This is a genomic window from Cognatishimia sp. SS12 (genome assembly GCF_028369055.1).
Classification (GTDB): Bacteria; Pseudomonadota; Alphaproteobacteria; order Rhodobacterales; family Rhodobacteraceae; genus Cognatishimia.
On record NZ_JAQNCZ010000001.1, the window covers coordinates 844,366 to 900,148 of the forward strand.

The 55,783-nt window shown below is 59.6% G+C and carries 54 protein-coding genes (2 of these 54 running past the window's edge); 27 read left to right on the forward strand and 27 right to left on the reverse strand.

The window, feature by feature from the left end; genetic code table 11:
- Window positions 1-1,708: the 3' portion of a transketolase gene (gene tkt / locus N6L24_RS04200; RefSeq protein WP_442872580.1), read on the forward strand. The gene continues 266 nt to the left of window position 1, outside the view; the window shows 1,708 of its 1,974 coding nt (coding positions 267-1,974); its start codon lies off the left edge, out of view; it ends in the stop codon at window positions 1,706-1,708.
- 128 nt (window positions 1,709-1,836) lie between these two features.
- On the opposite strand, the gene N6L24_RS04205 is transcribed toward tkt, so the two are convergent.
- The 4 genes from N6L24_RS04205 to N6L24_RS04220 all read right to left on the reverse strand — a co-directional run bounded on the left by N6L24_RS04205 (window position 1,837) and on the right by N6L24_RS04220 (window position 4,852).
- On the reverse strand, window positions 1,837-2,799 hold the full coding sequence (locus N6L24_RS04205; RefSeq protein WP_271843378.1) for a DUF808 domain-containing protein: 963 nt from the start codon (window positions 2,797-2,799) through the stop codon (window positions 1,837-1,839).
- A 39-nt stretch (window positions 2,800-2,838) separates the two neighbouring features.
- Window positions 2,839-3,330: a pantetheine-phosphate adenylyltransferase gene (gene coaD, locus N6L24_RS04210; RefSeq protein WP_271843379.1), complete on the reverse strand. Its 492-nt coding sequence runs from the start codon at window positions 3,328-3,330 to the stop codon at window positions 2,839-2,841.
- Between the two features lie 132 nt (window positions 3,331-3,462).
- The gene (locus N6L24_RS04215; protein ID WP_271843380.1) at window positions 3,463-3,897 is read right to left on the reverse strand and encodes a CBS domain-containing protein; all 435 of its coding nucleotides are present in this window, start codon (window positions 3,895-3,897) and stop codon (window positions 3,463-3,465) included.
- A 61-nt stretch (window positions 3,898-3,958) separates the two neighbouring features.
- Window positions 3,959-4,852 carry a LysR family transcriptional regulator gene (locus N6L24_RS04220; RefSeq protein WP_271843381.1) on the reverse strand — a complete coding sequence of 298 codons (894 nt, stop codon included), beginning with the start codon at window positions 4,850-4,852 and terminating at the stop codon, window positions 3,959-3,961.
- Between the two features lie 107 nt (window positions 4,853-4,959).
- Here N6L24_RS04220 and N6L24_RS04225 point away from each other — a divergent pair, with 107 nt between their 5' ends.
- The 7 genes from N6L24_RS04225 to N6L24_RS04255 all read left to right on the forward strand — a co-directional run bounded on the left by N6L24_RS04225 (window position 4,960) and on the right by N6L24_RS04255 (window position 11,826).
- Entirely contained in the window at window positions 4,960-6,459 is a 1,500-nt protein-coding gene (locus tag N6L24_RS04225) for a CoA-acylating methylmalonate-semialdehyde dehydrogenase (protein WP_271843382.1), read from the forward strand.
- Window positions 6,460-6,647: 188 nt separating this feature from the next.
- Window positions 6,648-7,091, forward strand: coding sequence for a hypothetical protein (locus tag N6L24_RS04230; RefSeq protein ID WP_271843383.1), 444 nt, complete (start codon window positions 6,648-6,650; stop codon window positions 7,089-7,091).
- 123 nt (window positions 7,092-7,214) lie between these two features.
- Window positions 7,215-8,348, forward strand: coding sequence for a carboxylate-amine ligase (locus N6L24_RS04235; protein ID WP_271843384.1), 1,134 nt, complete (start codon window positions 7,215-7,217; stop codon window positions 8,346-8,348).
- A gap of 128 nt (window positions 8,349-8,476) precedes the next feature.
- Window positions 8,477-9,616 (forward strand): acyl-CoA dehydrogenase family protein, encoded by a 1,140-nt coding sequence (locus tag N6L24_RS04240; protein WP_271843385.1) that lies wholly within the window; start codon window positions 8,477-8,479, stop codon window positions 9,614-9,616.
- A 20-nt stretch (window positions 9,617-9,636) separates the two neighbouring features.
- Window positions 9,637-10,665, forward strand: a complete 1,029-nt coding sequence (locus N6L24_RS04245; RefSeq protein ID WP_271843386.1) for an enoyl-CoA hydratase/isomerase family protein — start codon at window positions 9,637-9,639, stop codon at window positions 10,663-10,665.
- Between the two features lie 23 nt (window positions 10,666-10,688).
- Entirely contained in the window at window positions 10,689-11,561 is an 873-nt protein-coding gene (gene mmsB, locus N6L24_RS04250; protein WP_271843387.1) for a 3-hydroxyisobutyrate dehydrogenase, read from the forward strand.
- A gap of 70 nt (window positions 11,562-11,631) precedes the next feature.
- Window positions 11,632-11,826, forward strand: coding sequence for a YgaP family membrane protein (locus N6L24_RS04255; RefSeq protein WP_271843388.1), 195 nt, complete (start codon window positions 11,632-11,634; stop codon window positions 11,824-11,826).
- 9 nt (window positions 11,827-11,835) lie between these two features.
- Here N6L24_RS04255 and N6L24_RS04260 read toward each other — a convergent pair whose 3' ends face one another.
- Window positions 11,836-12,606: a helix-turn-helix transcriptional regulator gene (locus N6L24_RS04260; protein WP_271843389.1), complete on the reverse strand. Its 771-nt coding sequence runs from the start codon at window positions 12,604-12,606 to the stop codon at window positions 11,836-11,838.
- 137 nt (window positions 12,607-12,743) lie between these two features.
- On the opposite strand from N6L24_RS04260, the gene N6L24_RS04265 reads away from it, so the two are divergent.
- Entirely contained in the window at window positions 12,744-13,181 is a 438-nt protein-coding gene (locus tag N6L24_RS04265; RefSeq protein ID WP_271843390.1) for an excinuclease ABC subunit A, read from the forward strand.
- Between the two features lie 11 nt (window positions 13,182-13,192).
- Here the strand turns inward: N6L24_RS04265 and N6L24_RS04270 are convergent, their stop codons facing one another.
- The gene (locus N6L24_RS04270; RefSeq protein WP_271843391.1) at window positions 13,193-14,092 is read right to left on the reverse strand and encodes a LysR family transcriptional regulator; all 900 of its coding nucleotides are present in this window, start codon (window positions 14,090-14,092) and stop codon (window positions 13,193-13,195) included.
- Between the two features lie 146 nt (window positions 14,093-14,238).
- On the opposite strand from N6L24_RS04270, the gene N6L24_RS04275 reads away from it, so the two are divergent.
- The 6 genes from N6L24_RS04275 to N6L24_RS04300 all read left to right on the forward strand — a co-directional run bounded on the left by N6L24_RS04275 (window position 14,239) and on the right by N6L24_RS04300 (window position 21,691).
- Window positions 14,239-15,861, forward strand: a complete 1,623-nt coding sequence (locus N6L24_RS04275) for an ABC transporter substrate-binding protein (RefSeq protein ID WP_271843392.1) — start codon at window positions 14,239-14,241, stop codon at window positions 15,859-15,861.
- On the forward strand, window positions 15,861-16,880 hold the full coding sequence (locus N6L24_RS04280; protein WP_271843393.1) for an ABC transporter permease: 1,020 nt from the start codon (window positions 15,861-15,863) through the stop codon (window positions 16,878-16,880). Before N6L24_RS04275 ends, N6L24_RS04280 begins: the two co-directional genes overlap by 1 nt.
- Window positions 16,880-17,773 (forward strand): ABC transporter permease, encoded by an 894-nt coding sequence (locus N6L24_RS04285; RefSeq protein WP_271843394.1) that lies wholly within the window; start codon window positions 16,880-16,882, stop codon window positions 17,771-17,773. The genes N6L24_RS04280 and N6L24_RS04285 overlap by 1 nt, the downstream gene beginning before the upstream one ends.
- 3 nt (window positions 17,774-17,776) lie before the next feature.
- Entirely contained in the window at window positions 17,777-19,405 is a 1,629-nt protein-coding gene (locus N6L24_RS04290) for a dipeptide ABC transporter ATP-binding protein (protein WP_271843395.1), read from the forward strand.
- Between the two features lie 17 nt (window positions 19,406-19,422).
- Window positions 19,423-21,201 carry an allophanate hydrolase gene (gene atzF, locus N6L24_RS04295; protein ID WP_271843396.1) on the forward strand — a complete coding sequence of 593 codons (1,779 nt, stop codon included), beginning with the start codon at window positions 19,423-19,425 and terminating at the stop codon, window positions 21,199-21,201.
- Between the two features lie 91 nt (window positions 21,202-21,292).
- A complete protein-coding gene (locus tag N6L24_RS04300; protein WP_271843397.1) occupies window positions 21,293-21,691 on the forward strand; it encodes a hypothetical protein in 399 nt (132 codons plus the stop codon).
- Between the two features lie 54 nt (window positions 21,692-21,745).
- Here N6L24_RS04300 and uvrA read toward each other — a convergent pair whose 3' ends face one another.
- The 8 genes from uvrA to N6L24_RS04340 form a co-directional block, all read right to left on the reverse strand.
- Entirely contained in the window at window positions 21,746-24,604 is a 2,859-nt protein-coding gene (gene uvrA, locus N6L24_RS04305; protein WP_271843398.1) for an excinuclease ABC subunit UvrA, read from the reverse strand.
- A gap of 169 nt (window positions 24,605-24,773) precedes the next feature.
- A complete protein-coding gene (locus N6L24_RS04310) occupies window positions 24,774-25,547 on the reverse strand; it encodes a hypothetical protein (RefSeq protein WP_271843399.1) in 774 nt (257 codons plus the stop codon).
- Window positions 25,548-25,708: 161 nt separating this feature from the next.
- Window positions 25,709-26,269 (reverse strand): methyltransferase domain-containing protein, encoded by a 561-nt coding sequence (locus tag N6L24_RS04315; protein WP_271843400.1) that lies wholly within the window; start codon window positions 26,267-26,269, stop codon window positions 25,709-25,711.
- Between the two features lie 17 nt (window positions 26,270-26,286).
- Window positions 26,287-27,681 (reverse strand): dihydrolipoyl dehydrogenase, encoded by a 1,395-nt coding sequence (gene lpdA / locus N6L24_RS04320; protein WP_271843401.1) that lies wholly within the window; start codon window positions 27,679-27,681, stop codon window positions 26,287-26,289.
- Between the two features lie 142 nt (window positions 27,682-27,823).
- Window positions 27,824-28,405 (reverse strand): DUF924 family protein, encoded by a 582-nt coding sequence (locus tag N6L24_RS04325; RefSeq protein WP_271843402.1) that lies wholly within the window; start codon window positions 28,403-28,405, stop codon window positions 27,824-27,826.
- A gap of 114 nt (window positions 28,406-28,519) precedes the next feature.
- Window positions 28,520-29,809 (reverse strand): MFS transporter, encoded by a 1,290-nt coding sequence (locus N6L24_RS04330; RefSeq protein WP_271843403.1) that lies wholly within the window; start codon window positions 29,807-29,809, stop codon window positions 28,520-28,522.
- Between the two features lie 79 nt (window positions 29,810-29,888).
- On the reverse strand, window positions 29,889-30,935 hold the full coding sequence (gene queA, locus N6L24_RS04335; RefSeq protein ID WP_271843404.1) for a tRNA preQ1(34) S-adenosylmethionine ribosyltransferase-isomerase QueA: 1,047 nt from the start codon (window positions 30,933-30,935) through the stop codon (window positions 29,889-29,891).
- Between the two features lie 31 nt (window positions 30,936-30,966).
- Window positions 30,967-34,347, reverse strand: coding sequence for a YhdP family protein (locus N6L24_RS04340; protein ID WP_271843405.1), 3,381 nt, complete (start codon window positions 34,345-34,347; stop codon window positions 30,967-30,969).
- Window positions 34,348-34,436: 89 nt separating this feature from the next.
- Here N6L24_RS04340 and N6L24_RS04345 point away from each other — a divergent pair, with 89 nt between their 5' ends.
- The 4 genes from N6L24_RS04345 (at window position 34,437) to N6L24_RS04360 (ending at window position 37,681) form a co-directional block, all read left to right on the forward strand.
- Entirely contained in the window at window positions 34,437-34,904 is a 468-nt protein-coding gene (locus N6L24_RS04345; RefSeq protein ID WP_271843406.1) for a peroxiredoxin, read from the forward strand.
- Window positions 34,901-35,731 carry a ferritin-like domain-containing protein gene (locus tag N6L24_RS04350; RefSeq protein WP_271843407.1) on the forward strand — a complete coding sequence of 277 codons (831 nt, stop codon included), beginning with the start codon at window positions 34,901-34,903 and terminating at the stop codon, window positions 35,729-35,731. Before N6L24_RS04345 ends, N6L24_RS04350 begins: the two co-directional genes overlap by 4 nt.
- A gap of 170 nt (window positions 35,732-35,901) precedes the next feature.
- Window positions 35,902-37,215, forward strand: coding sequence for a M23 family metallopeptidase (locus N6L24_RS04355; RefSeq protein ID WP_271843408.1), 1,314 nt, complete (start codon window positions 35,902-35,904; stop codon window positions 37,213-37,215).
- A complete protein-coding gene (locus N6L24_RS04360) occupies window positions 37,205-37,681 on the forward strand; it encodes a bactofilin family protein (RefSeq protein ID WP_271843409.1) in 477 nt (158 codons plus the stop codon). Before N6L24_RS04355 ends, N6L24_RS04360 begins: the two co-directional genes overlap by 11 nt.
- Before the next feature lie 80 nt (window positions 37,682-37,761).
- Here the strand turns inward: N6L24_RS04360 and N6L24_RS04365 are convergent, their stop codons facing one another.
- The 6 genes from N6L24_RS04365 to N6L24_RS04390 all read right to left on the reverse strand — a co-directional run bounded on the left by N6L24_RS04365 (window position 37,762) and on the right by N6L24_RS04390 (window position 41,645).
- Window positions 37,762-37,893 (reverse strand): hypothetical protein, encoded by a 132-nt coding sequence (locus tag N6L24_RS04365; RefSeq protein ID WP_271843410.1) that lies wholly within the window; start codon window positions 37,891-37,893, stop codon window positions 37,762-37,764.
- The gene (locus N6L24_RS04370) at window positions 37,890-38,321 is read right to left on the reverse strand and encodes a hypothetical protein (RefSeq protein WP_271843411.1); all 432 of its coding nucleotides are present in this window, start codon (window positions 38,319-38,321) and stop codon (window positions 37,890-37,892) included. The genes N6L24_RS04365 and N6L24_RS04370 overlap by 4 nt, the downstream gene beginning before the upstream one ends.
- 70 nt (window positions 38,322-38,391) lie before the next feature.
- Window positions 38,392-39,402 carry a glutathione S-transferase C-terminal domain-containing protein gene (locus N6L24_RS04375; protein ID WP_271843412.1) on the reverse strand — a complete coding sequence of 337 codons (1,011 nt, stop codon included), beginning with the start codon at window positions 39,400-39,402 and terminating at the stop codon, window positions 38,392-38,394.
- Window positions 39,403-39,495: 93 nt separating this feature from the next.
- Window positions 39,496-40,485, reverse strand: a complete 990-nt coding sequence (locus tag N6L24_RS04380) for a DUF3179 domain-containing protein (RefSeq protein WP_271843413.1) — start codon at window positions 40,483-40,485, stop codon at window positions 39,496-39,498.
- A gap of 109 nt (window positions 40,486-40,594) precedes the next feature.
- On the reverse strand, window positions 40,595-41,146 hold the full coding sequence (locus tag N6L24_RS04385) for a peptidylprolyl isomerase (RefSeq protein WP_271843414.1): 552 nt from the start codon (window positions 41,144-41,146) through the stop codon (window positions 40,595-40,597).
- Window positions 41,136-41,645 carry a peptidylprolyl isomerase gene (locus N6L24_RS04390; protein ID WP_271843415.1) on the reverse strand — a complete coding sequence of 170 codons (510 nt, stop codon included), beginning with the start codon at window positions 41,643-41,645 and terminating at the stop codon, window positions 41,136-41,138. The genes N6L24_RS04385 and N6L24_RS04390 overlap by 11 nt, the downstream gene beginning before the upstream one ends.
- Before the next feature lie 128 nt (window positions 41,646-41,773).
- Between N6L24_RS04390 and N6L24_RS04395 the strand changes: the two genes are divergently transcribed.
- The gene (locus N6L24_RS04395) at window positions 41,774-42,955 is read left to right on the forward strand and encodes a phosphoglycerate kinase (protein ID WP_271843416.1); all 1,182 of its coding nucleotides are present in this window, start codon (window positions 41,774-41,776) and stop codon (window positions 42,953-42,955) included.
- 154 nt (window positions 42,956-43,109) lie between these two features.
- Entirely contained in the window at window positions 43,110-44,003 is an 894-nt protein-coding gene (locus tag N6L24_RS04400) for a fructose bisphosphate aldolase (RefSeq protein WP_271843417.1), read from the forward strand.
- A 71-nt stretch (window positions 44,004-44,074) separates the two neighbouring features.
- Here the strand turns inward: N6L24_RS04400 and N6L24_RS04405 are convergent, their stop codons facing one another.
- Window positions 44,075-44,470, reverse strand: coding sequence for a DUF1801 domain-containing protein (locus N6L24_RS04405; RefSeq protein WP_271843418.1), 396 nt, complete (start codon window positions 44,468-44,470; stop codon window positions 44,075-44,077).
- A gap of 1 nt (window position 44,471) precedes the next feature.
- The gene (locus tag N6L24_RS04410; protein ID WP_271843419.1) at window positions 44,472-46,103 is read right to left on the reverse strand and encodes an acyl-CoA dehydrogenase family protein; all 1,632 of its coding nucleotides are present in this window, start codon (window positions 46,101-46,103) and stop codon (window positions 44,472-44,474) included.
- 184 nt (window positions 46,104-46,287) lie between these two features.
- Between N6L24_RS04410 and N6L24_RS04415 the strand changes: the two genes are divergently transcribed.
- The 5 genes from N6L24_RS04415 (at window position 46,288) to N6L24_RS04435 (ending at window position 50,816) form a co-directional block, all read left to right on the forward strand.
- On the forward strand, window positions 46,288-46,590 hold the full coding sequence (locus tag N6L24_RS04415) for an FtsB family cell division protein (protein ID WP_271843420.1): 303 nt from the start codon (window positions 46,288-46,290) through the stop codon (window positions 46,588-46,590).
- A gap of 150 nt (window positions 46,591-46,740) precedes the next feature.
- Window positions 46,741-47,730 (forward strand): pyruvate dehydrogenase (acetyl-transferring) E1 component subunit alpha, encoded by a 990-nt coding sequence (gene pdhA / locus N6L24_RS04420; RefSeq protein WP_271843421.1) that lies wholly within the window; start codon window positions 46,741-46,743, stop codon window positions 47,728-47,730.
- 12 nt (window positions 47,731-47,742) lie between these two features.
- Window positions 47,743-48,132, forward strand: coding sequence for a VOC family protein (locus N6L24_RS04425; RefSeq protein WP_271843422.1), 390 nt, complete (start codon window positions 47,743-47,745; stop codon window positions 48,130-48,132).
- Window positions 48,132-49,508: a pyruvate dehydrogenase complex E1 component subunit beta gene (locus N6L24_RS04430; protein ID WP_271843423.1), complete on the forward strand. Its 1,377-nt coding sequence runs from the start codon at window positions 48,132-48,134 to the stop codon at window positions 49,506-49,508. Before N6L24_RS04425 ends, N6L24_RS04430 begins: the two co-directional genes overlap by 1 nt.
- 12 nt (window positions 49,509-49,520) lie before the next feature.
- Window positions 49,521-50,816, forward strand: a complete 1,296-nt coding sequence (locus tag N6L24_RS04435; protein ID WP_271843424.1) for a pyruvate dehydrogenase complex dihydrolipoamide acetyltransferase — start codon at window positions 49,521-49,523, stop codon at window positions 50,814-50,816.
- Window positions 50,817-50,887: 71 nt separating this feature from the next.
- Here N6L24_RS04435 and N6L24_RS04440 read toward each other — a convergent pair whose 3' ends face one another.
- From N6L24_RS04440 to cysE, 3 genes are all read right to left on the reverse strand, one after another.
- Window positions 50,888-51,406, reverse strand: coding sequence for a GNAT family N-acetyltransferase (locus N6L24_RS04440; RefSeq protein ID WP_271843425.1), 519 nt, complete (start codon window positions 51,404-51,406; stop codon window positions 50,888-50,890).
- Between the two features lie 250 nt (window positions 51,407-51,656).
- On the reverse strand, window positions 51,657-52,724 hold the full coding sequence (locus tag N6L24_RS04445) for a PLP-dependent cysteine synthase family protein (RefSeq protein WP_271843426.1): 1,068 nt from the start codon (window positions 52,722-52,724) through the stop codon (window positions 51,657-51,659).
- A 66-nt stretch (window positions 52,725-52,790) separates the two neighbouring features.
- Window positions 52,791-53,597, reverse strand: coding sequence for a serine O-acetyltransferase (cysE, locus tag N6L24_RS04450; RefSeq protein ID WP_271843427.1), 807 nt, complete (start codon window positions 53,595-53,597; stop codon window positions 52,791-52,793).
- Window positions 53,598-53,849: 252 nt separating this feature from the next.
- Between cysE and N6L24_RS04455 the strand changes: the two genes are divergently transcribed.
- Complete coding sequence (locus tag N6L24_RS04455) at window positions 53,850-54,395, forward strand: YaeQ family protein (protein WP_271843428.1); 546 nt, start codon at window positions 53,850-53,852, stop codon at window positions 54,393-54,395.
- Between the two features lie 203 nt (window positions 54,396-54,598).
- Here N6L24_RS04455 and N6L24_RS04460 read toward each other — a convergent pair whose 3' ends face one another.
- Both N6L24_RS04460 and N6L24_RS04465 read right to left on the reverse strand, forming a co-directional pair.
- Window positions 54,599-55,096 (reverse strand): hypothetical protein, encoded by a 498-nt coding sequence (locus tag N6L24_RS04460; RefSeq protein ID WP_271843429.1) that lies wholly within the window; start codon window positions 55,094-55,096, stop codon window positions 54,599-54,601.
- 444 nt (window positions 55,097-55,540) lie between these two features.
- Window positions 55,541-55,783 carry the 3' portion of a DUF7742 family protein gene (locus tag N6L24_RS04465; protein WP_271843430.1) on the reverse strand. The gene runs 96 nt beyond the window's last position, so 243 of the gene's 339 nt are visible here — the last part of the coding sequence; its start codon lies off the right edge, out of view; it ends in the stop codon at window positions 55,541-55,543.

Genomic DNA, 55,783 nt, shown 5'->3' on the forward strand with positions numbered 1-55,783 from the left:
TGGTGCGCTGACCGCCGGCCATCCGGAAAACTTCCTGATTGACGCGGTGGAAACCACCACAGGCCCGCTGGGTCAGGGTATCGCGAATTCGGTTGGCTTTGCCATCGCCGAAGAAATCCAGCGCGCCCAGTTCGGCAAAAAGATCGTTGATCACCACACCTACGTGATCGCGGGCGATGGCTGTCTGATGGAAGGCATCAGCCAGGAAGCCATCGGCATCGCAGGTCGGCATCAGCTGGGCAAGCTGATTGTTCTTTGGGACAACAACAACATCACCATTGATGGCACGGTTGACCTGTCGGATCGCACCAATCAGGTGCAGCGCTTCAAAGCCTCTGGCTGGCATGTGCAGGAAATCGACGGCCATGACCCCGAGGCCATCGATGCGGCCCTGACCGCCGCCAAGAAATCCAAGAAACCCTCGATGATCGCCTGCAAAACCCATATTGCTCTGGGCCACGCGGCGCAGGACACCTCCAAAGGGCACGGGGCGCTCACCGATCCAGAGCAGCTCAAAGCCGCAAAAGACACCTGGGGCTGGCCACATGGCTCCTTTGAAATCCCTGCCGATCTGAAATCCGCCTGGGAGGCCATCGGTGCCCGCGGCAGCGAAGAGCGCACCGCCTGGAACGCGCGCTTTGCCGACGTATCCAGCCAGAAACAGGCAAAGTTCAACCGCGCCTATGCGCAGGAAACCCCAAAGAAGCTTTCCGCCGCCATCAAGGCCCTGAAAAAGAAAACCTCAGAAGAGCAGCCCAGCGTCGCCACGCGCAAATCTTCGGAAATGGCGCTGAAGGTGATCAACAGCATCATGCATGAAACGGTCGGTGGCTCGGCGGATCTCACCGGGTCCAACAACACCAAGACCGATGATCTGGGCATGTTTGACACCACCAACCGCGGTGGCCGCTATATCTATTGGGGCATCCGTGAACATGGCATGGCCGCTGCGATGAACGGCATGAACCTGCATGGCGGCATGCGCGCTTATGGCGGTACCTTCATGGCCTTCACCGACTACGCCCGCCCCTCCATGCGTTTGGCGGCCCTGATGAAGGTGCCAACGGTCTTTGTCATGACCCATGACTCAATCGGCGTCGGCGAAGATGGCCCAACACACCAGCCGGTGGAACATGTGGCAATCTCGCGCAGCACGCCCAACACCTATGTGTTCCGCCCCGCAGACACGGTGGAAACCGCCGAGGCCTGGGAAATCGCGATCAGCAGCACCTCGACCCCATCGGTGATGGCACTGACGCGCCAGAACCTGCCAACCGTGCGCACCGAACACAAACTCAAGAACCTGACCGAACAGGGTGCCTATGTGCTCGCCGAAGCCGAAGGCAAACGCCAGGCCATCCTGATCGCCACCGGATCTGAGGTTTCCGTGGCGCTGAAAGCGCGCGACATTCTTCAGGCCGAAGGCATCGGCACCCGCGTGGTCTCCATGCCTTGCATGGAGCTTTTCGCCGCGCAGGACGAAAGCTATCGCCGCAAGGTGCTGCCTGCTGGCCCCGTGCGCGTCGGCATCGAGGCCGGCGTACGCCAAGGCTGGGATCAATGGCTGCTGGGCGAACGTGGCAAAAACGGCAAAGCCGACTTTGTGGGCATGGACAGCTTTGGGGCCTCTGCCCCTGCGGGCCAGCTCTTTGAAAAATTCGGCATCACCGCCGAAAACGTGGCAGAAAAAGTCAAAGCGATGCTGTGAGCCTTGCACCACAGCAAAAACCAAGGGCGCCCCAATCGGAGCGCCCTTTTTTTATTCGGCCCATTCATCTTTTCAAAAATACTCCCGCCGGAGGCACCCGCCGGTGCCGCCCATTCTGCAGGCGCGGCTTATGTACCCGGGCGCAGCGCCTGATAGGCAGGCAGGATCACACGGGTCACAAGCGGAATAAGCACAAAGCCAAGCGCGAGTCCAAAGACGCCATCCATGGTGGCCTTGCTCAGCCACTCCACAAATCCTTCCCAAGCAGCGGGTACAGCGTGCCCGGCCGCATAGGCCCAGTCGTGGATGTGATGCCCCAGCCAGCCAAAGCCAAGCTCTTCCATCCCGTGCACAATGATCGACCCACCGACCCATAACATGGCGGCGGTGCCGACAATCGTCAGCAGTTTCATGAATTTTGGCATGGTTTTCACAACGCCCTGCCCAAAACCGCGCGTCAGGGCAAGACGGCCGTTTTGGCTCAGCCAAAGGCCGACATCATCTGCCTTCACAATCAACGCGACCGATCCATAGACAGCCACGGTGATCCCGATGCCCACCACCGCGAGCGTTGCGGCCTCCATCCAGAAATTGCTTTCCGGGATCGCCGCCAGCGCAATGGTCATGATCTCAGCGGACAGAATGAAATCGGTTTTGATGGCCCCGGCGACCTTTTCCTCTTCAAGATGCGCAGGATCGCCCGGTTTGTCTTCGGGAAACACAGGGTGATCATCATGGGGCACCAACAGGTGATAGATCTTCTCTGCGCCTTCAAAACACAGATAGGCCCCGCCCAGCATCAACAAGGGCGCAATCAGCCAAGGTGCAAAATTTGCCAAGAGAAGCCCAATGGGCAACAGGATCAGGATCTTGCTTTTGAAAGACCCCTTGGCGATTTTCCAGATGATCGGCAGTTCGCGTGCCGCTTCAAAGCCATGTACATATTTTGGCGTGACCGCTGCATCGTCGATCACCGCGCCCGCAGCCTTGGCCCCGGCTTTGGCAGCCTGCGCCGCCACATCGTCAATCGACGATGCCGCCACTTTGGCAATGCCCGCCACATCATCCAGCAGCGCCAACAACCCACTCATATAACGTCCCCCTGAACATCCATTGGGGGAAACATAGGCTCAGCGTACCCGATCGACCAGTGCCTGACGCACGCTTGGCGTGACAAATTTGCTGACGTCCCCGCCCAAACGCGCGATTTCCTTAACCAATTTGGAGGCAATCGCCTGATGCTGCGCATCGGCCATCAGGAACACGGTCTCAACGCTGGCGTCCAGCGCGCGGTTCATGCCGACCATCTGATATTCATATTCAAAATCCGCCACCGCGCGCAGCCCGCGCACAATCACCTGGGCGCCCACTTCTTTGGCGCAGTCGATCAGCAGGTTTTCAAACGGATGGGCCACAATCTCGGTGCCGGTTTCACGCGACAGGGCCTCGCATTCGGCCTCAATCATCGCCACGCGCTCCTCCAAAGAGAACATGGGCCCCTTATCGCGATTGATGGCTACGCCAATCACCAGCCGGTCCACCAAAACCGCCGCACGGCGGATAATATCAACATGGCCCAAAGTGATGGGGTCAAAGGTTCCGGGGTACAATCCAGTGCGCATCCATGCTCTCCGAAATTTTATTTTGCGCAAGCAACCTTACTGGACCCACAATTGCAAGAGAACAATGCGTCGCCACGCAGAACTACGGGGGGGATGGCGCAGCGTCATTGCCCCCACGCAGCCATAGTGGGCTTAATGCCCCATGATCATGCCTTCGAGCGCATCTTTTTCCATCGCCACTTCGGACAGGCGCGCCTTGACGACATCGCCCAGGGTGATCAGGCCAATCAATTTGCCCTCTTCGACAACCGGCATGTGGCGAAAGCGCCCTTCGGTCATTTTTTCCAGCACGCCCACGGCATCATCCGCCAGGCTGCACGTGACGAGTTTGGAGGTCATCAACTCATCCACCTGATCGCTCATGCAGGCGGCCCCGCGATTGCCAAGTTCGCGCACAATGTCACGCTCTGAGAGAATGCCATCTGCGGTTTCGCCGTCACCGGAGACCACGACGGTACCAATTCTGCGGTCAGCAAGGATCTTGGCCGCATCCCGGACCAGCGTACCTGGCTGAACCGTTACAACGCGCGCGTCACCTTTTTCCTTCAGAATTTGTTGTACCAGCATATAAGGAACTCTCCGTAAAATAATTTCGTCAACTTGAGCGTCGCCGCAAGAATCGCAAAAGTCAAGTCAGCCCCTCCAGCCGCGCCACCTCCTGACGCAGGCCAGCGCTCAGGGCTTCGGCAAAGCGATTGAGGCGTTCCAATCGTTTGTCATCTTCGTGGCGCACAAGGTAAAACGCCCGCGTGAGGCAGACCGCGGGATGCAGCACACGGTGCAATTCAGGCGCAAAGGGCATGGCGAAATCATGCACGATACCCACCCCGCTGCCCTGCTGCAACCAGTTGAGCTGCACAGACACCGAATTGGAGGCGAGCCGGGGCGTGCCCAGCCCCAGTTCTTTGAGGTAATCCAATTCCTTGTCAAAGATCATGTCGGGGATATAGCCCACCAGTGGATGATCTTGCAGCGCGGCCAGATCCGTGATGGCCGGATGGGTCGACAGATAAGACCCCGCCGCCGCGAGGCTCAGCTGATAGTCAGTGATTTTCTGCACCATCAACCGGCCTGCGGTGGGCGGGCTGACAGCGACAACAAAATCCGCTTCGCGTTTTGACAGGCTAAAGAGTCGCGGCAGGGCGACAATCTGAATTTCCAGTTCCGGGTTGTCCTCGGCAATGCGGGCGCAAACCTGCGGCAACAGAAAATTCGCCGCCCCATCCGGCGCGCCAATGCGGATCTGCCCGGTCAACGCGCCGGTTGTGCCGCTCATTTCCTCATCTGCCATCTGCATGGATTGTTCGGCCCGGATCGCATGGACCAACAGCCGTTGCCCCATATCGGTCAGCGCATACCCGGTGGGGGATTTTTGAAACAGCGGCGTGGCGTAAGCCTCTTCCAGCCGCCCGATGCGCCGCCCCACTGTCGCCGGATCCATCCGCAAGCGTTTGCCCGCTTTGGACAGGCTTTCATCGCGGGCCACCGCCAGAAACACCCGCAAATCATCCCATTGCGCCATGCCGCGCCCCTCCTTTGCAAAATTGCAAAATGAATTTGAGATATTTTATCTTTTAGGCTCCATTTTGCAAGACTAGACTGGCCGCAAGAGTGGATTAGGAGGATCCGATGCAAGAGCTGACCCATTATATCAACGGTGCCCACGTCAAAGGCACATCCGGCCGTTTTGCCAATGTGTACAACCCCGCCACGGGCGAGGTGCAGGCCAAGGTGCCGCTGGCGAGCAAAGCAGAGCTCGACAATGCCGTTGAGATCGCTGCCGAAGCGCAAGTGGCCTGGTCCAAAGTCAATCCACAGCGCCGCGCACGTGTGATGATGGCCTTTGTTGGCCTGCTGAACCGCGACATGGACAAGCTGGCCGAGGCGCTGAGCCGCGAGCACGGCAAAACCATCCCTGATGCCAAGGGCGACATTCAGCGCGGCTTGGAAGTGGTGGAATATTGCGTCGGCGCACCGCAAATGCTGAAGGGCGAATTCACCGACAGCGCCGGCCCCGGCATCGATATGTATTCCATGCGCCAGGCGCTGGGTGTCACGGCGGGCATCACCCCATTCAACTTCCCGGCCATGATCCCGATGTGGATGTTTGCTCCGGCGATTGTCTGCGGCAACGCCTTTATCCTGAAACCATCAGAGCGTGACCCATCGGTGCCGCTGATGCTGGCCGAGCTTCTGGAAGAAGCGGGCCTGCCCAAAGGCATCCTTCAGGTGGTGAACGGCGACAAGGAAAGCGTCGACGCGATCCTTTACAATGACACCATCCAGTCTGTGGGCTTTGTCGGCTCGACCCCGATTGCCGAATATATCTATGGCACCGGCTGTGCGCAGGGCAAACGGGTGCAATGTTTTGGCGGTGCAAAAAACCACATGATCATCATGCCGGACGCGGATCTGGATCAGGCCGCAGATGCGCTGGTGGGCGCGGGCTATGGCGCAGCTGGCGAACGCTGCATGGCCATCTCGGTCGCTGTCCCGGTGGGCGAAGAGACCGCAGACCGCCTGATCGAAAAGCTGGTGCCACGCATTGAAGCCCTCAAGGTTGGTCCCTACACCGCAGGCGATGATGTCGACTACGGCCCGGTTGTGACCGCCGCCGCCAAAGACAATATCCTCAGCCTGGTGCAAACTGGTATCGATCAGGGCGCCGAACTTGTGGTGGATGGCCGCGATTTTAACCTGCAAGGGTACGAAGACGGCTTTTTCGTCGGCGCGCATCTCTTTGACCGCGTGACCCCGGACATGGATATCTACAAGAAAGAGATCTTCGGTCCGGTGCTGTCGACCGTGCGCGCCGCGTCGTATGAAGAGGCGATTGCCCTGGCGATGGACCACGAATATGGCAATGGCACCGCGATCTACACCCGCGATGGGGACACGGCGCGTGATTTTGCCAATCGCATCAATATCGGCATGGTGGGCATCAACGTGCCAATCCCCGTGCCGCTGGCCTATCACACCTTTGGCGGCTGGAAGAAATCTGCCTTTGGCGATCTCAATCAGCACGGCCCGGATGCATTCAAATTCTACACCCGCACAAAAACCATCACCTCGCGTTGGCCATCCGGCATCAAGGAAGGTGGCGAATTCAACTTCAAGGCGATGGAATAACCCCGACCTAAGCTGCCCCAAAACAAGTACATGGCCCCGCCGAAAAGACGGGGCCTTGTATTTTCAGTGCGTTACATTCGGCACCATGTGACGCCCAGAAGTCACGGATAGTTATTTTTTTCTTAACATATTGCCGACAAGCATAATACTGCCGATGCTATTTCTACCCATGATAGAGCGACCGTTCCATGCCAACCGTCACGACGCCCATCGCAAACGACAACCTTCTGTTCGTACAATGCTATGGCGTTGTCACGTTGCAGGACCTGATGGATTGGCGTGTCGACGATCGCGTTTCCCCCGACTGCAAAGGGCGGCTTGTGACGCTTGTGGACCTGTCCGGCGTGACAGAAACTGACCTGAATTTTGAGCAGCTCAATGTTATTCACGGCCGCCTTGCGCGCCACTATGCAACGCTCGCACTGACGCTGCGGCTTGTTCTGTTTGCGCCCAATGACCTTAGCTTTGGCATGGCGCGCATCATCCAATCGCTGAGCGCAGAGGCCGCGTTTCTTGACGTCGAGATCTTTCGCACCGAGGCCAAGGCCTCATTTCATTTGCCCGCCGGGTCCGGCACGCTGGCGCACTATCGCAATTTATCAGAGTCTCACCACGCGCGCCTCATCAGTTGAGGGCGGATCATCCGCCCCACCACTCATCTCATTTTATCGGCGGCTCTGCCCTTGCCCCCGCCAAAAAATGCTGCCTTACTCCTTGATATAAAAAGAAAGCGATACAAGCGCGGAGGAGGAAAAATGGCCATCAAGCCCCCCGATTTCACCATTGGCGTCGAAGAAGAATACCTGTTGGTCGACAAGGACTCTCTGGACCTCGCCCCTGCCCCACAGGCGCTGATGGAGGAATGCACCGCCGCGCTTCAGGATCAGGTCAGCCCCGAGTTTCTGGATTGCCAGATCGAGATTGGCACCCGCGTCTGCAAAAATGTCGCCGAGGCGCGCGAAGACCTGAAACATTTGCGCAGCACCGTTGCCAAGGTTGCGGGCAAATACAACCTCGCGCCCATCGCCGCCTCTTGCCATCCGTTCAGCGATTGGCGCGACCAGCATCATACCGATAAAGAACGCTACAATGCGCTCAAGACCAGCCTGGGCGGCGTTGCGCGGCGCATGCTGATCTGCGGCATGCATGTGCATGTCGGGATCGAAAGTCGCGAAATGCGCATCGATCTGATGAACCAGCTCAGCTATTTTCTACCGCATCTTCTGGCGTTGTCCGGCTCCTCGCCCTTCTGGCAGGGTGATGACACCGGGCTGTCTTGCTATCGCCTGACAGTTTTTGACAACCTGCCGCGCACCGGGCTTCCGCAGGTGATGGACAGCTGGGGGCAATGGGAACGGTCCATCCAGGCACTGGTGATGCTGGGGGTGATTGAGGACAGCTCCAAGGTCTGGTGGGATCTGCGCCCCTCCAGCAAATTTCCGACGCTGGAAACCCGCATCTGCGATGTCTCCCCCCGGCTGGAAACCACGCTGACGCTTGCCGCGCTCAACCAGGCGCTGGCGCGTATGCTCTACCGATTGCAAACCCGCAATCAGCGCTGGCGGCTGTATGACAATTTCCTGATCAAGGAAAACCGCTGGCGCGCGCAGCGCTATGGCACCAGCGAGGGGCTGATTGATTTTGGCCGCCGCGAAATCATTCCCTTTGACGATCTGATGTGCGAGCTGACCGAATTGCTCGAAGAAGACAGCGCCTTTTTTGACAGCACGGCAGAGATTGAACACGCCTGCGACATCGCCCGCCAAGGCAATAGCGCCGAAACTCAGCGCAAGGTTCTGGCCGAGTCGATGGCCGCCGGCAAATCGCAGCAAGATGCTATGCGGGACGTGGTGCGCCACCTGACCGAAGAATTCCACGCGGATTTATAAGCCTAGGCTGGGCGCACCCCGCGCCCGGCCGCTAACGACGCGACGTCGCGCCGTCGCTTTGTGCCTGACACATTTGAGAAACACTCCTATTATTAAACAAACGTTCAATTGTTGATTGGGAGACTTCGATGGACTTTGCGCTTTCCGAAGAACAGACATTGATTTTCGACATGGCCAAAAGCTTTGGCGAAGAACATATCGCGCCTTTCGCGCAAGAATGGGAAGCGGCGGGCACGATCCCCAAAGACCTCTGGCCCAAACTGGCAGAGCTGGGTTTTGGCGGACTCTATGTCTCTGAAAACTACGGCGGCTCAGGCCTGTCGCGTCTGGACGCAACGCTGGTGTTTGAAGCGCTGGCCATGTCTTGCCCGGCTGTTGGGTCTTTCCTATCGATCCACAATATGTGCGGCGGCATGCTGGACAAATTCGGCTCCGAAGCGCTGAAGCAGAAATACCTGCCAGCGCTGTGCAGCATGGATAAGATCTTTTCCTACTGCCTGACCGAACCCGGATCAGGTTCGGATGCGGCGGCGCTTAAGACACGCGCAGAAAAGACCGATGATGGCTATGTGCTCAACGGGGCCAAAGCCTTTATCTCGGGCGGTTCCTACTCTGACGCCTATATCGTCATGTGCCGCACGGGCGAAGGCGGACCGAAAGGCATTTCAACCGTGGTGATCGAAGATGGCAGCGCGGGCCTCAGCTTTGGCGCGCCGGAACACAAGATGGGCTGGAAAGCCCAGCCCACCACCACCGTGCAAATGGATGATTGCCAAGTGCCGGACGAAAACCTTGTGGGCGACGAAGGGCGCGGTTTTGCCTATGCGATGGCCGGGCTTGATGGCGGCCGCCTGAATATTTCGGCAGGCGCGCTTGGCGGCGCGCAAAAGGCACTCGATCAGACCGTGCAATATATGTCGGAACGCAAGGCCTTTGGCCGCAGCATCGACCAGTTTCAGGCGCTGCAATTCCGTCTTGCGGAGTATGAAACCAAGCTGCAAGCCGCCCGCACCTTTCTGCGTCAGGCAGCCTGGAAGCTTGACAACAAGGCCCCGGACGCCACCAAATTCTGCGCTATGGCCAAGCTGATGGTGACAGATGTGGCCTTTGAGGTCGCCAACGGCTGTCTGCAGCTGCATGGTGGGTATGGCTATCTTGCCGATTATGGCATCGAAAAAATCGTGCGCGATCTCAGGGTGCATCAGATCCTTGAGGGCACCAACGAGGTCATGCGCCTGATCGTGGCGCGACAGCTGATCAACAGCTAAGGCGACGGAAAGACCGATTGATGAGTGATATCCAGACCCGAAAAATTGGCGTCGCCGGGCGCATCACCTTCAGGCGCCCCAAGGCGCTGAATGCCCTCTCTCACGAGATGGCGCTGCAGATCGAAACCGCGCTGGATGCCTGGCGCGATGACCCGGAAGTGCAGCTGATCCTCATTGACGCCGAAGGCGACAAGGCGTTCTGCGCGGGCGGTGATATTGCGGCACTCTATCACAGTGGCCGCGCCGGGGATTATGAGGTTGGCCGACAGTTCTGGCGCGATGAATATCGCATGAACGCCAAAATCGCCGACTACCCCAAACCGATCGTGTCCCTGATGCAGGGCTTCACCATGGGCGGCGGCGTGGGCGTCGGCTGTCATGGCAGCCACCGGATTGTCGGCGAAAGCTCCCAAATTTCCATGCCGGAAACTGGGATTGGTCTGATCCCGGATGTGGGCGGCAGCCTGCTTTTGGCCCGCGCGCCGGGGCAGCTTGGCCCCTATCTCGGTTTGACCGCCGGGCGGCTCAACGCCGCAGATGCCATCCTGTCCGGCTTTGCGGACAGCTTCGTGCCCGAAGAGGCCTGGCCAGACTTGATTGCACAGCTTGAGGCAACCGGCGATCTGGGCGTTATTGCCGAGATGGCGCAAGAACCAGGCACCGGCCCCTTGGGAGCCAACGCCGCGCAGATCGATGCGCTTTTTGCGGGTGAGACTCTGGCTGAGATCACCGCAGCTCTGCGCGCCGACGACACCGAAGTTGCCGCCAAGGCGCTAAAAGCCTTGATGCGCAATTCGCCCCTGTCGATGGTGGCAACATTGGAGCTGATCAAACGCGCCCGCGAATCTGGCGATATCCGCGACGCCCTGCGCGCGGAATACCGTTTTACCCATCGCGCGATGGCGGACAGCGATTTTCTCGAAGGCGTGCGCGCCGCCGTGATCGACAAAGACCGCAGCCCACAATGGAGCGAGACTCTGGACGCCCCGAACACGGCGGCGGCGCTGGCCCTGCTGGCACCGCTGGGGGCGGATGAACTGACATTTTAAGGACATTTACGGGAGGAATGGCCATGCGTATCGGATTTATCGGACTGGGCAATATGGGCGGCCCGATGGCAGCCAATCTGGCCAAGGCCGGTCACGAGGTGATCGGCTTTGATATGGCGGATGTGGCAATCGACGGCGTCCGCCTTGTCGCCTCTGCCACCGCGGCGGCGACCGACGCCGATGTAGTGATCACCATGCTACCCAATGGCGCGATCTTGCGCGCGGTGGCTAATGACGTCATCCCTGCGATGCGTGCTGGGGCCACGTTGCTGGACTGCTCCACCGTCGACGTAGACAGCGCGCGCGCGGTTGCGGCGCAGGCCGAAGCGGCAGGCCTGCTGGCGGTGGATGCGCCGGTTTCCGGCGGCATTGGCGGCGCGGCTGGCGGTACGCTCACCTTTATGGCCGGCGGCGGTGCCGAGGCTTTTGCATCGGTCGCGCCGCTCTTTGACATCATGGGGCAAAAGGCGGTGCACTGCGGCGACGCGGGCGCTGGTCAGGCCGCCAAGATCTGCAACAACATGATCCTTGGCGTCACCATGATAGCCACCTGCGAGGCCTTTGCCCTTGCCGACAAACTGGGGCTGGACCGGCAAAAGATGTTTGACGTGGTCAGCACCTCCTCCGGCTATAGCTGGAGCATGAATGCCTACTGCCCCGCCCCCGGTGTCGGCCCGCAAAGCCCGGCAGACAACGGCTATGTTCCCGGTTTTGCCGCCGAGCTTATGTTAAAAGACCTCCGCCTGTCACAACAGGCCGCTGGCTCTGCGGATGCAGACACGCCGATGGGCGCGCTGGCCGAGGCGCTCTATACGCAGTTTGTCGAGGACGAAGATGGCGCGGGACGCGATTTTTCGGCCATGCTGCCGCGGTTTGAAAAAAGAAACCGCGCTTGATCCAGATCATATTCCATAGACAGAATATGACATAGGCTTTCCGGGAAACCTGACCTGAAGGGAGACCGGGATGTTTGATATCAATGTTGGCACCGTGGACCGTGCCCTGCGCATTCTTATTGGCGCGCTGCTGATTGTTGGCGCGCTGATGGGCTATGGGCTTTGGATGTGGATTGGCGTTGTGCCGCTGCTCACAGGCCTGATGCGGCGATGCCCGCTTTACAGCCTGTTTGGTCTGTCCACCTGCCCGCATAAGCCCAGCTGAGGCGCCGGCCTATGGTTCCAGCGCGGTGAGCGCCACGCGCGTTGCCTCATCTGCCGGAAAGAACAGTTCGATGCGCAGATCAGCCATGGCGATATCTTCGGTGGCTCCGAATTGGCTGATGGTGGAGAAGAGCGACAGCTGCTGATCCGCCAATTGATAGACAGCTGGCATCATCGCAGGCAGCGCCCCCAGTGCGGGCGCTGCTTCTGTACCAGCCACGCGCGATTGCAGCGCCGCAATCGCCGCTTCCAGCACCGCGTCGCGCCCAAAATGCGCCAGCTCGGTGCGCAGCCGCGCCAAGGCCAGCGCCTCCACTTCTGCCACATTAACGATCGCGGCGCGCAGGGCGATGTTGTGTAGAACGGCCTCGATCAGGCTATCCCCCTCTTTGATCCCCACTGCACCAAACATCAGGGCGGCGACCGGGTTCATCGCCACAAGGCCCCAATGCCGGTCAAGCGCGATCGCCGGGTATGGGGCATGGCGCGTCAGCATCCAATCCACCGCCTCTTTCAGCGGGGCCAACTCTGCCGCGCTGAGTGCGCGGGCCTCATAAGCCGGGGCCAGCCCGACCGCCGCCAACATCTGGTTGCGCGCGCCGCGCGGCACATTGAGATCTTCACAAAGACGCAGCACCATGGCGCGGCTGGGACGGGCACGCCCGGTTTCCAAAAAGGAAATATGCCGCGCCGACACCCCGGTGGACAACGCAAGGTCAAGCTGACTGCGATGCCGCACCCCGCGCCATGATTTGAGCGTTTCAGCAAATGACTGCTGCATGGGACCTCCTGCGATTGGCAGCAGCATAGGCCGCATCCTGCGCGAATACACCTACCTCAAAGGTAATTGATTGGCCGCTGCCGCGCCGCGTATCAGAGCGGGCATAGGCAACCAAATTGCGAAACAGGAGATGTCCGATGACACATGACACAGCAACCCGCGCGCTTTTATTTGCCCATGGCGCTGCCATTGCGATGGGGGCCTTCATGGTGCTCACCGTCGTCACCGGCCTTTATGGGGGGCTGAATTTTGCCGTGGATCTGATCTATCTGCCGCTGGATGGATCGCAATCCATCACCCCAGGTGCGGCGGCGCTGCTCAGCGCGGTGTCGGGCGGGATCATGCTGGGCTATGGGGTTCTTGGCTGGGGCGTCACCAAACATGTCTATGCGCATGATCCGCAGCTGGGCGGGCGCCTTTTGGGCGCAGGCATTCTGGGCTGGTACATCAGCGATTGCGCTGGATCGCTAGCGGGGGGCGCGTGGTTCAACATTCCGCTCAACAGCCTGTTTTTGGCGCTCTTTCTGGGGCCTCTGCTGCTGAACCGGGCGCGCAGATCACCCCGCGCGGCCTGACACTGACCACGCTAGGCGCGCGCCGCTGACAAGGCTGTCGCGACCTGATGGGCAAACTTGAGCGCCGCAACCGGCAAGGTGCGCCCCCGAAGATGCCCCAGGTAAAGATCGCCGCCCAAAACGTCGCGCTCCGAAACCGGCACAAAGGTCATGTCGGGGCGCGCGAGGGTATTGAGGCCGACGGGGATCTGAAAGCCGATTCCCTGCCCGTAGGCCGCGAAATGGCGTACCATGTCAAAACTGTCGGTCTCCAGCGCCGGCTCAAGTTTGCGGCCCAATTTCGCGGCCGCCTGATCCAAAAGCACCCGGACCCCAAATTGCGGCGCAGGCAGAACAAGGTCGTATTCCATACAATCGCGCAACCGCAGGCTTTCTCGCCCCGCCAGCGGATGCGCCGTGGACATCAGCGCCATGACCGGTTGATGCACCGCATGCAGCACCTCAAAGTCCACCATATGCGCTGGTTCAAAAACCAGGGCCAAGTCACTGTCAAAGTTGACCAAATCCTGTTCGGCCTGAATACGATCGCGCACGTTGACTGTGAAGGTCACATTCGGAAACTCTGCCCGGTAGCGCGAAATCTCGCGCGGCAGAAAATAGGGCAGCAGCGCCTGCGAACAGGCTATTTTAACGTGGCCCCGGCGCACCCCCGACAGATCCGCCACTTGGCTGTGCACCCGCGCAAGGTCCTGTCGTTGTTGGCGAATATGGTGCAACAACAGCTCTCCCGCCGGGTTGAGACGCATGCCGCGCGGCAGCCGTTCAAAGATCTCAGAGCCAAATTCATCCTCAAAGGTCTGGATGCGCCGATTGAGGGCCGAGGCGGTGATATTGGTATCTTCCGCCGCTTTGCGGATGGAGCCGGACCGATGCACCGCTTCGATCATGTCGTAAATCATCAGATGGCGCATCCTACTGTCCTTACCGCTCTGCAACTACCACTTCGGGTTGAGTGATGCATTTTTTGCATCACTATAGTTCATTCTTAGCATTTGTTTGCATCACTTCCTAGTGGCACCGTTCCTGCATCTCTCCTCCCATGCGCAAAGGACCTGCCATGACCGAAACTTCTCGCAGAACGTTCCTCAAATATTCCGGTGCCACCGTGGGTGCCGCGATGCTGCCCTTTCTCAAGGCGATGCCCGCCCAGGCCGCGACTGGCGGCACAATCGTTGTTGTGTCTGGCCAGACCATCAACAGCCTGGATCTGCATCGCACCGGCACCAACCGCGCCTCTTATCAGGTGGCGGTGAACTGCTATGACCGTCTTGTCAGCTTTGGCACCAAAGCGGCCCCCGGTGGCGGCTTGTCTTATGATTATACGGTGATCGAACCCGAACTCGCCGAAAGCTGGACCACCTCTGACGACGGTCTGACCATGACCTTCAAACTGAAACCCGACGCCACATTCTGGGATGGCCGCAAGGTCACAGCCGCGGATGTGAAATGGTCGTTTGACCGCGCGGTCTCTGCGGGCGGCTTCCCCTCGGTTCAGATGAAAGCAGGCGGTCTTTTGCGGCCTGACCAATTCGAAGCGGTCGATGACGAAACCTTTGTGATCAAACTCGACAAACCATCCAAGCTGACGCTGCCAGACCTCGCCGTGCCGGTGCCATTTATCATCAACGCCGAAGTCGCCAAGGCCAATGCCACCGACGATGACCCATGGGCGATGGACTATTTGCACACCACGCCTGCAGGCTCCGGGGCCTTCAAGGTGGCGCGTTGGGATCAGGGTCAACAGCTGGTCTATGAACGCAATGACGCTTGGGTTGGTGGCCCGCTGCCAAGCTTTGAGCGCGTGATCGTGCGAGAAGTGCCAAGCCCGGCCACCCGCCGCGCCTTGGTGGAACGGGGCGATGTGCAGATGTCCTTCAACATCCCCAACAAAGACGCCGCAGAGCTGGATGCAATGCCGGGCGTGGATGTCTATTCCACCCCGATTGAAAACTGCATGCATTGCCTGTGCCCCAACTTCAATTTTGAGCCTTTCCAGGATGCCAATGTGCGCAAAGCGCTGGCCTACGCGATCCCCTATGAGGCCATTTTCCAGACCGCCGCTTATGGGCGCGGCGCACCGCTCTGGGGGGGCGATGCAGAGATCAGCGATACCGCCTGGCCACGCAAATCTCCCTTTATGACGGATCTGGCCAAGGCCAAGGAGCATATGGCCGCCTCAGGCTTTGCCTCTGGCTTTGAAGTGCCGCTTTCCATCAGCTTGGGTCTGGCCGACTGGATGGAACCCACGGCGCTCTTGTTGCAGGAATCCTTTGCTGAAATCGGCATCAAAACCCAGATCGAAAAAATCCCAGGTGCCAACTGGCGTTCGGCCGCACTGGTGGAAAAGCGCCTGCCGCTGCACCTTGAGAATTTCGGCGGCTGGCTGAATACCCCAGATTACTATTTCTTCTGGGCCTATAAACACGGGCATCTGTTCAACTCATCCAACTACCTGAACGAAGAGATCGAGAAGCTGGTGGATGACACGCTGCACATTGCGGTGGATGATCCGGCCTATGCGCCGAACATCAAACGGATGATGCAGATCGCCTTTGAAGACCTGCCGCGCATTCCGCTTTGGCAACCGGCGCTCAACGTGGCCATGAACGGGGCTGACGGCTATGAATTCTGGTTCCACCGCCAGCTGGACGTGCGTCCACTGACATCGGCGACCAGCTGATGAGCCCGCGTGCAAAAATGATCCTGGGCCGCGTGGCCCAGGCGATCCCGGTGATCTTGGGCGTCGTTGTCATATCGTTTGTGCTGACACGCGCCCTGCCCGGCGATCCGGCGGCCTATTTCGCCGGACCGGCCGCGGATGCCGAGTCGATTGCAGAAATTCGCGAAGCTCTGGGTTTGGACAAGCCCTTGTTGCAGCAGTTTTTTTATTACGTCGGCGATCTTGCCCGCGGCGAGCTGGGCACCTCGCTGACCACGGGGCAGACCGTGCTGGCCGACCTGGCGGCGCGCCTTCCGGCCTCGCTGGAACTGACCCTTGTTGCGCTGCTCCTGTCCTGCGCGATTGCCATTCCGCTGGGCGTTTTGGCCGCCACACGGCCGGGCACATGGGTGGATCACCTCTGCCGAGTTCTGGTGACGGCGGGCGTGTCGATGCCAACGTTTTTCACCGGCATCGTGCTGATTTATGTGTTCTACTATCTGACCGGTCTGGCCCCTTCGCCGCTGGGGCGGCTTGATTTCATTTATCTTTCACCACCGCATGTCACCGGCTTTTACCTGATTGACGCGGCTGTGGCGGGCGACTTTGAAACCTGGTTTGGCGCGCTCAAGCAGCTGATCCTGCCCGCAACCACCCTGGCCCTGTTCACGCTGGCCCCCATCGCCCGCATGACACGCGCGGCCATGCTTTCGGCGCTGTCTTCGGATTTCATCCGCACCGCGCGCGCCGCCGGGCTGGGCAGCCGCAAGGTGCTCTATGGCTATGCCTTCCGCAACGCCCTGCTGCCCGTTGTGACCACGCTGGGCATGGTGTTTTCCTTCACGCTTGGCGCAAACGTGCTGGTTGAAAAGGTCTTTGCCTGGCCCGGCATCGGCTCCTACGCGGTCGAGGCGCTGGTCGTCTCAGATTATGCCGCCGTGCAGGGCTTTGTGCTGGCAATGGCCCTGCTCTTCGTTGTCCTCAACCTCATTATCGACATCGCCTATGCGCTGATCGACCCCCGGATCGGATTGAATTGATGGCTGATATGACTGCCCCCGAGACCCCGCGCGCGCCGGCGCACCAAGGCGATACGACGCTGGGACATATTGCCTATGTGCTGCGCGATAACCCCGTGACGCTTCTGGCCTTTGCCATGCTGGCCTTTTTCCTCGGCTGCGCCGTCTTTGGCCCTGCCTTGGTGCCCTATGACCCGCTTGCCACCCATGCCGCCCGCGCCTTGGAAGCGCCCAGCTGGGATCATTGGTTTGGCACCGACAATCTGGGCCGCGATGTCTTTAGCCGCGTCATTGTCGCCACACGGCTCGATCTGACAATCTCGGTCGCCGCTGTGGCGCTGAGCTTTGCGCTTGGCTCGGTCCTTGGATCAATCGCAGGTTATTGGGGCGGATGGCTGGATGCGGTGCTGAACCGGTGCCTTGATACCATCATGGCCTTTCCGCTGTTTGTGCTGGCCATGGGCGTTGTGGCGGCGCTTGGCAATACGGTTGAAAACATCATCTACGCCACGGCGATCATCAACATTCCGTTTTACGCCCGGCTGGTGCGGGCCGAGGTGAACATCCGCCGGCACGCGGGCTTTGCCCAAGCGGCCAAATTGGCGGGCAACAGCGATCTGCGGGTCTTGGCTGTACATATCTTTCCCAATGCGCTGCCCCCAATGATGGTGCAGGTGTCCCTCAACCTGGGCTGGGCCATTCTGAATGCAGCCGGGCTGAGCTTTATTGGTCTTGGCGTGCGCCCGCCCACCCCGGAATGGGGGATCATGGTCGCTGAGGGCGCAAATTTCATTGTCTCGGGTGAATGGTGGCTCGCGCTGTTCCCAGGCCTTTGGCTGATGCTGGCCGTCTTTACCTTCAATCTGCTCGGCGACGGTCTGCGTGACATCGTTGATCCCCGCAAAAGGACCTGAGCCATGCTGTCCATCAACAACCTGTCCGTGGCCTTCAAGACCCGCAAGGGCGAGGTCAACGCTGTGCGCGGCATCTCCCTGAATGTCGCCAAGGGCGAGACGCTTGGCATTGTCGGAGAAAGCGGCTCTGGCAAATCCGTGACCTCATATGCGCTGATGCGCATTCTGGATGCAGGGGGCGAGATCCGCACGGGCGATGTGACCTACAGCGGCATCGACCTGCGCGCCGCCTCGGAAAAAGACATGCGCGACATCCGGGGGCGGGAAATCTCGATGATTTTCCAGAACCCGCGCGCGGCGCTCAACCCCATTCGCCGCGTCGGGCATCAGATCGAAGATGTGTTGATCCGCCACGCCCAAGCCACCCGTCAGGATGCCAAAGAAAAAGCCATCGCCGCCCTCAAAGCGGTCAAGATCAACGATGCGGCCGCCCGCTATGACGCTTATCCCTTTGAGCTCTCCGGGGGCATGTGCCAACGCATTGTCATAGCCATTGCGCTGGCCTGCAAACCCCGGCTTCTGATTGCGGATGAGCCGACCACCGGGCTGGATATCACAACGCAAAAGGCGGTGATGGACTTGGTCGGGGACCTCGCGAAAGCTCGTGGTATGGGCATGATCCTGATCACCCACGACCTTGGGCTTGCCTCGCAATATTGCGACCGGATTGTTGTCATGAAAGACGGGCTGATCGTCGAAGAAGACGTGCCCGCGCAGCTGTTCACCAACCCACAGCACGCCTACACACGCAAGCTCGTTGATGCGACCCCGCGCCTTGGGGCCTCGCTCCGCACGCTCTTGCCGCCCGAGGCCCGCCGCCCGGAGCCGAAGCTCCGGGTGCAAAGCAACCCGCTGCTCGAAGTGCGCGATCTGGTGAAAACCTATCCCGGCAAATCCGGCCCCGTGCAGGCCGTCAAAGGCATTTCATTTGACATCAACGCCGGGCAATCGCTGGGGCTGGTTGGGGAAAGCGGCAGCGGAAAATCAACCACCTCGGAAATGATTGTGCGCCTGCAGGATCCGTCCTCGGGCAATATCATCTTTGACCGCCAGGACATCGCGGCCACCCCCTCTGCCCGCTTTATGCGCCACCCGATGCGGCGAGATATCCAGATGGTGTTTCAGGACGCCACCGACAGCCTCAATCCGCGCGGCACCGCAGCGGCGGCGATTGCCGAACCGCTGGCGCGGATCGATGGCATGCGCGGCAGCAAGCTGAGCGCGCGTGTCGCCGAATTGGCCGAACTCGTGGGCCTGCCACAACCGCTGCTGAGCCGTTTTCCGCACCAGCTCTCTGGCGGCCAGAAAGCCCGTGTGGGCATTGCCCGCGCCATCGCGCTGGAGCCGAAGCTTTTGATTTTGGATGAACCCACCGCCGCGCTGGATGTGTCGATTCAGGCCATTGTATTGAACCTGCTGGTCGACCTGCGGGCGCAGATGGGCATGTCCTATCTCTTTGTCAGCCATGATCTCAACGTTGTGCGGCTGCTCTGTGACGAAGTGCTGGTTATGAAACAGGGCGACATCGTCGACCGTGGCCCCACCGCCCAAGTGATGGACACCCCCAGCCACCCCTATACCCGCGCGCTGATCGAGGCCGCGCCCCAGCCCCCCAAATCTGTCGCAGCTTAATTCGGAAAGACCCAGATATGACCAAAGACATGCCCCTGACCCTCACTGCGCTGCGTACGGCTTATGACAAAGGTGCAACCCCCGCCGACATCATCCACGAGGTCTACCGCCGAATTGACGCCACCGAGGACCCGGCGATTTTCATCCACCTGCGCCCGATGCAGGAAGTCCTGGACGAGGCCGAAGCGCTGCCCGCGCGCTCAGACGCGCAGCCGCTCTGGGGCGTGCCCTTTGTGGCCAAGGACAATATCGACGTGGCCGGGCTCCCGACAACAGCCGCCTGCCCAGATTATGCCTATACGCCCGAGGTCGACGCCTTTGTGGTGGCAAAACTGCGCGCAGCCGGGGCTTTGGTCATCGGCAAAACCAACCTTGATCAATTTGCAACGGGCCTTGTGGGCGTGCGATCCCCCTATGGGGTGCCTAAGAACGCCATTGACCCCGAGATTGTGCCCGGTGGCTCCTCCAGCGGCTCAGGTGTGGCCGTCGGCCATGGCTTTGTCACCTTCTCGCTTGGCACGGACACCGCAGGATCCGGGCGCGTGCCTGCCGCGTTAAACAACATTGTCGGGCTGAAACCTTCGCTCGGCGCGCTGTCGGCCTCTGGCGTGGTGCCGGCCTGCCGCACGCTCGATACGATTTCGATTTTCGCCGCCAATGTGCATGACGCCTTTGCCGCCTTTCAGATCGCCAGCGGCCTTGACCCGGCGGATGCCTATTCCAAGGACATCGCCCCCGGCCTGCTGACCGAACTGCCCGAAAGTTTCACAGTTGGAGTGCCCGATGCCGCCTCGCGCATCTTCTTTGGCGATGTTGTGCAGGCCGCCAGCTATCAAGACAGCCTGACCCGGCTGAGCGCCCTGGGCGCACAGATTGTCGAATTGGACTTCACGCCCCTCTATGCAGTTGCCGAGATGCTCTATGACGGGGCCTGGGTGGCCGAACGCTATACGGTGATCGAAGATCTGATGCGCAACAAGCCCGAGGCGCTGCATCCCACCACAGCACAAATTGTCGGGGCGGCCCAATCCCTATCGGCAGCGGATGCTTTTCGCGGCATCTATCGCCTGAAAGAGCTGGAGCGCGCAGCGCAGAGCCTGCTCGCGGGGGTCGATATGCTGTGCGTGCCGACCATCCCGACATTTTACACCGTGGCCGAGCTTGAGGCTGATCCGGTTACGCCCAATTCCAACCTTGGTACCTATACGAATTTTGTGAACCTGCTCGATATGTGCGGCATCGCCGTGCCTTCCGCGGCCCGCAGCGACGGGCGGCCCGGGTCTGTTACCTTGCTGGCCCCCAGTGGTCAGGACGCGCAGATCGCCAGCCTGGCCGCGGCCTTTGCCGAGGAACCACTTGCCCCGGCCCCCGAAACAGCACTGCCGGACGAAATTGCGCTGGCAGTCTGCGGGGCGCATATGTCGGGCATGGCGCTTAATCACGAGCTGACCGCGCGCGGCGCGCGTCTGTTGCGCGCGACCACCACTGCGCCACGATACCGGCTTTATGCGCTTGCCGGTGGCCCGCCGCAGCGGCCCGGTCTCTTGCGCATTGAAAAAGGGGCCGAGATTGAAGTGGAGGTCTGGGCCCTGCCGAAAACCGCGATGGGCGATTTTCTGGCCGGAATACCAGCCCCGCTGTCCATCGGAACTGTCGAGCTGCAAAACGGCGACGCCACCCACGGCTTTCTGGTGGAAACGTCAGGCGTTCAGGGGGCCGAGGATATCACCCATCTTGGCAGTTGGCGCAAATTCTTGGCTGCGCCCGATACGCAGGTGCCGGCCCACGCCACATAGCGGTTATTCGCTGAAACCCGGGCGCTGAGGAACTTCCCCTGCCGCTGATCGTTATCCCCCTGTAGAGGAAAGAAAACATCAGGAGGCTATGATGAAAGCAGCTGCATTTATTCTGAGCGCCGCTTTGGCCGCCACTGCGCCCTTCGCCGCGCTGGCCGACAATGGCAAGGACAAGGGAAAGGGTCACGGCAAGGTGAAACATACCGCGCAAAGCAGTGCCGCGCAGCACTGTCCCCCCGGGCTGGCGAAAAAGAACCCACCGTGTATTCCGCCCGGTCAGGCCAAGAAGCACCCGGACTATGCCGATGCGCCATATGTCGAGGGGGATCTGATCGTGGTGGAAAACTACGCCCGGCTTGAAAACCCGGAACGCTACGGACTTGAGGCCGATGAAACCTACTACCGGGTTGGCGATTATCTCTATCGCGTCGACGAAGAAAGCGCCGAAGTGCTGGATCTGGTTGGCGCGATCGCAGCGGTGCTGAACTAAGCCATCAGAGCCATTTCAAAAGAAAACGCGCCGGTAATTTCCGGCGCGTTTTTTTTATTCTGCAGCGACTTTCTTGGCCGACAACATTGGTTTCAAGTAATGCCCGGTGTGGCTGCGCGCCACCTCGGCCACCTCTTCGGGCGTGCCTTTGGCGACAATCTCGCCGCCGCCATCGCCGCCCTCGGGGCCGATGTCGATGATATGATCAGCGGTTTTCACCACATCAAGATTGTGTTCGATCACCACAACCGTGTTGCCCTGATCCACCAGCTCATGCAGCACCTCTAGGAGTTTGCGCACATCTTCGAAATGCAGACCTGTGGTCGGCTCATCCAGAATGTAGAGCGTGCGCCCGGTGGAACGTTTGGCGAGTTCTTTTGACAGCTTCACCCGCTGCGCCTCACCGCCAGAGAGCGTGGTCGCCTGTTGCCCGACCTTGATATAGCCAAGGCCAACGCGGGCCAGCGCATCCATCTTGTCGCGAATAGACGGCACCGCCTGAAAGAAGGTCTGCGCATCTTCGACGGTCATATCCAGCACATCCGCGATGGATTTGCCTTTGAATTTAATCTCCAGCGTTTCGCGATTATAACGCGCGCCATCGCAGGTTTCGCAGGTCACATAGACGTCAGGCAGAAAGTGCATCTCGATCTTGATGACACCATCGCCCTGACAGGCCTCGCAGCGCCCGCCTTTAACGTTAAAGCTAAAGCGCCCCGGCTTATAGCCGCGCGCCTTGGACTCAGGCAGGCCGGCAAACCAGTCCCGGATCGGTGTAAAGGCCCCGGTATAGGTCGCCGGGTTGGAGCGCGGCGTGCGGCCAATCGGGCGTTGATCGATGTCAATCACCTTATCCAGATGCTCCAGCCCCTTGATCGTCTCGCAAGGCGCAGGCGTCTGCCGCGCGCCGTTGAGCCGCATGGAGGCGGTCTTGAACAGGGTTTCAATCGTCAGCGTGGATTTGCCACCGCCCGACACGCCGGTGACGCAGACAAATTTGCCGAGCGGGAAATCTGCGGTGACATTCTGCAAGTTGTTGCCAGTGGCCTTGACCACCTGCACCGATTTGCCATTGCCCGTGCGACGTTCGGCCGGGACGGAAATTTCGCGCTTGCCCGACAGATACTGCCCAGTGAGCGAGGCGGCATCAGCGATAATATCCGCGGGCGTGCCCTGGGCCACAACCTGGCCGCCATGCACCCCCGCGCCGGGACCGATGTCAAAGACATAATCCGCCTCGCGGATCGCCTCTTCGTCATGTTCGACCACGATCACGGTATTGCCCTGATCGCGCAGGTTTTTCAACGTGCCAAGCAGCCGGTCATTGTCGCGCTGGTGCAGGCCAATTGACGGCTCGTCCAGCACGTAAAGCACCCCGGTCAGGCCAGACCCGATCTGCGAGGCCAGCCGGATACGCTGGCTCTCGCCGCCCGAAAGCGTACCGGAGCTGCGCGACAGCGACAGGTACTCCAGCCCCACATTGTTGAGAAAGCCCAGACGCTCACGGATTTCTTTGACAATGGCGCGGGCGATTTCGTTTTTCTGCGCACTCAGGCTCTCTGGCACCGCTTCGATCCAACCGAGCGCTTCGCGGATCGACAGCTGCACAATATGGCCGATGTGCTTTTCAGCGATCTTCACTGCCAGCGCTTCGTCGCGCAGACGATGGCCGCGACAGGCCCCGCAGGGGCGATTGTTCTGATAGCGTTCAAATTCTTCGCGAATCCAGTTTGAATCCGTTTCGCGATAGCGGCGTTCCATATTGGGGATCACGCCTTCGAAAACGCGCGTCACCTGATAGACCCGGCCGCCCTCATCATAGCGGAATGCGATTTCCTCTTCGCCCGACCCATAGAGGAACACCTGCTGCACATGTTTGGGCAGGTTCTTCCACGCGGTGTTCTTGTCAAATTCGTAATGTTTTGCAATGGCTTCGATGGTCTGCAGGAAATAGGGCGATTTGCCCTTGCGCCACGGGGCCAGCGCGCCGTCATAGACCTTCAGCGTTGCATCCGGCACCACCAGACGTTCGTCAAAGAACAGCTCCATCCCCAGACCGTCACATTTCGGGCAGGCCCCGAATGGCGCGTTAAACGAAAACAGCCGCGGTTCAATTTCCGGGATGGTAAAGCCGCTGACCGGGCAGGCAAATTTCTCTGAAAAGGTGATGCGCTCGGCCTCGCCTTCGCTCGGGGCGGTTTCCAGAATGGCAATGCCATCCGCCAGATCCAGCGCGGTGCGCAGCGAATCCGCCAGCCGCGTTTCCAGCCCTTCGCGCACTACGATCCGGTCGACCACCACGTCGATATCATGGCGGAATTTCTTGTCCAGCGTCGGCGGCGTGTCGAGCTCATGGAATTCGCCATCGACCTTGACGCGCTGAAAGCCCTGTTTGCGCAGCTCAAGAAATTCTTTTTTGTATTCGCCTTTGCGGTCACGCACGATCGGAGCCAACAGATAGCCGCGCGTGCCCTCCTCCAGTGCCATGATGCGATCCACCATGTCCTGCACCTGCTGCGCCTCGATCGGCAGACCGGTGGCCGGCGAATAGGGCGTGCCGACGCGGGCAAACAGCAACCGCATATAGTCGTAGATTTCGGTCACAGTCCCGACGGTAGAGCGCGGGTTTTTCGATGTGGTTTTCTGCTCAATCGAAATCGCCGGGCTGAGGCCGCTGATGTGATCCACATCCGGCTTTTCCATCATATCAAGGAACTGGCGCGCATAGGCCGACAGGCTTTCAACGTAACGGCGCTGCCCTTCGGCATAAATCGTGTCAAACGCGAGCGAGGATTTACCGGACCCCGACAGGCCGGTGATCACCACCAGCTGATCGCGCGGAATATCCACGTCGATGGATTTCAGATTATGCTCGCGCGCGCCGCGCACTTCGATGTTTTTCAGCTCAGCCATGCGGCCCCCAAGACTTATCCCCCTACAAATAGGGGAGCGGGCGCGAGTCTCCAATAGGAAATAGTGAACAAAATGTGAACACGTAAATATATCGCGCGCTGCTGACGGTTTCTGTCAGTGAGGAAGTAAGACTGCCTGCGCCCGGACCGCGGGGTGGACTTATTTCGATTTAGGTCAACGTATCCCAGGCCTCAACGAAACTTTCGTAATCCATGCGCAGCCGAAGATATTGCACCCGCGAGAATCGCTGAAAGCTGGAGTTATTCTCGTCCTTTTTAGCCCCTAAGGCATCCCGAATGAACGAAAGCGCCCGCATGGTCTCATCCAGCCTTGCGCCATAGACCGGCTCATGATGCGCGACGCGGTTCCGCGCGGCATAAATCACTTCCAATGCCCGGGAAATATCGCCACGTCGCAGCGATTTGTTCGGAAACACTTTCTTTAAGGACCGTTTCCAAAGATCCGTTTCATACTCACTCGAATAGAGGCGCTTCCAAAATGAAAACGTGGTCTGCGAAATGATTTGACCGTGCGAAACAACGAACAAAGCCTGTCGTTTTTTGACAATGTTCTTATGTGCCAATTCGGCGGGCACTCCATTCGGAAAGGCTTTTGTGTCAAGCTCTGCTTTTTCTTTATAGCTCAGCTTGGAATAGGCTGCCTTTTGCGCTTGGCTGGTCGCAGTGCTGATCGCTTTCTGCTCTCGCGGCAACAAAGGCAAGGCCGTATGCCCGGGAAGAAGCCAATCAAAATCGCCAAAATCATAGCTGAGCCTCTGATTGGTGGTGTTGCGCAGCGACAGTTCGAGCAAGGCAATCATCGACATGAGAGAGGCCGCAAGTTGCAAAGTGTGATTGTGCAGCGCAATCGCTTTCTTTTGGCTATCCGTATGATCTAAATAAGTTTTCAGACGTTCGGCAGAAATGAAATCGATGTAATCCATGTGTGTCCAAATTCTTTGATGCTTGTAATGATTACTCGAAATTGCTAAATATAAAATTGAAAGGCAGGGGATCAGGTCGGCAGCGCCGCTTTGCGGTGACGGACCCCCCGCCTAATGAAGAAAGGCTCATCCTATCGGGATGAGCCTTTTTCGTTTCAACCCTAAGCCTTCCGCGCCAAGGCCCAGGCGACGATGGGAAAATCGGGGTCATGTTCCAGCGAGTCGGTTTTTGGGTCGTATTCCGGCGGCCATTTGTCCTCGAGGTTGCGCTTGGCCGCTGCGCGATTACCCCATTGTGCCGCCTGGATGTCGTTTTCCGGAAAGCCCGCCTCGATCAGCAGGTTGCGCAACCCGCGTGCGGACCAGCGCGTGCAATCCTGCGGCGCAGGGTGGTAGGGCATGAAAAACGGCACCGCCAGCCAGAAATAACCGCCCGGGCGCAGCATCTCGAGCACATTCTGCGTCGCCTTATAGGGGCGGTCCAGATGGCTCCAGACCTGATTGGCCAGGATCAGATCGTATTTCAGCACCTCGCCATTGGCATAGCGTACCGGGCCGTCACAGATGTCATGACCGGGGTACATATATTGCACATAGGATTTCGGATTGAGGCTTTTGCCCCAACGGCCAGAAATCTCAGCCACATCCATATCCTCCACCCCGATATTGGACAGGATCTTACGGCTGCGGCGGTTCATCATGACCCGGTTCAGGCTGATCATGGTTTTGATATTCCTATCTAAATATGGATTGCGCGATCAAACGCATCCAGCACGCTTTCGTGCATCATTTCGCTCAGCGTTGGGTGCGGGAAGACGGTTTCCATCAGCTCGGCCTCGGTGGTTTCCAGCGTGCGCCCCACGACATAGCCCTGGATCATTTCCGTCACCTCTGCCCCGACCATATGCGCGCCCAAAAGCTCGCCGGTCTTGGCGTCAAACACCGTTTTCACCATGCCCTCGGGTTCGCCCAAGGCGATGGCCTTGCCGTTGCCAATGAACGGAAAGCGGCCAACCTTGATGTCATAGCCGGCCTCTTTGGCCTTGGCCTCGGTCATCCCAACCGAGGCGATCTGCGGATGGCAATAGGTGCAGCCTGCGATGCTTTCCGGTTTCACCGGATGCGGTTTTTGCCCGGCGATCAGCTCGGCCACCATCACGCCCTCGTGGCTGGCTTTGTGGGCGAGCCAGGGCGCGCCCGCGATATCGCCAATGGCATAGACGCCCTCAACGCCGGTGCGGCAATAGTCATCTGTCACCACATGGGTGCGATCGATTTTCACGCCCAGCTCTTCCAGCCCAAAACCTTCGACATTGCCGACAATCCCCACCGCGGAAATGACGGTGTCAAAATCCTGTTTCTGCACTTTGCCGCCCATTTCGATATGCGCTGTTACCTTGTCTTTGCCGCGATCCAGCTGCTTGACCATGGCTTTTTCCATGATGGTCATGCCCTGTTTGGCAAAGGCTTTCTTGGCAAAGCCCGCGATCTCAGCATCCTCAACCGGCAGAATGCGATCCATGACTTCGACAACGATCGTCTCAGCGCCCAAAGTGTTGTAAAAGCTGGCAAATTCAATGCCAATCGCGCCGGAGCCGATCACCAGCAGCTTTTTGGGCATATGCGGGGGTTGCAGCGCGTGCTTGTAGGTCCAGACACGTTTTCCGTCCGCCTCAAGCCCTGGCAATTCACGCGCGCGGGCCCCGGTGGCGACAACGATATGTTTCGCGCTCAGCTCTTCACTGCCCTTATCCGTTTTGACGCTGACCTTGCCTTTGGCTGGCAGGCTGGCCGCCCCCATGAAGGTGGTGACTTTGTTTTTCTTCATCAGATGGCCAATGCCGGAATTCAGCTGTTTCGCCACCCCGCGCGAGCGTTTGACCACCGCATCCAGATCATAGGAAATATTGTCGGCACTCAGCCCATAGTCCTTTGCGTGGTTCATCAAGTGAAACACTTCGGAAGACCGCAGCAAGGCTTTCGTGGGAATGCAGCCCCAGTTCAGGCAGATGCCGCCCATATGTTCGCGTTCGACAATGGCGACCTTCAGCCCCAATTGCGCGCCCCGGATCGCCGCCACATAGCCCCCCGGCCCTGCACCGATTACGATCATGTCAAAGGATTGCGCCGCCATAGGTCCCTCCCACTAGGTTTATTGGCATGAACCTTAAGGCGCTCACCGCGAAGTGCAATCCGCTTTTGCATCAGCGCGCGCGGGCAGACAGCACTGGGCCCGCCACAGGGGCGGGCCGCAAAGCTGTCATTTGGGGCTGTGGTCAGGCGTGTGCGGCCTGCAGCGCGCGCACGGTGCTGCCATAGCCGCCATCAGCGACATAGGCCATTTCCGTGGGCGAGGATTTACGGTCCAGCGCGTCATTGCGATAAGGGAAGCGGCCAAATTTGCGGATCACCTCGCGGTGGGCCCGCGCATGAATCAACTGCCCCGCCTGCCCTTCGGGCAGCCGGTCGATGATCAGGCGTACACAGCGTTCCTGATCGCAGAGGTTTTCCGAATGCATCAACGGCATGTAGAAAAACGCCCGCGCCGGTTCGTCGATTTTCAGATCAAATTTGTGATCAATCGCCATCTTGGCGGCGGCCAAAGCCCGGCGATCACCGGCAAAGGATTTGTCGCTGCCCCGGAACATATTGCGCGAGAACTGATCCAGTAAAATGATATAAGCCAAGGTGCCACTTGGGTAAGTCAGCCAATGGCCAAGCCCGCCTTTCATCGCGCGCTGCCATGTCGGCATGAACCGCTCTCTCAGCGTCATATCCAACTCGTCATTGGCAACATACCAATCACGCGGCTCGACTTCATCAAGCCAGAATTTCAATACGTCATCAGGCCCTGCCATTGCCCTTTTCCTTTTTGGTGACATGATTTACAAAAATGTTACGCAACCCTTGGCGTAAAGCGAAGTCAAAAAGTGCAACATTTCCGACATGTTGCTCTCGCTGGCTTTCGATGTTCAATTTTTCAGCATTGCCTCTTCCGCTGCCAGATCGCTGGCTTCTGCGGCTTCTTCCGCTTCGATCTGCGCCATTTCCTGCGCGGCGTCCCAGACCACGGGCGTGGCCGATTGGGTGACTGGCGTCAGGCTGATGGTGTCATCCACTGCCGGCGCGGCGCGACGGGTTGCACGATAGACGGCATATAGCGTCAGCGTGCCCAGCACCGCGGCCATAAAGCCAAAGAACGAGTTCGGCCCAAAACGCGACATCAGCGCACCAATCACCACAGGCCCGGCGATCGCCCCAAGCCCATTGACGAAAATCAGGCCGCCGGACACGCCGGGCAGATCGTCGATCTCAACAAAGTCATTGGTGTGAGCAATGAGGATGGAATAAAGCGGATTTGCCGTGCCCCCCAGGAACAGCGCTGATGTCACCAAGAGCCAGAAGCTGTCGATGGGCACCATCCCCAACAGTCCCCCGGCCACCCCGACAGCCGCCACCATGGTAATCAACAGCCGTCGATCCATCCGGTCTGACAGCCAGCCGAGCGGGAATTGTGAGATTGTCGCGCCCACATAGAACGACGCGACAAAGATCGAAATCTGCGACACGCTCAATCCGGTAGCGGTGCCAAAGACCGCCGACATACCAAATTGCGCGGCAAAGACACCCCCCAGCAAAAACACCCCGAACACCCCGAGCGGCGACGTGCGCCAGAGTTTGCGTAGCGGCATGGATTTGGAGCTTTCAAAGGCCGGCGTCGGCGAGACCGAGAGCAAAATTGGCGTCACCGCCAACGAAACCAGGATCGAGGGGATCACAAAGATCGCAAAACCCGAAGGGTCGCTCAGCATCAGAATGCCCTGCGCGGCGATGATGCCGATCATCTGCACCAGCATATAAATCGACAGCGCGGTGCCGCGGGTTTCATTGGTGGCCGCATTGTTCAGCCAGCTTTCGGCCGTCACGTAAACGCCGGAAAAGCTAAAGCCGATCAGCACACGGGCAAAAATCCAGACCCAGGGATTGGCCGCCACAGGGTAGAGCACCAGAACCGCCGAAATGACCGAGGCCAGCGCCGCAAAGACCCGCACATGGCCGACACGGCGAATCATTTCGGGCGTGAGTTTGGAGCCGCCCAAAAAGCCGACAAAATAGGCCGACATCACGATGGACATCTCAAAGGTGGAAAACCCTTCGATCTCACCACGAATACCCAGCAAGGTGCCCTGCACGCCGTTGCCGACCATCAGCAGCATGATCCCAAGCAAAAGTGCCCAGGAACCGGAAACAAACTGACCCATACCATGTCCCTTCGCACACTGTGGCGCGCATCCTAAAACCGCACAAAAACATGCGACTCGCGCCTGTTCCTTTTGGCGTTTAGGGGATCAAAAGCGAACTGTCACCATAAGAAAAGAACCGATATTTGTGTGCAATGGCATGCGCGTAAATTTCGCGCATCCGATCTTGGCCCATCAATGCCGAGACCAGCATCATCAGCGTGGATTTGGGCAGGTGGAAATTGGTCATCAGCGCATCTGCCACCTGAAAGCGGAACCCGGGATAGATAAAGATATCCGTCTCCCCTTCCCATGGCGCGATGCCGCCGTCGCGCGCGGCGCTTTCGATCAGACGCAGCGCCGTGGTGCCCACCGGAATCACCCGGCCACCGGCGGCTTTGGTGGCGGCGATCTCAGCGGCCGCCTTATCATCGACGCGCCCCCATTCGGCGTGCATCTTGTGGGTTGTGACATCCTCAACCTTCACCGGCAGAAAGGTGCCCGCCCCCACATGTAGGGTCACATGGCTGAAGGTCACGCCCATTTCAGCCAGCGTCTTGAGCAGCGCATCGTCAAAATGCAGCGAGGCAGTTGGCGCGGCCACTGCGCCGGAATGTTTGGCAAAAACCGTCTGATAGTCGGTCTTGTCCTGTTCATCCGCCGCGCGTTTGGCGGCAATATAAGGCGGCAGCGGCATGGCCCCGGCGGCCTGCAGCGCGGCGTCAAAATCTTCGCCTTCCAGGTCAAACTGCACCACGCCCTGCCCGTCGACCTTTTCGATAAGCCGTGCAGAGAACCCTTCGGCAAAGACAATTTCTTCGCCTTCCTGCACCTTTTTCAACGGCTTGATCAGCGCGCCCCACTGCCCGCCTGCGCGCGGCTCCAGCAGGGTGACTTCGATCTTGGCCTGCTGCGGCCCCTGCGCGGTGTCGCGGTGGCGATGCCCGCTGAGACGCGCGGGAATGACCTTGGTATCATTCAGCACCAGCCGGTCGCCGGGGCGCAGAAACGCTGTGATATCATAAACATGGCTGTCGGTGATCGCCTCTGGCGTGGCCACCAGCAGTTTAGCCGAGGTGCGCGGCACCGCCGGGCGCGTCGCAATCAGATGCTCGGGCAGGTCAAAATCAAAATCGGATAGGTGCATGGTGAATTTCTGCCCTCAGGGGCCCTTTGCATCAATTGTCATCATTGCCCGCCGGGGCGGAATCAACCGGGCTTGGCGCAGCCGGGCGGCGGAAAATGTCCCGCAGGATGCCCGGCGTCAAGATCGACAGCGGGTTGACCCGCACCTGCGGATCCTCAGAGGTGCCGCTGAGCCGATAGTTAAAACCAAAAAGCCCCTCGCCCTTGCGCGCAATCGGGCGGCCCACGACGTTCAGCACATAGACCGGCGAAATGACGCCCTGCATGTCAAATTGGCCCGCGCGCAGATCGTAAACGCCATCCATGGACAGGCCCATGGAGGTGCCCACTGCGCTGCTTTGCGCAACGCGCACCGCCTCGGGGCTCAGCGTAAAGGCCGCATCGATTTCGCCAAAGAGAATGCCATCGCCGCCTAGCTGCTCAAGCAGGCCTACGACGCTGATCGCATTCAGCAGTTCGGCCATGGCCGGGGCGTCCTTGATGCGCACATTGCGCGCATTCAACCGCCCGTCAAATTGCCCTGCGGCGGCCCCCGGTTGCAGCGTCAAATCCAGCGTGCCGCCATAAGTTTGTTTCATCACACCTGCGGCGCGAAATGTGCCGCCCGCGTCCTCAGATTGCACCCGCACCGCGCTGCGCCCCTGGGCGGGCACCACAACGCCATTGATGCGCGCCGCGCCGTTCACAGCAGCGCTGAACTGCCCGTTAAAGCCGCCGATGGTGGAAAAGCTGCCCCGGAAATCTGTCAGCGAAATCCCCTCTGAGATCACCACGCGATCAAGCACCGCGCTGATCGGCGCGCTGTCGCTGGGGCCGCCAGCGCCACTGCCGGCGCCGCCACGCCCCTCTGGCACCCGCGCCAGATCCAGTCGCCCGCCGGTCAGGGCCACTTCGGGCCGGGCGGAGCCGCGTCCGATCAGCCGCGCACCGCCGGTAAACCAATCGCCGATGCGCAGGCTTTCCAATGTCACCACCTCAAGCCCGCCGCTGGGTTTCAGCGTCAGACCACCGCTCGCCGCCAATCCCGGTGTGTCCAACGTCAGCGTGGTGATGCTCAGGGGTTTGGTAAAGGCCCCCGCCACGCGCAGATCACCCGATGTCGCCCCCCCCTTGCGCCAGCCGATATCCGGCAGGCCCATGGCGATCCCGGTCAAATCCGAGGTGACTTCGAAAGTGCCGGGCGCATCTTTGGGGAACCGCAGCGTAAACTGCCCTTGCCCCTGCCCCTGCACCAACTCGCGCGAGAGACCAATGTTGAATTCATCCACAAACCGTTCGCTCAGCTCCACCCGGCCTGCGACCGTGGGCACCAGCCCCGCCTCGGGCCGCAACCCGGCCACCACCTCGCCGTTAAAGGGCACCGCGCCCAGACGCCCTGCGCCGGAAATCGTCAGCCGGTCGCCTGCGGCGCGCACGTCCAGCCGCGGGGCTGACAGCAGCTTGCCGGGGACAAAATGCGTGCTGCGCACATCATTCAGCGTTGCTGCGATATCAAAATCGACCTCTGCAACCTTGAGTCCCTTGACCAAAGGCAGCGCCAGCGCGCCGCGCACATTGGCGCGCCCGTCTGCCAGATCCACCGGCAGATTGGCCTTGCTCAGGAAATTCAGCGGCGCCTGATCCAACAGGCTCAGAACCGAGGTCACGGTGCCGCCAAGCCGCAAATCCACCTCGCCCATGGTCGGTTTGGCACCGGTGTCGGGGATGACAAAGCGCGTGTCGGTGATATCAATCGCGCCGCCTTTGGGCGGGATCACCTCGCCGCCATGGGCCAGCACCGCAAAGCGCGGCCCTTCCAGCACCGCAAGCCCACTCCCGCCTTTGATCAGCGGCAGGGTCTTGGCATAGCGCACCTCTGCGCCGTCAAATTGGAAATCAAGGTATAGATCCGGTTTGCTGCCTGCCCGCGTGCGCAGCGCCAGATTGATGTCATGCAGCCGACCGGCAAAGATGTTGTCATTGATCCAGGTGCGGGTCTTGGGCTTGGCCCGCTCTGGCCACCAATCGACAACACGGCGCGCATCAAGCGCATCCATATGCGCGTTCAGCGCCACAGACCAATCGCCGGAGTCAGCGCGCACAGTGCCATCCAGCAGCAATGCCTGCCCCTGATCCTGCACCAGCGCCTGCCCGATGGTCAGCTCAAAAGGATCAAGCTGCAATTTGATGTCGGCCGACATCTGGTCGATTGCCAGCGGCTCCTGAAACAGACCCGCCGGATTGCCCGAGAGTTCCGTCAGAGTGAATTGCGCGATCAGCTCATTGGGGAGCCCATTCTCAGCAGGAAGCAAATGCGCCTTGCCCTCGGCGCGGGCCGTGCCCCAATCGGTGATCAGCGACAGTTCGTCAAACCGCAGCGTCTGGCTGGCGGGCAGATAGGTGAAATAGCTGCGCGCCGCCTCAAAGGGCACAGGGGTCAGCCCCTCACCCGGTTGAAACACGCCTGCATCGATCTGCAACGAGGCGCTGAGCGGCCCGAGCGTGCCGGTCTCTTCGATGGCAAAGCGCATTGCGCCCGAAATCGGCGCGCGTAGCAGATCAAGCCAGGCCAGCGCCGGGGATTGCGACGCGATATCTTCTGAGGCGACATCCTCGACATTGATGGCAAACTGCGCCGCCGGATCCCCCAGCGTGCTTTCATAGCGCATCCGCAACGTTGAGGCATAGGCCCGCCCGCCCAGCAGCGCGAAATCCGATGTGATGCTCAGCTGATCATCCTGACGCGCCAGCGCCATCAGCCCGCCATCCACCGTCCAGCTGCGGCGCGCCCGCAAATCATCAAACTGGATGGTCACGCCATCCACGCGCACAGCGCCCAGACGCTCAAACTGCGGCAAAAGCAACCAGCTGTCGATCTGTTGCACCAGCTGATCCAGGCTGGCCCCCGCGCCAAATTCCTGATCCGGCCCGCCAAGCGCCACATCGATCTGCCCTGCGGGATCACGATGGGCCTGCAGGAACACACCGCTGACACGAATGTTGCGCGGCGCAACCTGCCGCTGGATCAGCCGCCGATAGGACAGTGTTGTTTCAACTTCGGAAAAGCCAATGGGCGGGCTGCCATTTTCCGGTCTCAGGCGCACCCGGTCCAGCCGAATGCGCGGGTGCCATTCCTTTTCGATATGCAGCGTCATCCGCTCAAAGCTGAGACTCGCGCCGGGCAACGCCTCGGAAAACCGCGCTTCGGCATAATCTGTCACCCAGCCCGGCAGTTGAAAACTGCGCCCCACAGCATATCCAAGCCCGGCAACGGTCATCACCGCGAGAAAGCACAAAAGCGCCGCCAGATACAGCACGCCGCGTGCCGCCGCGCGCCGTTTGCGGCGCGGCGCATTGCCAGCCGTTTCTGGCTGTGCGCTCTGGCGCGCCGGGCTGTCTGGCGCGGTGGGGGGCTGCTCGCTCTTGTCGGTCATGGGGGTGGCAGTGTCGCCTGCGTCACGGATTCTTGTTGCGTCCTGCGCGCCAGCATATAGGCAAGGAACGAAAAGCCCAAGGAGTTGTCATGCTGAAGCCCGGCGAAAATGCCCCCGATTTCACCCTGCCCGAAACCGATGGCGATGAGATCCGCCTGTCGGCCCTCGCGCCTGCGCCGGTTGTGCTGTTTTTCTACCCGCGCGACAACACCAAGGGCTGCACCACCGAGGCGCAGGATTTCACTGCTGCCGCTGCAGAATTTGAGGCGCTTGGCGTCAAGGTGTTCGGCATCTCCAAAGACAGCCTGCTGTCCCATGCAAAATTCCGCGACAAACAGGGGCTGGGTGTGCCGCTTTTGTCTGACGAACATGGCAGCACCTGTGAGGCTTATGGCGTCTGGAAAGAAAAGAAAATGTACGGCAAGACCTTTATGGGCATTGAGCGCACCACCGTGCTGATCGACGGGGCGGGCAAGATCGCGCAGATCTGGCGCAAGGTGAAAGTCCCCGGCCACGTTGACGAGGTGCTGAGCGCGGCGCGGGCGCTTTGCGCATGAGCACGCTGGCTCAAATGGCGGTAGAGGTGCTGACGACCGCAGATGGGCGCGCCAAAACCGCCCTGTCGCGCCAGCATGCCGCCACATGGTTTGCGGCCCGCGCGGCAGGCGAAACCCTGCCGGTGGGTCAGGCAACACCGCCCCTGCGCCCGGCGCGCCCGGAAAAACCTGAATTGCTTTCGCCCCGTGATGTACCGCGCCGCCGCCCCGGCAGCCCGCAGGGACAGATCGCGCTTTTGCACGCTGTGGCCCATATCGAACTCAACGCGGTGGATTTGCACTGGGATATCATCGCGCGGTTTGCTGACGTCAAAATGCCGATCGGGTTCTACGACGATTGGGTCAAGGCCGCCGATGAGGAAAGCAAACATTTCAACCTGGTCAGCGACTGCCTAGAGGAACTGGGCAGTTTTTACGGCGATTTGCCCGCCCATGCCGGCATGTGGCGCGCGGCCGAAGACACGGCAGAGGATTTCATGGGCCGCCTTGCGGTGGTGCCCATGGTGCTTGAGGCCCGCGGCCTAGATGTCACCCCCGGCATGATCGACATCTTTAAGAAAGCCAAGCTCAGCTCGGTCGTCGATGCGCTTGAGGTTATCTATGCCGAAGAGGTCGGCCATGTTGCCTATGGCTCAAAATGGTTTCACTTTCTCTGCGGGCGGCATGATCTGGACCCCAAAGAGGTGTTTCATCGTCTGGTGCGGACCTATTTTCACGGCGGGCTCAAGCCGCCCTTCAACGAAGAGAAACGCGCCGAGGCCGGTCTGCCACCCGATTTTTACTGGCCGCTTGCGGATGAAACCCCGCACCGGAATCGCAGCAAATAGCGGCATTTGACACCCAGAGCGGCAAATAAATGCCGATTTTTGTATGTATTTGCCGCCCATTTGGGCGCTTTTCGGTAAATTCCTTGCCCTGAAACATTGTGCTGGGTAAGAACCCCCAAGCGCCGGAGGGGACATATTGCGGCGCAGGCAGGGATAACAAGGGACGGGCTGTGCGGACACGTCTGGCAATTAAGACACATGCGCTTCTGGAACGCTTTTTTCCGGAGCGGCGACTATTTCTCCGATCTGAAAACGATGCGCGCTTTATCAGGCTGAAGCCGGAAACGCAGGCGATTGCCTTTCTGGCGGGCAGTTTTCTGGTCGCCTGGTCGATCATCGCCACCGCCATTCTGGCGATGGACAGCATCGGATCGGGCAATTTCCGCGATCAAGCCAAGCGCGATCAGGAAACCTATCAAATCCGTCTGAATGAAATTTCCGAAGAGCGCGACGCCCGCTCTGCCGAGGCGCTGGCCGCCCAGCAGCGGTTCAATGCCGCGCTGGATCAGATTTCGAAAATGCAATCCGAACTGCTGGCCTCCGAAACGCGCCGACGCGAACTTGAGACCGGCATTGACGTCATTCAATCCACGCTGCGGCGCGCGATGAAAGAACGCGACACCGCGCGCACCGCGCTGGCCAGCGCCGAAGCCGCCGCCAGTGGCGACAGCACGGCGGCAGCGCAGATCGGCCAGCTGGATCAGGATGGCATGCAGACCTTGGTTGCGGCCCTGTCCGAAACCGCGCAGGAACGCGACGCCATGTTCGCGCAGGCGCAGAGCGCCCTGACCCATGCCGAAGAGATGGAGCTGGAGCTGAAGCTGCTCGAAGAGAAGAACGACCAGATCTTCCGCCAGCTCGAAGATGCGATGACCGTTTCGGTCGAGCCGCTGGAAAAAATGTTTGCCCAGGCCGGCCTGTCGACCCAATCGCTGCTGAACGAGGTGCGCCGCGGCTACAATGGTCAGGGCGGCCCATCGCTGCCGCTGTCCATTTCCACCTCGGGCGGGACGCTGTCGCTGGATGAGGCACGCGCCAATGGGCTGCTGAACGAGCTGGACCGGCTGAACATGTACCGCATCGCCGCCCAGATCGTGCCCTTTGCCAATCCTGTGAAGTCTTCGGTGCGCTATACCAGCGGTTTTGGCATGCGCTGGGGCCGGATGCACAAAGGGGCGGATTTCGCCGGCCCGCATGGGACAAAGATCTATTCCACCGCCGATGGCGTGGTGACAAAGGCAGATTGGGGCTCGGGCTATGGTCGCCTGATCACCATCCGCCACGCCAATGGCATTGAGACCCGATATGCCCATCTGGCAAAAATCCGCGTAAAGGTTGGCCAAAGGGTCTCGCGCGGGGAACATATTGGTGATATGGGCAATTCTGGACGGTCTACTGGCACGCATCTGCACTATGAGATCCGCGTGAACGGCAAGGCCGTCGATCCGATGACATTTATCAAGGCTGCACGCAATGTTTTCTAAAAGCAAAATCAATGAGCCCGGTCCAAAGGCCGCAGATTCAGCGAAACCGGCTGCCCCAGAAGCTGCGAAACCAGCAGCCCCTAAAGGAGCAGACATGACCCCAACCGCGCCTAAGGCAAAGCCACCGGCCTCCATCCTGTCTTCGGATCTGCACGTGCAGGGCAATATGAAGACCACCGGTGACATTCAGGTTGAAGGCACCGTCGAGGGCGACATCCGCGCGCATCTGCTGACCATTGGCGAGACCGCCACCATCAAAGGCGAAGTGATCGCCGATGACGTTGTGATCAACGGCCGCATCGTGGGCCGCGTGCGTGGCCTTAAGGTGCGCCTGACCTCCACCGCGCGTGTTGAGGGCGACATCATCCACAAAACCATCGCCATCGAAAGCGGTGCACATTTTGAAGGCTCCGTGCAGCGTCAAGACGACCCGCTGGCCAACAAACCCAAAACTGCCGCGGAATAAACCGCCGGTTCAGAACACCCCAAAGGCTCCGCAGCGCGGAGCCTTTTTTGTTTGTCGGGTTTGTCTCACCCTCAAGCTTCCTACTCTTCGACTTTGATTACAAAGGGCGTCTCGGTTTTCGCCGCGACGTCAAACGTCGAGCGGCCCGTGTGGTTGAGGTGCCGCCCATAGGTGTGCAGCGAAACGGCAACGTCGCGACCGTTGTTGATCACGCTGTGAATATCCTCGGGCTGACAGCATACAGCCGTGCCGGGATAGAGCGTTTCAGCGTGGGTTTTTTCAGATCGGCAAAGCCGGGGCGCGATCCGTCATCCAGACGCTGATAGCTGGTCTCATGCTCCTGCCCTTCGATGCCCGCCACCACGGCACAGGTTTTGTGATTATGGGCCGGCACGCCTTTGCCCGGGGCCCAAGCAATCGCAAAGACCGCCAGATCGTGGTTGTCTTCTTCGTGCAACAGATGCAGGCCGACGCCTTGTTCCGGGTCGGTGTAGCGGTATTTGTCCTGAAACCAGCCGGGATCAGAGGCCAGCCGCAGCGCCAGCGGTTTGATCCGTTCTGTGATCGCGCTGATCTCAGTTTCCTGTGCGACAATCGCGCGCAGATCAGACACATAATGCGCCACGGAATAGCTTGCCATAGACGCCTCCCCCCTCATCTGTGCAGAGCGGCAGTATAGCAAAATTGCGGTGTTTTCGCCACGCGGGGCCTTACCCTGCCAGTTCTGGATGTTCATAAGCCTCTGGATATGCCATCGGTACAAATGGCCCCAGAGGGATGACGTTGTTCCAGCTGCGGCCAAAGTATCCTTGTCGGCAATGGTTCATGGCGCTGGCGGCGCGCACGCCGGGTAGCGCATAGACGCGGCAGAGCCAACGCCAGAGATACGGGTAATCCAAGATGCGCGCGCCGTTCAGCTTCATGCGCAGATAGTATACCGGATCATGCCGATAGAGCGTCGGGAAGAGCCGCAAGTCGGCCTCGGTAAAGTGATCTCCGCACAGAAACGGGCGATTGTCAGCCGCCAGCCGCGCCTCAAGCTGGGCCAGCCGGTCAAAATAAGCCTGAAACGCCGCCGCATAGACCGATTGGTCCGACGAGAACCCCGCCTTATAGGCCCCGTTGTTGATGTCGGTGTAGATCTCAGCGTTCAGCGCGTCGATCTCGGCGCGCAGCGTGGCATCATCGGGGTAAAGATCCACCTCAGCCGCGCCGCCAAGCGCAGCGGCATTCTGCCCCAGCATCCGCAGGATTTCGGCGCTTTCATTGTTCACGATGCGCCCGGCCTTCTTGTCATAGAGCACGGGCACTGAACCTTCATCTGCCCCCTCGGCAGCGTAGATTTCTTTGATCAGACGGTGCCCTTTGCCTGTCGCCGTTTCCAATGTGCATTCCGGCAAGGCTGCGCCGGTCAGCGTGGCGCGGCGCGTGGGCGCGAACTGCCAGAGGTTGGGGCCAGCCGGGTCGTCTTGATCTGTGCGGCTGGGGAAAACCACATCCATGGAAATGCTGGCGTGAAGCCCCAAGACGCTGCGCGCCAAGGTCACGCGGTGACACCACGGGCAATTGAGCGCCACGAAAAGATGATAACGCCCCGGCTCTGCTGGAAATTCCGCGCTTCCAATAGCGGCGCGAAACCCGCTGACACCGCGCACGAATTCGCCTTTGGCGCGGCGCGCGGCGGCGTTGCTCTGGGATTCTTCAACTGAGGTGTCGGTCATGGCAGGCTCCTGTTCTCAGAGCATACCCTACCCGCTTGGCCCAGCAGCGCCAGCCCGCGCAGCAGCACAGGACCTGCGCGGTGGACTGATGACCTACCCGCCCAGCATCCATTCCCCATCGGGCCAAAAGGCATGATAGGCAAAGGCGAACATCACATCATGGGCCACATCGCGCCCCTGTGCATCGCGCACCCGGATGCTGCCCACGTCGCGCGATTTGGCGATATTGCCCGCATCAAGCGCCGAAGCCTGCCCCGGCACCCAGGAAATGGTCACGCCGGCTTCGCTCACAACTTCGGCGCTGCGCAGCCGCTCAAGCGGCCAAGCGCGATCGCCGACGCGCACCACCCGCGCCAGTGGCGAAATGCCATGCGGCGGCATTTCTCCGCTATACAGGAAGGGTTTGCGCGATGTGTCATAGCCCCGGTACGGGTTGGCCCCATAGCTGCGGTTATAGCGTGGTTCCGCCATCACCAGCCCCTCGGGGTTGCGGGCTTTGAATTCATCCCAGCTTTCCATCCATGTCGGCAGGGTTTTCAGTTCCATCCCTGCCAACTTGCCGACAATGGCGGTGCCAATCGCCTGTTGCCACCAGCTTTCGGTCTGCCGGTCATACATCACCATGTCTGAATTGCGCAGTTTGCCGGAGACACCAAAGCTGAGCACCCCTGCCGAGGTGCGCCGGTCAAAGGTGATGCCGGAATTGCACAGTGGGCAAAACGTCACCGCGACGGGCACGCCGCCCACGGTATCATTCACGATCTCATGCCAGGTCAGATAGCGGATCGGATAGGCCCGCGGGGTTGCGCCATCGATCTCAACCGTGATCACAGGTTCACGCCCGCCAATGCGGGCCTCATCAGCGACCTTGATAAAGCCGGGATCATCCAGCGCCGGAATGCCATCTTTGGGTGGGCCGCCTGAAAGGATCTCAGCCCAATCGCTGATCAGGCTATTGCTGAAATCCGTGTCAGGCCATTCGCGCGCCCAGGATTTCGGATTGGCCGCCGCAACGGTCACAGAGAGGCACAAGGCCGCTGTCACCGCGAAACGAACGATAGGTGGTGATCTAAAAAAACTCATGGCGCACTCCGATTTTCCAGAGGTTTCGCCCGGGGGCAAAACATTTGGAAAAAGGATGCGCAGATGCGGGGCCGTTGCATAGCCCCGCACACGGTGATGTGACCAAGAATTACTCGGTCACGGTCACGGTTTTCATCACATCAGGCTGGCCGGTGACAGCGCCGGAGCGCGGATCGCCGCGCTTGATCGCATCCAGCACGTCAAGCCCTTCGGTCACTTTGCCGACCACGGTATATTGCCCATTCAGGAAATAGCCCGGCTCAAACATGATGAAAAATTGGCTGTTGGCAGAATCCGGATTGTTGCTGCGGGCCATGCCGACAACGCCGCGCTCATAGGGCACATCCGAAAACTCTTGCTCAAGATCCGGAAAGGCCGATCCGCCTGTACCGGCGCGCCGCATATCGCTGCCCAATGTGCCATATTCCACATCGCCAGTCTGCGCCATGAACCCGTCGATCACGCGGTGAAACACCACGTTGTCATAGGCCCCCTGCGCCGCCAGCGTGGTGATCCGCTCCACATGGTTGGGCGCGACATCTTCCAAGAGGTCGATCTTGATGGTGCCATTAGCGCCCTCTCCCTCAACCGCGATCTCGATCCCTGTGGCCAGCGCGGGGCTGGCCGCAAGGCTCGCAAGAATGGCAAGCTTACGCAACATCGGCGGCCACCTTAACAGAGATCATGCGATCCGGGTTCGCAGGCGGCTCACCACGGGTGATGGCGTCGACATGTTCCATACCGGAAATCACGCGGCCATAGACAGTGTATTGCCCGTTCAGGAAGTGGTTGTCCTTGAAGTTGATAAAGAACTGGCTGTTGGCAGAATCTGGCATTTGCGAGCGTGCCGCGCCCAGGGTGCCACGATCATGCGGCAGTTTGGAGAATTCTGCTTTCAGGTTTGGCAGATCAGAGCCGCCGGTGCCCGCCAGGCGGATGTTGAAATCTTTTTCCATGTTGCCATTGGCCACATCGCCGGTCTGCGCCATGAAACCGTCAATCACACGGTGAAACGCCACATTGTCATATTGGCCCGAGCGCGCCAGCTCTTTCATCCGGTCGGCATGGCCGGGGGCGACATCCGGCAACAGTTCGATCACGACAGTGCCGTCTTTCAGTTCCATCAGGATGGTGTTTTCGGGATCTTTGATATCGGCCATTTCGGGCTCCTCGTTGTCATATTTGGGGGCAAAGTAGTGCTGCAATCACCGAATGCCAAGGCCAGCATTGACCTATGGGTCCATTGCTTTATGCAACAGGTGACAAAAGACCTTTAGGAGAGCGACAAATGGCCTGGAAAACCCTGGATGACATGGATCTGAACGGCAAGCGTGTCTTGGTGCGGGTAGATATCAATGTGCCCATGGAAAACGGCGTTGTCACCGATGCCACCCGGATCGAGCGCATCGTGCCCACCGTCAAAGATATCCTGGCCATGGGCGGCACGCCGATCCTGCTGGCGCATTTTGGCCGCCCCAAAGGCAAGCCGGTGCCGGAAATGTCGCTGAAACCCCTGGTGCCCGCGCTGCAAAGCGCCTTTGGCACCGATGTGACCTTTATCGAGCGGCCCAGCCACGATGAAATCTTTGGCCTGCCGCAGGATGCCGTGGTGCTGATCGAAAACACCCGCTTTAGCCCGATGGAAGAGGCCAATGATCCGCAAATGGCGGGCTTTCTGTCAACGCTTGGCGATGTCTTCTGCAACGATGCCTTTTCTGCCGCGCACCGGGCCCATGCCTCCACCACCGGGGTGGCAGAGCTGATGCCAAACTGCGCGGGCCGTTTGATGCAGGCGGAACTCTCGGCGCTGGAAAGCGCATTGTCCCAACCCGAGCGCCCGGTTGTCGCCATTGTCGGCGGCGCGAAAGTGTCCACCAAGCTGGAGCTGCTGGGCAACCTGCTGGACAAGGTCGATCATCTGGTGATCGGCGGCGGCATGGCCAATACTTTCTTGGCCGCGCAGGGCATTGATGTGGGCAAATCGCTGTGTGAACACGAGATGACCGGCACCGCGCAGGAGATCTTGGAAAAGGCGAAGACCGCCGATTGCGAAATTATCCTGCCCGTCGATGTTGTAGTTGCGGGTGAATTTGCCGCCGGTGCCGCCAACGAAGTTGTGCCTGCTGACGCCTGCCCTGCAGACAAAATGATTCTGGATGCGGGTCCCAAAACCGTTGAAAAGATCGCCGCCACCTTTGAGGGCGCAAAAACCCTGATCTGGAACGGGCCACTGGGCGCTTTTGAAATTCCGCCCTTTAACGCCGCAACCGATGCCGCCGCGCAGAAAGCGGCTGCGCTGTCCAAAGCGGGCAAATTGATTTCTGTTGCAGGCGGCGGTGACACGGTTGCCGCGCTGAATGGGTCGGGCGCGGCCGAGAGCTTTACCTATATCTCCACGGCGGGCGGTGCCTTCCTGGAGTGGATGGAAGGCAAAACCCTGCCCGGCGTTGCGGCATTGGATCAATCTTAAGCCAAGCCCCGGCAGCTGCGTATGATTTAGCCGGAAACACACAGTCCGGCGAATTGTTAGCGCTACATGCATTGCAAGGAGAGTTTCGCTCGCATATGAGAAGAGCGCGTTCGAAACTCTCCGAAACTTCCTTATTTTCAAGGTAGAATAGATTATGTCCAAATCCTCTCAAGCAGATCTCATCCGTTCCGGCAAAGGCTTTATCGCCGCTCTTGACCAGTCGGGTGGCTCCACCCCCAAAGCTCTGCGTTTGTATGGCGTCCAAGAGACCGCCTATAACAATGAAGATGAGATGTATGATCTGATCCACCAGATGCGCTGCCGCATTGCCAAGGCCCCGGCCTTCACCGGAGACAAAGTCCTGGGCGCGATTCTGTTTGAAAAAACCATGGATGGCGACATCGACGGCAAACCTACCGCGACCTACCTCTGGGAAACGCGCGGCGTGGTTCCGTTTCTGAAAGTGGACAAAGGCTTGGCGGACGAAGAAAACGGCGTGCGTCTGCTCAAACCGATGCCCGAGCTGGATGCGCTTCTGGACAAGGCCGTCGCCAAGGGCATTTTCGGCACCAAGATGCGCTCGGTCATCGACGCCGCCAGCCCCGAGGGCATCAAGGCGAATGTGCAGCAGCAATTTGACGTCGCCAAGCAGATCATCGCCAAGGGCCTCGCCCCGATTGTCGAGCCGGAAGTGACCATCTCCATCGCCGACAAGGCCAAGGCCGAAGACATTCTGCGCGACGAAATCCTGGCGCAGCTGGATGCGCTGAACGACGATCAGAACGTGCTGCTGAAACTGACCCTGCCTGAAACGCCAAACCAGTACAAAGCGCTGGTGGATCACCCGCGTGTGCTGCGCGTTGTGGCGCTCTCGGGCGGTTATTCGCGCGAAGAGGCCAACACCCGTCTGGCGCAGAACAGCGGCGTCATCGCCTCCTTCAGCCGCGCGCTGACCGAAGGGCTGTCCGCGCAGCAAAGCGATGATGAATTCAACGGCAAAATTGCTGGCACCATCGACGATATTTACCAAGCCTCTGTGGCTGGCTGATCGAAACACATCTGAATGATCATGATCCCGCGCAGGCCGCTGCGCGGGATTTTTTGTGCCTGCACCCTAGGTCAGATGCGCTGCAACACGCCGCGGCGCTGCCGGATATTGCGATAGTCAAACTGTATCTCGCGGCTTTCCTGCAGCCAGCGCCGCAGCAGCGCGCTGTCCACATCGTCGATTACCTGATAGCGCGCAGAGGCATCCTGAAACTTGCCCGTTCCGGGTGTCAGCCCCGGTGTTTCAAAGGCGCTGCCACTCCAGAACATCAGGCGCAGGCAGCTCTTAAGCCGGCTATAGCCGACAATTGGATTGCCGCGCAGAAACCAGACTGGGTGCGCATGCCAGATCTTGCTGTCGGCCTCTGGCAGCGCGGCGTCAATCTCGCGCTTCAGCAGATCGCAGATCGCGCGGTCATCCGGATCCAACGCAGCGTGAAAATCGGCAATGGTCTTTGCTTTGGTCATCTCAGGCCCGCGCATCCAGCCGGTGCAGGATATGGCGCAGATCGCGGGTGCCGACGGCCCCGGCAATGCTGCCGCGCGTGCTGCTGAGGCGCGTGGCCACATAGGCTTCGGCAATGACCTGCGGCGCGGTTTTCAAAAGCGCCGCGCCGGTCATCAGACTGGCCAGGCTCTCGGCGAACCAACGCGCCTCGGCCTCTTCGGGCAGACTGGGCCAGCGTTTGCGATGAATGCGCAGCGCCATATCAAAAAGCGGATCGCGCCCGGTTGCGCTGTCCAGATAGGCCGCCAGCGCGGGGGCAGCGCGGGGCAATTTTTGCAGGCTGCGCAACACATCCAGACAGATCACATTGCTGGCCCCTTCCCAAAGCCCGTTCAGCGGCGCTTCGCGGTAGAGCATCGGCAGCACCGAACGCTCGACATAACCGCTGCCGCCCAGCATCTCCAGCGCCTCGGCCACCACTGGCACGCAGCGTTTGTTGTTCAGGAACTTTGCCAGCGCCACCCCCAGCCGCGCCAGCGCCTGATCATCCGCGTCCGGGTTATCCATCAGCTGCGCCATATGCAGCCCCAGCGCCAGCGCGCCTTCCGCGTCCAGCACCAGATCCGCCAGCACCGCCTGCATCAAGGGCTGATCAATCAGCGTGGCCCCAAAGGCCTTGCGCCGACACACCCAGTGATAGGCCACCCGCAGCGCCGCCCGCATCAGCCCAGCCGGGGCCATGGCGGTATCCAGCCGCGTGTGATGCACCATCTGCATGATCACGCTCAGCCCCGCGCCCTCGTCCCCGATCCGCGCAGCCAGCGCATCATCAAATTCAATCTCGGCGCTGGCATTGGCGTGATTGCCCAGCTTGGGTTTCAGCGCGATCAGCGAGATCCCGTTGCGCTCCCCCTCCAGCCAGCGCGGCACCATAAAGGCGCTCAGACCGCCATCGCTTTGCGCTAAGGTCAGAAAGCCGTCAGACATCGGCGCAGAGCAGAACCACTTGTGCCCGTAAAGCCGATAGAGCCCGTCTTCGTCAGCCTCAGCCCGGGTTTCGCTACGCCGCAGATCGCTGCCGCCCTGTTTTTCGGTCATCGCCATGCCCATGGTGACGCCTGCCTTTTCTGTGACGGGCCGCACGCGCGGATCATAGCGGCGGCTCAGCAGCTTTTGCCCCCAGAGCGCTTGCAACTCCGGCGCTTTGGCCAAGGCCGCCTGCGCCGCATAGCTCATGGTCAGCGGGCAGCAGCAGCCGGGTTCAACCTGCGTCAGCATATAGACATGCACCGCATGGGCCAGATGCCCGCCGCCGCCTGTTTCCCAAGCGCCTGCGACATAGCCCTGCTGCACCCCCGTGCTTAAAATCTGATGATAGCCGGGATGAAACGCCACCTCATCGAGCCGTCGCCCGGCGGCATCATGGCTGATCAAGCGTGGCGGATCGCGCCGCGCCTGCAGCGCCGCCTGCGCCAACTCTGCCGTGCCATAGGCCGCCCCGACGCTTGCCAGCGCCCCTTCGGAGCCGCCAAGCGCCAGCGCATGATCCTGCAGCGCGGCATCACTGCGCCACAGATCCCGCGGCGCGGGCACGCCGGGCTGATTGTGCACACTATGGGTTTCCAAATCAGATCGCGCTGGAATATCAGCCATGATCATCCCTCCCCCCCCGCCAGAGTAACGCAGCTTTGCCAGATCACAAAAACCCTTTCTCGGCGAGGGTCCGCCACAGCGGCAAAAAATCGAATCACTGGCGCATTTTTGGGATTCACATGGCGAATCACCTGTGCCATAACAAAGGCAGAGGGTCGCAAAGGCCCCACATACTGAGGCAGACATGGCAGTCAAAAAATCCCGCCCGGCGTTGGGGGCATTCCTGTTCTTTGGGGGTGCGTTCAGCTTAGCAACCTATTTCACCTTTGCCGCTGTGCAGGGGGATTATGGCTTGTTTCGTCGGGCGGAGATTTTGGCCCAGACCGAAATTCTGGAGCGCGAGCTTGCCCTGATGCAAAGCGATGTGACCCGGATGGAAAATCTGACGCTTCGCCTCTCGGACGATTATCTGGATCTCGATCTTCTGGACCAGCAGGCCCGCAGCGTGCTGGGCATGATCCGCAGCGATGAAATGGTCATTCGCTAAATCGATCCGGCAGCCGCCTGCCCGCTTTTCAGATTTGCACTAGATTACCGATGACACCCGTGGTTTCATGGCCTGAGCAATAGTTTAACGCTAAACTATCGCGGCAAACGCCGCGGGCTCGGATACAAACTGCGGGAGGATGTGCACCAGATGGCTGCCAAGAAAGCTGCAAGCAAGCCCAATGTCAGCAGCGATGAGCTGACAGAATATTACCGTGAAATGCTGTTGATCAGGCGCTTTGAAGAAAAGGCCGGCCAGCTCTATGGCATGGGTCTGATCGGCGGTTTCTGCCACCTTTATATCGGCCAAGAGGCCGTGGTTGTCGGCCTTGAGGCCGCCGCCGAAGAGGGCGACAAGCGCATCACCTCCTATCGCGATCACGGCCATATGCTGGCCTGCGGCATGGACCCCAATGGCGTCATGGCCGAGCTCACGGGCCGCGAAGGCGGCTATTCCAAGGGCAAAGGTGGCTCGATGCATATGTTTTCCAAGGAAAAACATTTCTACGGCGGCCATGGCATCGTCGCGGCGCAGGTGCCGCTGGGCGCGGGCCTCGCCTTTGCCGACAAATACAAGGAAAACGGCCGCGTCACCTTCACCTATTTCGGCGATGGGGCCGCCAACCAGGGCCAGGTCTATGAGACCTTCAACATGGCGGCGCTTTGGAAACTGCCGGTGATTTTTGTCATTGAAAACAACCAATACGCCATGGGCACATCACAGGCGCGCTCGACCTCCTCGCCCGATATCTATACCCGCGGCGCAGCCTTTGGCATCAAAGGCGAAGTTGTCGATGGCATGGATGTCCTGGCCGTCAAAGAGGCCGGTGAAAAGGCCGTGGCGCACTGCCGCGCCGGCAAAGGCCCTTATATCCTTGAGGTCAAAACCTATCGCTATCGCGGCCACTCGATGTCAGACCCCGCCAAATACCGCACCCGCGAAGAGGTGCAGCGCGTCCGCGAAGAACGCGACCCGATCGAGCGGGTGCGCGAAATGCTGCTCACGGGCAAGCACGCCACCGAGGACGAGCTGAAGGCCATCGACAAAGAGATCAAGGCCATTGTCAACGAAAGCGCCGAATTCGCCAAAGACAGCCCCCAGCCCGCCGAAAGCGAGCTGTGGACTGACATCACCGCGTGAGGAGCATCAGACATGGCACATTTTGAAATCCACCTCAGCGATGTTGCGCGCGGCATGACCTTTTATCAGGGCCTCTTTGGTTGGTCCTTCACGGTGATGCCCGGCGGCGAAGAGATCGACTATCACCTGATTGACGGCGATCAGATTGGCGACGGCAAAGACCTGACCGGCGGCGTGATGCGGCGCATGGGCGATGCACCAGAGGCCGGGGCCCCGGTGCGCGGCGGCACCATGACCTTTGAGGTCGCCGATTGTGACGCCAGCTATGACTGGGCGCTGAAAAACGGCGGCGCAGAGGCCCTGCCCCCCACCGATTATCCCGGCATCGGCCGTTGCGCCTATGTCGAAGATGGCCAAGGCAATATTGTGGGCATGATCACCCCGGCGAAAGGACAAGCATAATGGCAATTGAACTTCTGATGCCCGCGCTTTCCCCCACCATGGAAGAAGGCACCCTGGCCAAATGGCTGGTCAAAGAGGGCGATACCGTCAGCTCGGGGGATATCATCGCCGAGATTGAAACCGACAAGGCCACGATGGAGTTTGAGGCCGTCGATGAGGGCGTGATTGGCAAAATTCTGGTGGCCGAGGGCACCGAAAATGTGGCGGTAAACACCGCGATTGCCACCCTGCTGGAAGAGGGCGAGGACGCGGATGCCGCTGTGACCAGCAGCGCCGCAGCCCCCGCCGAAGCCAGCAGCGCAGCGCCTGCCACCGCCAAACCCGCCGTTGCGCAAGAGGACGACGCCCCTGCCCCGCAGATGAACCTGGAACCTGACTGGCCCGAGGGCACCGAGGTCAAACAGCAGACCGTGCGCGAAGCGCTGCGCGATGCCATGGCCGAGGAAATGCGTGGGAACGAAGATGTCTTTCTGATGGGCGAAGAGGTCGCCGAATATCAAGGGGCCTATAAGATCTCGCAAGGGCTGCTGGATGAATTTGGCAGCAAACGGGTGATCGACACGCCCATCACCGAACACGGTTTTGCCGGGATCGGTGTGGGTTCTGCCTTTGGCGGACTGCGGCCGATTGTCGAATTCATGACCTTTAACTTTGCCATGCAAGCCATTGATCAGATTATCAATTCTGCCGCCAAAACGCTCTATATGTCCGGCGGTCAGATGGGCTGCCCGATTGTGTTCCGCGGCCCCAATGGCGCAGCCGCGCGCGTGGGCGCGCAGCACTCGCAAGACTATGCGGCCTGGTATGCGCAGGTGCCGGGTCTGAAGGTGGTGATGCCCTATTCGGCCAGCGACGCCAAAGGGCTGCTGAAATCCGCGATCCGCGATCCCAACCCGGTGATTTTCTTGGAAAACGAAATTCTCTATGGCCGCGCCTTTGATGTGCCGGTGATGGATGATTTCACCGTGCCGATTGGCAAGGCCCGCGTCTGGCGCGAAGGGGACGACGTCACCCTGGTCAGCTTTGGCATCGGCATGCAATATGCGCTTGAGGCCGCCGATAAGCTGGCCGAAGAGGGTATTTCAGCCGAGGTTATCGATCTGCGCAGCCTGCGCCCGATTGATTATGACACCGTGCTGGCCTCGGTGATGAAAACCAACCGCTGCGTCACCGTCGAAGAAGGCTGGCCCGTCGGCTCGATCGGCAACCACATCTCGGCCACGATCATGCAAAAAGCCTTTGATTACCTGGATGCCCCGGTGATCAACTGCACCGGCAAGGACGTGCCCATGCCCTATGCCGCCAACCTTGAGAAACTGGCGCTTGTCACCACAGACGAGGTCATCGCCGCCGTCAAACAAGTGACCTACCGCTGAGGAGAGAAAGACATGGCAATTGAAATCCTGATGCCCGCGTTGTCTCCGACGATGGAGGAAGGCACGCTCGCCAAATGGCTGGTCAAGGAAGGCGACGAGGTCAACTCGGGTGACATTATCGCTGAGATCGAAACCGACAAGGCCACGATGGAGTTTGAGGCCGTTGACGAAGGGGTGATTGGCAAAATTCTGGTGGCCGAGGGCAGCGAAGGCGTGGCAGTCAATACCCCAATTGCGCTCTTGCTTGAGGATGGCGAGGATGCGGCGGATGTCAAAGCCCCCGCTGCGCCCAAAGCAGAGGCCCCCCCTGCCGAAGACGACGCCGCCGCCGCTTCATCTTTTCAAAAATACTCAAATGACCCAACACCCGCCGCCCCCGCTGCCGCAGATGGATCGCGGCTTTTTGTCTCGCCACTCGCGCGGCGGATCGCGGCGGACAAGGGCATTGATCTCACGGGCCTCAAAGGCTCAGGCCCCAAGGGTCGCATTGTAAAGGCCGATGTGCTCGCCGCCGCTGGTCGCCCGGCGCAGGCCACAGCAAAACCTGCCGAGGCAGCCAAAGCCGCGCCCGGCACCGGGCCAAGTGCCGACGCCGTCGCCAAGATGTATGAGGGCCGCGCCTTCGAAGAGGTCAAGCTGGATGGCATGCGCAAGACCATCGCCGCCCGCCTGACCGAAGCCAAACAGACCATCCCGCATTTCTATCTGCGCCGCGATATCAAGCTGGATGCGCTGCTGAAATTCCGCGCCGAGTTGAATGGCCAACTGGCAGAGCGCGGCGTGAAACTCTCGGTCAATGATTTCATCATCAAGGCGGTGGCGCAGGCGCTGCAGGCCGTGCCCGAGGCCAACGCCGTCTGGGCCGGGGATCGCGTGTTGCAGATGAAAGCCAGCGATGTGGCCGTGGCCGTCGCCATCGAAGGTGGGCTGTTTACGCCTGTGTTGCAGGATGCGGATCAAAAATCGCTCTCGGCGCTTTCTGCGCAGATGAAAGACCTCGCCGCCCGCGCCCGCGAACGCAAACTGGCCCCGCAGGAATATCAGGGCGGCAGCTTTGCGATTTCCAATCTGGGCATGTTTGGCATCGATAATTTTGATGCCATCGTGAACCCGCCCCATGCCGGTATTCTGGCGGTGGGGGCCGGGGTGAAAAAACCGGTGGTGCTGGAGGATGGCAGCTTGGGCGCAGCCACGGTGATGTCTGTCACCATGTCAGTCGATCACCGCGTGATCGACGGCGCAGTGGGCGCGAACCTCTTGCAAGCTATTGTCGACAATCTGGAAAATCCGCTGACGATGCTAGCGTAAATCCCTGAGATAAAACAAAAAAACGCCGCCCATGTTAAATACTGGGCGGCGTTTTTTGTTGAGCAACCTGCTCAAAGGCTTCCTGATTGTGGCAGCGCCATTTCGAACATTGGCGGCAATGTTCGGCGGCGCTGAAAACCCACCGCTGTATAAAACCCCTGCGCCTTCAGATTTTCCGCGTTGGTCGCCACTTTGAGGTAGCGAGCGCCCTCCTGTGCGGCCCAAGCCGCCGCTGCCATGACCAGCGCTCGGCCAACGCCCTGCCCGCGCGCCGCAACATCCGCGAAGAGATGATGCAGATCGCAACCAAGCTGGCCAAAATGCAGCCGCGCGGCGGGTAGCAAAGCCGCATAGCCGATCAACCCGCCCTCTGCCCGCTCTGCCACCAAAATACGGAAAATAGGCACCGGTCCAAAGGCGTGTTGCTGCAAAAACGCTTTGCTGAGTGTGGATTGATCATCATTAAACGCCGCCAGCGCCGCCACCATATCCAAGATGGCAGGCACATCATTAGGCAAGGCCATTCGAATTTGGCCAAAGCCGGTTTTCACCGCAAATTCAGTATGTTGCTTTGAATCTATAGATATCATCTTTCACTCCTTTACGCCGCAGGAGCCACCGTGATGTCACAGTCAAAGCCACCCGACGGCGGCTTTCCAAATAGATCAAACCCCGTGCTCAAATGAGACAGAGATAATAGGCGTTCGTGGTGTTTGATCGGTGTAACATGCGGGCTTTAGACCGCGCGATGCTGCATCTGTCAAGAAGGGACGCTATGCACAGCAAGCGGGCCACGCCCGCGTCGTTTCAAAACGCGGGCGTGGTTAAAATCAAATCGACTTACCCCAGATGATACCCCGGCGTGGCGCGCATCAGGGCCAGTTCTTCCTCGTCCATGTCAGCGTCGATTCCGTCAAACAGCGGGGTCGACAAATACCGCTCGCCGGTGTCGGGCAGCATACATAGGATATTGGCCCCTTCCGGCGCATCTGCGGCCACTTTCAGAGCCACCGCAAAGGTGGATCCGCCAGAGATGCCGGTGAAAATCCCTTCCTTCTGCGCCAGATCCTTAGAGGCGGCGATGCCTTCTGGGCCGGGCACCGGGATCAGATCGTGGTAATAGCCATTGTCCAGCGCCTCTTGCAGCACCAGCGGGATGAAATCCGGGGTCCAGCCCTGAATCGGATGCGGTTCAAACGCCGGGTGGGTGCCTGCCGGGCCGCCATTCTCTGTGCGCTCCTGCGCCGTGCCGCTTTGCACCAGCGCCGCATTGGCCGGCTCGGTCAGGATGATCTTGGTGCCCGGGCTTTCGCGGCGCAACACGCGCGCAACCCCCGAGACCGTGCCGCCGGTGCCATAGCCCGTCACGAAATAATCCAGTTTGGTACCTGCAAAATCCGCCATGATTTCGCGCCCGGTGGTATTTTCATGAATGTCCGCATTGGCCGAGGTTTCAAACTGCGAGGCGAGGAACCACCCATTGGCCTCGGCCAGTTCCTTGGCCTTATTGTACATGCCGGTGCCTTTTTGCTCTTTGGGCGTCAGCACAACCTTGGCCCCCAGAAACCGCATCAGGCGGCGCCGCTCAATCGAAAAGCTTTCGGCCATGGTGATCACCAGCGGATAGCCCTTGGCAGCGCAGACCATCGCCAGGCCAATCCCGGTGTTGCCGCTGGTCGCCTCAACCACGGTCTGACCGGGTTTCAGCGCGCCAGAGGCTTCGGCAGCCTCGATAATGTTCATCGCCAGCCGGTCCTTGACCGACCCGGCCGGGTTGAAGGCCTCGAATTTTACAAACAGATTGACGTTTTTAGGCCCCAGCCGATTGATGCGGATCACGGGCGTATTGCCGACCGTATCCACCACGCTTTGATAAATTTGGCCGTTGCCAGATGTCTGCCGAGTCATAGTTTCTCTCCCTCAAATGAAAAACGCGGCCTTGCGCCAGGCCGCGTCAAAATCCGTTTTAACAGGTCAGCCCTGGAACCGCGTATGGTCCATTGACATGGCCGGCTGATCGCAGCCCGCGTCCCCCACGATGCGCGCGGGCACGCCGGCGACGGTCTTACAGGGCGGCACCTCTTCCAGCACCACCGAGCCGGCCGCCACGCGCGAGCAATTGCCAACCTTGATATTGCCCAGCACCTTGGCCCCGGCCCCGATCAAGACGCCATCGCCAATCTTGGGGTGGCGATCTTCTTCTTCCTTGCCGGTCCCGCCCAGCGTCACCGAATGCAGCATCGAGACATTGTCGCCCACCACAGCGGTTTCGCCGATCACGATGGAATGGGCATGGTCAATCATGATGCCCTTGCCGATTCTGGCCGCCGGGTGAATATCGATGCCAAAGACTTCAGAGCTGCGCATCTGGAAGAAATACGCCATGTCACGGCGCCCATTGCGCCACAGCCAATTGGCCACGCGATAGCTTTGCACCGCTTGAAAACCCTTAAAGAACAGCATCGGCTGAATATAGCGATGGCAGGCCGGGTCACGGTCATAAACCGCCATAATATCGGCCCGCGCCGACATCGCCAAATCGACATCCTGCCCATAGGCCTCGTCACAGATTTCACGGATCAGCTGCTCGGACATCTCACCCGAGGCCAGTTTCAGCGACACCCGATAGCTCAGCGCCTGCTCGATCGAGCGGTGATGCAAGATCGAGGAATGCACAAGCCCGCCGAGCAGCGGTTCGTCTTTGACGGCCAGCGCGCCCTCTTCCAGAATCTGCGCCCAGACTGGATCGAGTTCTTTGACCACAGGATTAATTTCAGCCATGCCATATCCTTTCCTGCCCATCTTACACCACTTAGGGAAATCAGAGCAAATTCAAGACTGTTGTGGACATGATCACGTTTGGAAATGCAAGAGCTGCCGCAAAAATGAGGAAATTCTTCTGCACACATCCATGTGAGGCCTGACCGTGTTTTGCCGCCACGCGCGCCCAAACAGCGCCCGCCCACGCTTATTTGCTTTCACATTGCCGCCCAACCGCTTAGGCATCCCCTAACGACGGAGCCGGGGGCAATCATGGCGCAGAAATCCACCATCTACAAAGTTGAACTCTCGGTCTCGGACATGGATCGCCACTATTATGAGACCCATAAGCTGACCGTGGCCAAACACCCGTCTGAAACCGACGAACGGCTGATGGTGCGCTTGCTCGCCTTTGCGCTCAACGCCCATGAGCAGCTGGAAATGACCAAGGGTCTGTCAACAGATGACGAGCCAGATATTTGGCAAAAAAGCCTCAGCGGCGCGCTGGAGCTTTGGGTGGCGCTTGGCCAGCCCAGCGACAAGATCATCCGCCAATCCTGCGGCAAATCAGACCAGGTGCGCCTCTATTGCTACGGCGGAAAATCCGCTGAAATCTGGTGGGAGAAAGTTAAGAACAGCACCAGCCGCTTTGACAATCTGGCGGTCTACAACCTGCCGGAATCTGCCACAAAAGAGCTAGCCACCCTCGCCGCCCGCACCCTGAAACTGCAAGTGAACATCCAAGACGGCGACGTCATGATCAGCAGCGCTGACAATATGGTGTACGTGACGCCTGAGTGCTGGAAGGACGTGGGGTGAATGGTGGGGGGGGTGCGCGGATGTTCGTGCAAAAGGCGTCTAAAGTCCGCTCCCCGCTCACTGCGGACATGGCGTTTCTGCACGAAAAGCGGTGAGTAGTCATTCGCAGCGGGACGTGACAAAGTCTGCTCGGCGGGACAAAGCGGGCTTTCGCTGCGTTTGCGCCAATTGCTGCTTCATAGCGAAGATTGGGCGCGCTTAAGTTACCAAGTGCCGCGCGTTCTTTTGGGCTGACGCATAGGCGTATGATCAAACTGGAAAAAGTGATCGCGGTTCGTTTGGCAGATCTTATAATCCCCGCGTCCATCAACGTAGCTAACAAGTTTGTCGCGCTTTAGGCAGACTGGACATATGTAGTGGATTGGCTCTCCATTCGCTTCGCTCTCTTTGAGGCGGTAGATCATTACCCCCTGACCAGTTTCGAACAATTCATAGCGAGCGCTTTCGGCGGCAAAGGCACCTTCTTTCTGCAATTCATCTGTGAGAGTCTTGAGCATAGTGCTCAATTGAACATTCATCATATTTACAGAGGTAAGTTCACCCGCGAGGGCGTTTAGTAGCTTCGCAGCTTCGCTATTGTCGGGTGTTTTATCATCCTCAAAAAGTTCTTTGATTGACGCCACAGTCGACGTGGCCTTGTCTGTTAAACCAACGGCGCTTGTTGCGAGGCCAACGATTGCCCCAAGCTGAGTAATGTCCATGCTCGATATTCCTTTTCTTGCAATCATAACGAGCAAGACTGACATTTGGAAGGATTGTCGTTGACCAAACAAGGGCACAAAGACTCTGAATATCGCAAGTCTTGTTCTGCCCAAGGCTCGTAGCGGCACCTACCTAGAAGTGAGAAACATCTAAGGTGTTCCTATTGGGGAGTGCAATCTGACTATTCAGTTTGTTGCCACGCTTCTCCATTCCGTGACCTTCAGTTCTAGCGATGCCGACATTCGCGCAGCCGCAGCATCACACACTTTGGGCTCAAACCGGTCCTTCGCCGCGAAACTCACGAATGGCAGGAATAGGCCGATCCCGAAACTTTGCAAAGTCGGCTTCCTGCGCAAAGCTGACCTTTACTACGAGCGCGGCAAACACCGCTCTCGCCGCCTTCCAGCTCGCACACGTCCGCCTAAGTCCGCCACCCCCCAAGATCACCTCTTAGCACTCAACATTTCAGCGCCCCCTCCCCGCGCCGCTTTCACCTGTCGCCACATCCCAAGCTGCACCAGAACTACCTGCAAACACTGACAGAAATCGGCGTTTTCAAGCGTGGCGCCGGCAAGCGCGTTTGGCCCGGCCATGCGGGTGGCGTGGCTCATCAGGCTGCCGTTGCCCCATCTGGCATGGCAGCGGGCGTGGCGTTTGCGGTATTTATCTGCCGCCTCCACCTCTTG

What these genes read in the sequence shown, in the direction of transcription:
- N6L24_RS04350 (WP_271843407.1), top strand. Translation starts at nt 34,901, where the DNA reads ATGAGCACGCTGGCTCAAATGGCGGTAGAGGTGCTGACGACCGCAGAT.
- N6L24_RS04260 (WP_271843389.1), bottom strand. Translation starts at nt 12,606, where the DNA reads ATGCAGCAGTCATTTGCTGAAACGCTCAAATCATGGCGCGGGGTGCGG.
- N6L24_RS04360 (WP_271843409.1), top strand. Translation starts at nt 37,205, where the DNA reads ATGTTTTCTAAAAGCAAAATCAATGAGCCCGGTCCAAAGGCCGCAGAT.
- N6L24_RS04280 (WP_271843393.1), top strand. Translation starts at nt 15,861, where the DNA reads ATGAGCCCGCGTGCAAAAATGATCCTGGGCCGCGTGGCCCAGGCGATC.
- N6L24_RS04440 (WP_271843425.1), bottom strand. Translation starts at nt 51,406, where the DNA reads ATGATATCTATAGATTCAAAGCAACATACTGAATTTGCGGTGAAAACC.
- N6L24_RS04405 (WP_271843418.1), bottom strand. Translation starts at nt 44,470, where the DNA reads ATGACCAAAGCAAAGACCATTGCCGATTTTCACGCTGCGTTGGATCCG.
- N6L24_RS04330 (WP_271843403.1), bottom strand. Translation starts at nt 29,809, where the DNA reads ATGGGTCAGTTTGTTTCCGGTTCCTGGGCACTTTTGCTTGGGATCATG.
- N6L24_RS04220 (WP_271843381.1), bottom strand. Translation starts at nt 4,852, where the DNA reads ATGGCGCAATGGGATGATTTGCGGGTGTTTCTGGCGGTGGCCCGCGAT.
- cysE (WP_271843427.1), bottom strand. Translation starts at nt 53,597, where the DNA reads ATGGCTGAAATTAATCCTGTGGTCAAAGAACTCGATCCAGTCTGGGCG.
- N6L24_RS04455 (WP_271843428.1), top strand. Translation starts at nt 53,850, where the DNA reads ATGGCGCAGAAATCCACCATCTACAAAGTTGAACTCTCGGTCTCGGAC.
- N6L24_RS04265 (WP_271843390.1), top strand. Translation starts at nt 12,744, where the DNA reads ATGACACATGACACAGCAACCCGCGCGCTTTTATTTGCCCATGGCGCT.
- N6L24_RS04395 (WP_271843416.1), top strand. Translation starts at nt 41,774, where the DNA reads ATGGCCTGGAAAACCCTGGATGACATGGATCTGAACGGCAAGCGTGTC.
- N6L24_RS04285 (WP_271843394.1), top strand. Translation starts at nt 16,880, where the DNA reads ATGGCTGATATGACTGCCCCCGAGACCCCGCGCGCGCCGGCGCACCAA.
- N6L24_RS04425 (WP_271843422.1), top strand. Translation starts at nt 47,743, where the DNA reads ATGGCACATTTTGAAATCCACCTCAGCGATGTTGCGCGCGGCATGACC.
- N6L24_RS04325 (WP_271843402.1), bottom strand. Translation starts at nt 28,405, where the DNA reads ATGGCAGGGCCTGATGACGTATTGAAATTCTGGCTTGATGAAGTCGAG.
- N6L24_RS04385 (WP_271843414.1), bottom strand. Translation starts at nt 41,146, where the DNA reads ATGTTGCGTAAGCTTGCCATTCTTGCGAGCCTTGCGGCCAGCCCCGCG.
- N6L24_RS04315 (WP_271843400.1), bottom strand. Translation starts at nt 26,269, where the DNA reads ATGATCAGCCTGAACCGGGTCATGATGAACCGCCGCAGCCGTAAGATC.
- N6L24_RS04230 (WP_271843383.1), top strand. Translation starts at nt 6,648, where the DNA reads ATGCCAACCGTCACGACGCCCATCGCAAACGACAACCTTCTGTTCGTA.
- N6L24_RS04400 (WP_271843417.1), top strand. Translation starts at nt 43,110, where the DNA reads ATGTCCAAATCCTCTCAAGCAGATCTCATCCGTTCCGGCAAAGGCTTT.
- coaD (WP_271843379.1), bottom strand. Translation starts at nt 3,330, where the DNA reads ATGCGCACTGGATTGTACCCCGGAACCTTTGACCCCATCACTTTGGGC.
- N6L24_RS04375 (WP_271843412.1), bottom strand. Translation starts at nt 39,402, where the DNA reads ATGACCGACACCTCAGTTGAAGAATCCCAGAGCAACGCCGCCGCGCGC.
- N6L24_RS04370 (WP_271843411.1), bottom strand. Translation starts at nt 38,321, where the DNA reads ATGGCAAGCTATTCCGTGGCGCATTATGTGTCTGATCTGCGCGCGATT.
- N6L24_RS04215 (WP_271843380.1), bottom strand. Translation starts at nt 3,897, where the DNA reads ATGCTGGTACAACAAATTCTGAAGGAAAAAGGTGACGCGCGCGTTGTA.
- N6L24_RS04340 (WP_271843405.1), bottom strand. Translation starts at nt 34,347, where the DNA reads ATGACCGACAAGAGCGAGCAGCCCCCCACCGCGCCAGACAGCCCGGCG.
- N6L24_RS04430 (WP_271843423.1), top strand. Translation starts at nt 48,132, where the DNA reads ATGGCAATTGAACTTCTGATGCCCGCGCTTTCCCCCACCATGGAAGAA.
- N6L24_RS04460 (WP_271843429.1), bottom strand. Translation starts at nt 55,096, where the DNA reads ATGGACATTACTCAGCTTGGGGCAATCGTTGGCCTCGCAACAAGCGCC.
- N6L24_RS04235 (WP_271843384.1), top strand. Translation starts at nt 7,215, where the DNA reads ATGGCCATCAAGCCCCCCGATTTCACCATTGGCGTCGAAGAAGAATAC.
- N6L24_RS04380 (WP_271843413.1), bottom strand. Translation starts at nt 40,485, where the DNA reads ATGAGTTTTTTTAGATCACCACCTATCGTTCGTTTCGCGGTGACAGCG.
- N6L24_RS04255 (WP_271843388.1), top strand. Translation starts at nt 11,632, where the DNA reads ATGTTTGATATCAATGTTGGCACCGTGGACCGTGCCCTGCGCATTCTT.
- queA (WP_271843404.1), bottom strand. Translation starts at nt 30,935, where the DNA reads ATGCACCTATCCGATTTTGATTTTGACCTGCCCGAGCATCTGATTGCG.
- N6L24_RS04245 (WP_271843386.1), top strand. Translation starts at nt 9,637, where the DNA reads ATGAGTGATATCCAGACCCGAAAAATTGGCGTCGCCGGGCGCATCACC.
- N6L24_RS04345 (WP_271843406.1), top strand. Translation starts at nt 34,437, where the DNA reads ATGCTGAAGCCCGGCGAAAATGCCCCCGATTTCACCCTGCCCGAAACC.
- N6L24_RS04445 (WP_271843426.1), bottom strand. Translation starts at nt 52,724, where the DNA reads ATGACTCGGCAGACATCTGGCAACGGCCAAATTTATCAAAGCGTGGTG.
- N6L24_RS04300 (WP_271843397.1), top strand. Translation starts at nt 21,293, where the DNA reads ATGAAAGCAGCTGCATTTATTCTGAGCGCCGCTTTGGCCGCCACTGCG.
- N6L24_RS04410 (WP_271843419.1), bottom strand. Translation starts at nt 46,103, where the DNA reads ATGGCTGATATTCCAGCGCGATCTGATTTGGAAACCCATAGTGTGCAC.
- N6L24_RS04275 (WP_271843392.1), top strand. Translation starts at nt 14,239, where the DNA reads ATGACCGAAACTTCTCGCAGAACGTTCCTCAAATATTCCGGTGCCACC.
- pdhA (WP_271843421.1), top strand. Translation starts at nt 46,741, where the DNA reads ATGGCTGCCAAGAAAGCTGCAAGCAAGCCCAATGTCAGCAGCGATGAG.
- N6L24_RS04225 (WP_271843382.1), top strand. Translation starts at nt 4,960, where the DNA reads ATGCAAGAGCTGACCCATTATATCAACGGTGCCCACGTCAAAGGCACA.
- mmsB (WP_271843387.1), top strand. Translation starts at nt 10,689, where the DNA reads ATGCGTATCGGATTTATCGGACTGGGCAATATGGGCGGCCCGATGGCA.
- N6L24_RS04435 (WP_271843424.1), top strand. Translation starts at nt 49,521, where the DNA reads ATGGCAATTGAAATCCTGATGCCCGCGTTGTCTCCGACGATGGAGGAA.
- N6L24_RS04290 (WP_271843395.1), top strand. Translation starts at nt 17,777, where the DNA reads ATGCTGTCCATCAACAACCTGTCCGTGGCCTTCAAGACCCGCAAGGGC.
- atzF (WP_271843396.1), top strand. Translation starts at nt 19,423, where the DNA reads ATGACCAAAGACATGCCCCTGACCCTCACTGCGCTGCGTACGGCTTAT.
- uvrA (WP_271843398.1), bottom strand. Translation starts at nt 24,604, where the DNA reads ATGGCTGAGCTGAAAAACATCGAAGTGCGCGGCGCGCGCGAGCATAAT.
- N6L24_RS04310 (WP_271843399.1), bottom strand. Translation starts at nt 25,547, where the DNA reads ATGGATTACATCGATTTCATTTCTGCCGAACGTCTGAAAACTTATTTA.
- N6L24_RS04270 (WP_271843391.1), bottom strand. Translation starts at nt 14,092, where the DNA reads ATGCGCCATCTGATGATTTACGACATGATCGAAGCGGTGCATCGGTCC.
- N6L24_RS04390 (WP_271843415.1), bottom strand. Translation starts at nt 41,645, where the DNA reads ATGGCCGATATCAAAGATCCCGAAAACACCATCCTGATGGAACTGAAA.
- N6L24_RS04205 (WP_271843378.1), bottom strand. Translation starts at nt 2,799, where the DNA reads ATGAGTGGGTTGTTGGCGCTGCTGGATGATGTGGCGGGCATTGCCAAA.
- lpdA (WP_271843401.1), bottom strand. Translation starts at nt 27,681, where the DNA reads ATGGCGGCGCAATCCTTTGACATGATCGTAATCGGTGCAGGGCCGGGG.
- N6L24_RS04240 (WP_271843385.1), top strand. Translation starts at nt 8,477, where the DNA reads ATGGACTTTGCGCTTTCCGAAGAACAGACATTGATTTTCGACATGGCC.
- N6L24_RS04415 (WP_271843420.1), top strand. Translation starts at nt 46,288, where the DNA reads ATGGCAGTCAAAAAATCCCGCCCGGCGTTGGGGGCATTCCTGTTCTTT.